The sequence below is a fragment of the Pseudomonas sp. MDT1-16 genome (assembly GCF_054898115.1).
Map to the genome: position 1 here is coordinate 5,399,813 of NZ_CM142717.1, position 56,188 is coordinate 5,456,000.

Here is a 56,188-nt window from a genome sequence, read left to right on the forward strand (position 1 = left end):
AATTATAGACGTCCAGAATCTGCCGTCAACACCTAATTACGCTTTTCTCGCAGAAGGCGCCTTTTTAGCAATTAAACGGGGGATTCGGCGGGTTACAGACGGTATCCGCAACACCAATAGCAATGCACCTATAGAGGCGTAGACCGCCCACTCCTTTAGATCGGCGCGAACAATCCACAACATGTGCAGCAAACCAAGCCCGAGAACCACGTAGGAAAGACGATGTAATTTCTTCCAGCGAGAACCCAACCGCCGCTGACTATAACGATTTGAGGTCACCGCCAATGCCAATAAACAAAGAAAGCCCAGCGTCCCGACAATAATGTACGGCCGCTTACGTAACTCGACACCCAACTGCGACCAATCAAAGCCAAGGATGAATGCCGTATAACCACTCAAATGCAAAACCACATAAGCGAAGCACCACAACCCCAGTTGCCGCCGGACAGCAATCCACCCCGCCCAACCGGTAAGCTTCTGCAAAGGTGTAATGGTTAAAGTAATGAGCAGCAGGACAAGCGTCCCCAGCCCCAGCCGGTCAACCAGTACCTTGCCCGGGTCAGGCCCAAGTACATCCTCCCAGGCCTGGTACAGCCAAAGCAGTGGCCACACCCCTGCCGAGATAAAGACGCCCATTCGCCAAAACGGAAATCGCATCAATAGTTCTTCCGCAAATCGAGCCCTGTGTAGAGAGAGGCGACTTCATCCGAGTAGCCATTGAACATCTGCGTGTCCCGCACATTGGGCTTGAACAGCCCGCTCGGCAAGCGCCGTTCACGCGCCTGAGTCCAACGAGGATGGTCGACCGCAGGATTCACGTTCGCGTAAAAACCATACTCATCCGAGGCAATGCTCTGCCAAGTGGTTTTCGGCTGCTCGCTCACCAGACTGATCCGCACGATAGATTTAACGCTCTTGAAACCATACTTCCAAGGCACCACCAAACGCAGAGGCGCGCCGTTCTGATTAGGCAACTCCCGCCCATACATACCCACAGCAAGAATCGCCAACGGATTCATCGCCTCATCCAGACGCAGCCCTTCCACATAAGGCCAGTCGATCAAGGCAAAACCGGAACGCTGCCCGGGCATGCTCTTGGGGTCCTCCAGGGTTTCGAAGCGAATGAATTTGGCTTTGGAAGTCGGCTCGACCTCCTTGAGTAACGCCGAGATGGGAAAACCGATCCATGGAATGACCATCGACCAAGCCTCTACACAGCGAAGACGGTAGATGCGTTCCTCCAATTGATAAGGCTTCATGAAGTCTTCCAGTGCGTACCGTCCCGGCTTGCCTACCTCCCCGTCCACCACCACGCTCCAAGGCTCGGTTTTCAGCGCGCCAGCGTTGGCAGCGGGATCACCTTTATCGGTGCCGAACTCATAGAAGTTGTTGTAATGGGTGGCGTCCTTGAATGGCGTGATCGCCTCATCCTTGACGTTGACCGCACCCCACTTCGTAGAAGGAAGTTTTTCGGCAAACCAGGAAGGCGCCTTGCCAGGCTCGACATCAGCATAACGCGCAGCATCGTCGGCAGAGGCCCAACGTGGCAGGCTGCTCACGGCCACACCGGCAACGGCGGCGCCAAGAACATCGCGACGAGATAGATAGAAGGATTCAGGCGTGACGTCCGACTCATGGCAGTCAGACGCTTTGGAGACTTTGATCAGCATGGCAACTCCGCAGCATTGGAGGACAGATGTACCAATAGACTGCGGAGTATGAGGGAAATTACATCACTCGGCGCTTTTGTGCCGACGAAGACGCAACAGGTACTGCACCGGACCAGAAGCCGCATAGGCAAGGAAAACCAGCAGCAGGATGCGCGGCGGATCACTGAAAACCACGGCAAACACCAACACCACGGCGAGAATCGCCACGAAAGGTACGCGCCCTTTCAAGTCCAGCTCTTTGAAGCTGTTGTACTTGATGTTGCTGACCATCAGCATGCCCGCAGCTGCGACCATCAGCGCAACCAGGAAGGACATCTTGGAGCCCTGGATACCGTAATCACTGAATGCCCAGACTATGCCTGCGACCACACCAGCAGCAGCCGGACTGGCCAGGCCGATGAAGTAGCGTTTGTCCGCGGTGCCGACCTGGGTATTGAAACGCGCCAGGCGCAACGCCGCGCCAGCGACATAAATAAAGGCGACCATCCAGCCGACCTTACCCATGTCGCCCAATGCCCAACCGAACGCCAACAATGCCGGCGCAACACCAAAGGCGACCATGTCCGACAGCGAGTCGTACTCGGCACCGAAGGCGCTCTGGGTATTGGTCATACGGGCAACGCGACCATCGAGGCCGTCGAGCACCATCGCAACAAAAATTGCAATTGCTGCAAAAGCAAAATACTTGCTCGCACCCACTGAATCACCGGCACTCAAGGCGCTCTGGGCGCTCATGGAGTTGATGATGGAATAAAACCCTGCGAACAGATTCGCAGTGGTGAACAGATTCGGCAGAAGATAGATACCACGATGCCGGACTTTACGACCTTCAGCGTCATGCCCTTCCTCGATGTGTTCATCGATGGGCAGCAGACTTTCGGCGTCAGAAGCCTGGTTTGGCTCTTCGGGACGTTCGCTCATGGACATTACCTTGCAACGGGGTGGAAAGTTTGGACAGGTGTCTGGGACGACGGTTCGGCCGCAAACGATGCAGCTTTATACCAGAACCGGTCACCCAAACGAAAAAACGCGGCCTAGGCCGCGTTTTCCGTACAAGTGCGCGACTTAGTTTTTAGCTTTGTCGACGATCTTGTTGGCACCGATCCACGGCATCATGGAGCGCAGTTGCTCACCGATGATTTCGATACCGTGAGCGGCGTTGTTACGACGCTTGGCGGTCATCGAAGGATAGCCGGTAGCGCCTTCGCTGATGAACATCTTCGCGTATTCGCCGTCCTGAATACGTTTCAGGGCATTGCGCATGGCCTGACGGGATTCGGCGTTGATCACTTCCGGACCGGTCACGTACTCGCCGTATTCAGCGTTGTTGGAGATCGAGTAGTTCATGTTGGCGATACCGCCTTCGTACATGAGGTCAACGATCAGCTTCAGTTCGTGCAGGCACTCGAAGTAAGCCATTTCTGGCGCGTAGCCCGCTTCGACCAGGGTTTCGAAACCGGCTTTGACCAGTTCAACGGTACCGCCGCACAGAACGGCTTGTTCGCCGAACAGGTCGGTTTCGGTCTCGTCCTTGAAGGTGGTTTCGATGATGCCGGTACGACCGCCACCAACGCCAGCGGCGTAGGACAGTGCAACGTTCTTGGCGTTGCCCGAGGCGTCCTGATAGATAGCGATCAGATCAGGAATACCGCCGCCCTTCACAAACTCGGACCGCACGGTGTGGCCCGGAGCTTTCGGCGCGATCATGATCACGTCGAGGTCAGCGCGCGGCACAACCTGGTTGTAGTGGATCGCGAAACCGTGGGAGAAGGCCAGGGTGGCGCCTTTCTTGATGTTCGGCTCGATTTCGTTTTTGTACAGAGCGGACTGGAACTCGTCCGGGGTCAGGATCATGACCAGGTCGGCAGCCGCAACAGCGGAGGCAACGTCGGTCACTTTCAGGCCGTGAGCTTCGGCTTTGGCAACAGTCGCGGAGCCTTTACGCAGGCCAACGGTAACGTCAACGCCAGAGTCTTTCAGGTTGCACGCTTGAGCGTGACCTTGGGAACCGTAACCGATGATGGCAACTTTCTTGCCCTGGATGATCGACAGGTCGCAGTCTTTTTCGTAATAAACTTTCATGAAATTCCCCTATATATCCAGGCCGTTCAGGCCATTCGCTAATTTGGTTTAGATGCTGAGTACTTTGTCGCCGCGGGCGATACCGGTTACGCCGCTGCGGACGGTTTCCAGAATCGAGGCGGTGCCGATGGACTGAATGAAGCTGTCGAGCTTGTCGCTGGTACCGGTCAATTGAACGGTATACACGCTAGCGCTGACATCGACGATCTGCCCACGGTAAATATCGGTGGTGCGCTTGATCTCGGCGCGCTGGGCACCGGTGGCCTTGACCTTGACCAGCATCAGTTCGCGCTCGATGTGAGCACTCTCCGACAGGTCGACCAGTTTGACCACTTCGATCAGCTTGTTAAGGTTCTTGGTGATCTGCTCAATCACTTCATCATGACCGACCGTGGTCAACGTCAGACGCGACAGGGTCGGGTCTTCGGTTGGCGCCACGGTCAGGCTTTCGATGTTGTAGTTGCGCTGCGAGAACAGGCCGACTACACGAGACAGAGCGCCCGGTTCGTTTTCCAGAAGCAAGGAAATAATGTGCCGCATGATTAAGTACGCTCCGTCTTGCTCAGCCACATATCGCGCATGGAGCCGTCTTTGATCTGCATCGGGTAGACGTGCTCGCTGGTGTCGACCGAAACATCGATGATCACCAGACGATCTTTCATGGCGAACGCTTCCTCCATCTTCGACTTCAAATCTTTCGAGTCGGTGATGCGCATGCCGACGTGACCATAGGCCTCCGCCAACTTGACGAAGTCAGGCAGCGACTCCATGTAGGAATGCGAGTGACGGCTACCATAGCTCATGTCTTGCCACTGGCGAACCATACCCAGAACACCGTTGTTCAGGATCACGATTTTCACCGGCAAGCCATATTGCAGACAGGTGGACAGTTCCTGAATGTTCATCTGGATGCTGCCCTCGCCCGTTACGCAGGCGACGTCGGCATCCGGGAAGCTCAACTTTATGCCCATGGCCGCCGGAAAACCGAAGCCCATGGTGCCCAAGCCACCGGAGTTGATCCAGCGGTTCGGCTTGTTGAACGTGTAGTACTGCGCCGCGAACATTTGGTGCTGACCCACATCGGAGGCCACAAAAGCATCGCCCTTGGTCACTTCGCACAGGGTTTCGATCACGGTCTGCGGCTTGATGACGCTGCCGTCGCCCTTGTCGTAAGGGAACAGGCCGCGGTCACCGCGCCACTCATCCACTTGCTTCCACCAACTGGCCACGGACTCCTTGTTCGGGGTCTCGCCGATTTCCTTCAAGATCGCGACCATTTCGGTCAGGACACTTTCCACCGGACCAACGATAGGTACGTCGGCCTTGATGGTCTTGGAGATCGAAGCCGGGTCGATGTCGATGTGAATGATCTTGGCGTTCGGGCAGAACTTCGCCGGGCCGTTGATCACTCGGTCATCGAAACGCGCACCGACTGCAAGGATCACGTCGGCATGGTGCATCGCCAGGTTAGCGGTGTAGCTGCCGTGCATGCCGAGCATGCCGATGAACTGACGGTCGGTGCCAGGGTAGGCACCCAGGCCCATCAGGGTATTGGTCACTGGCAGGTTGAGCATCCTCGCCAATTCGGTCAGCGGCGCGGAGCCACCACCGAGGATCACACCGCCGCCTGCGTACATCACCGGACGCTTGGCCGCCAGGAGCATTTCTGCTGCCTTGCGGATTTGCCCCGAGTGACCGCGAACGGCTGGGCTGTAGGAACGCAGCTTGGCTTTTTTCGGGAAGATGTATTCGAACTTCTCGGCCGGGTTGGTCATGTCTTTCGGGATATCGACCACGACCGGACCCGGACGACCGGATTGCGCAAGGTAGAACGCTTTCTTCATGACTTCCGGGATTTCCGACGCGTGCTTGATCATGAAGCTGTGCTTCACGATCGGCCGGGAGATACCGATCATGTCGGTTTCCTGAAACGCGTCAGTGCCTACCATGTTGCTAGGCACCTGGCCGGAAATGATCACCATCGGAATGGAGTCCATGTAGGCCGTGGCAATACCGGTGATGGCGTTGGTTGCGCCCGGGCCGGAAGTGACCAGTACCACACCGGCTTTACCGGTGGCACGAGCATAACCGTCAGCCATATGGGTCGCAGCCTGTTCGTGACGAACCAGGATGTGGGTCACTTCCGGTTCTTTGAACAGGGCATCGTAGACATGAAGAAGAGCACCACCCGGGTACCCGTAGATATATTTGACGCCTTCGTCACGCAAAAAGCGGACGAGCATCTCACCGCCAGATAAAAGCTCCACGTTGTTCACCTCTAAAACGCCAGAATACCGCCCACATAAAAGAGGACGGGTCTTAATAGGTTTACTTCTCAGCAGAGCATGAGCGACGGTGGTCGCCGACTACGTCAGCACTGACTGAGCAAGTATTGGGATCGTCCCAAGTGTTGCGGGCCTTTCCCACCCAGCGCGAGGTAACGCGTTGCGGGTGTAACAGGTCGGCGCGGATGTGCGCCTCATGATCTGCTGAGCGGGCCTGCTTCTGGCAGTCCCTCTGCAGCGGACTTTGGATTCTTCTGTTTCGTCCTCTCCAAGTCAAGTCGTCTATGTGCTTTATTGAACTAAGCACATGAGAAAGCAAGAAAAAACCGCTAAACAGCAACTGTGTTAGCTTCAATTGCGCAACCCATGACAAGGAAAAGGCATGCGAACGATCTTCTTCATGGTCACTCTGCTGATCAGCCCTTTATGCATGGCAGGCCAGATCTACAAATGGGTCGACGCTCAGGGCATTACCCACTTCGACGCCCAGCCGCCCCAAGGCCGGGAAGCCACCACTGTGGTCACGCCCTCCGCGCCTGCCAGCAACCAGGCCCCACCGCCACGCAGCGGTGCCATTGGCGATCAACAGGCCATCGACAAAAAAGTGAAAAAGCAGGTCAACGAGCAGCAAGCCCAGCTGAAGGTATTCTGCGAACAGGCGCGAACGAACCTGGCTCAACTGCAGAACAATCCGCGAATACGGGAGGATGTCGACGGTGAGATGCGCCGTCTGACCGATCAGCAACGTCAGGAGCGCATCACCGAAGCACAGAAACAGATTGCGGGTAACTGCCAGTAGACACCTGTAGGAGTCAACGGGAGGCGGTAATCAGTAGATCAAACTCTTTGAGCAGCACCTGCAGCTGCCGATCCTTGCCCTGGACATTACGGGCGGCGAAGACCATTTCGGCCATCTCCTGAATTCCCGACGCGTTTGGCAAGGGCAGATCCTGCTCGAGGATCGCCTTCATCCGCGGAAGGAAGATCCATTGCAACCACTGCTCGAAATCCAGCGTGTCGACCGAGAATGGCTCGACGCTGGAAAGCGCTTCAGCGGATGGCGAGACTTCGTCCCACCAACCCTGAACCCGCAGCTCACGCTCGATCAACAGCAACTGTTCGGCAATTTTCGGAAAGCGTGCATCCATCACAGCGAAACCTTGGCCTTCTGACGGGCCAATGCTGCGCCAGCGGAATCACCCTGTTTCTCACGCGCCTGAGCGATCAATTGCCACAGGCTGGCCTGAAGCGCCGGACGACCATTGGCGAAAGTCAGGCCACGACGAGCAAACTGTTCGGCTTGTGGCGCATCGCCTTGAGCCATGCGCACCTGAGCCAGACGATAAAGCACTTGTGGCTCACGCGGTGCGACACGCTGGGCGCGCTCAAGACTCGAGGACGCACCGTTGAGATCACCGCTTGCCTGTTGCTGCTGAGCGGTAGTCAGCAAGGCCAGAACCGGACCGTCCAATTGCTCGTCGGCAGACAAGCCACCGGAGTTCGCCGAAGGAATCCCGCTCGGCGTCGACGGCATGCTGTAGCTACCCTGATTGACCGGTGCCGACTGGACCGGCACGGTATCGATCGGCCCCGGGGTAATCGGCCCTGGCGTGATCGGCGTAGAGCTGATCGGTGCGGACGCCACTGCGCCGCCACCTGGCACCATCACGACGACGCCATTATCACCTTGTGGAATTGCCTGAGTCTGGGCTTGCGCAGGACGTTTTGTCGTCGTCTGACGGAAACCGCCATTTGCCGACACTCGCTCACTGTTGGAGACAGCGCTGCCGGAATCCACAACTGGAATCGAACCGCGTTGTACGGAGGAGCAACCGCTGAGCAAAGCCACGGCGGTAATCGCTGGAATCAACCACTTGTTCACTTGAAACCCTCTTTGCTTAATTCATCCAGCCTTTGACCCAATCCATCACCGTTTCGCCGGAAACAGGGCTTTCGCCACCGCAAGCGGCACCGGGAGGCGGTTCGCTGCCGCGAATATACGGCATCTGCACGGCACCTGGGCAGTTGGCATCAGAGCCTTGTCCTGTGCGCGAATCAACCCAGGCCTGAACAATGTTATCTGGCTGCGGCATGTCCAGCGGCAACGGATCGGCCTTGCGCATAAAACTGGTCCAGACTTGCAATGCACCGGTGGCACCGGTGAACGGTGTCTTGCCGTTGTCATCGCGACCCAGCCAGACCACTGCCAGCAGGTCCTGACTGAAACCGGCGAACCAGCTGTCCCGCGAATCGTTACTGGTGCCGGTCTTGCCGGCCAGCGTCAGGGTTTTCGGTAACACGTTGTAAACCGAACTGCCGGTGCCTTCACGCATGACCCGCTGCATGGCGCTCTGGATCAGGTAAATGGAGGCCGGATCGAAGCGCTGCTGAATCTGGAACGGATAACGCTTGAGCGGTTCGCCTTCGGCGGTCAGTACGCTACGGATCCCGCGCATCGGTGTATTGAAACCACCGTTGGCCAACGTCTGGTACATGGTCGCCACTTCGATCGGGGTCAGACCGCCAGCGCCCAGCAACATCGACGGGAACGCCGGGAATTCGCGACTCACACCGAGACGCGCCAAGGTCTTGAGGACATTCGGTACGCCCACCGCTAACCCGAGACGCGCGGTCGACAGGTTGTAGGAATGCGCCAGGCCCTGATAGAGAAATACGGTGCCGTGGGAACGGCGATCGTAGTTCTGCGGTTTCCAGACTTGACCGTCCGCGCCTTTGATAGAGAAGGAATCGTCCGACAGCCAACTGGTCAAGGTGTACTGGCTCGGTTTCTCAAGGGCTGTCAGATAAACCGCCGGTTTGATCAAGGAGCCGATCGGTCGTACAGCATCCAGTGCACGGTTGAAGCCGGCAAAACCGGCCTGACGACTGCCAATCATGGCCTGCACTTCACCGGTTTCCGGGTTGGTCACGACCATGGCCGCTTCAACCTCATCGGAGCCCTTGCGACCGGCCAATCGTTTGAAGGTATCGTTGACCGACGCTTCGGCTTTCATCTGCAGGATCGGGTCGAAACTGGTAAAGATCCGCAGACCTTCTTCGGTCAAGTCTTCGTCGCGATAGTCTTCGCGCAACTGACGTTTAACCAGGTCGAGGAATCCCGGGAACGAGCTGTCCGCCAGACTGCCGCGCTTGGTCACGCCCAACGGCATCTTCTTCGCGGCTTCGACTTGCTCGGCAGTGGCGACGCCCTGCTCCAGCAATACGTCGAGTACCAGATTGCGCCGCTCAAGGGCACGTTCCGGATAACGACGTGGGTTGTAGGAAGACGGCCCTTTGACCATGCCCACCAGCAACGCCACTTGATGCAGCTTCAGTTCGGCCAACGGCTGGCTGAAGAAGAACTGGCTGGCCAGACCGAAACCGTGCACCGCACGTTGACCGTCCTGACCGATAAACACTTCGTTGAGATAAGCCTCAAGGATTTCGGGTTTGTCGTAGTGCAGCTCAAGCAACAGCGCCATCATCGCTTCGGTGAGCTTGCGGCTCAGGCTGCGTTCATTGGTCAGGTAGAAGTTTTTGACCAACTGTTGAGTCAGGGTACTACCGCCCTGGCGCATCCGGCCGGACGAACCGTTGACCCAGATCGCCCGAGCGATCGACTTCGGTGAAACGCCAAAGTGGTGATAGAAGTCGCGGTCTTCAACAGCCACCAGAGTCTCGAGCAAGTACGGCGGCACCTGATCGATCTTGATCAGGATCCGGTCTTCAAGGTTTTTCGGGTACAGGCCACCGATCAGCAGTGGCTCAAGGCGAACGACCGAAAGCTTCGAACCGTTGGTCGCCGAAAGTTCGGCCACGTAGTCGCCAGAGAAACGCACCCGTACCGGCTGCGCTTGCTCCATGCCTTCATAGAACTGAAAGCCACGGGTATTCAGATCGACGGTATTGCCGTTGACCGAGGCGGCACCGGGGCCGTTGGCCGCGCTTTCGCGTCGATAACCCAAGGCATCGAGCTCGGTTAGAAAGTCGTCCTTGCTGAGCTTTTGTCCGACGAATAGCTCGAGCGGGCGCGCATACACCTTCGCCGGGATGGTCCAGCGCTTGCCGGAGAACTTCTCCTGGACGATGGCGTCGAGGTAAACCGCGAACCCAGCGAGCACCACAAGGCCGACCAGACTGAGTTTAATGGCCCAGCCCAGCCAGGGGCGCAGGCCCTTGGAAGGTGGTTTTTTGGGGGTACGGGGGGATCGAGTACGAGTCATGGCGGCGGATTATACGCACTTTATTCATACTCAACAGGAGCCCTCCGAGGTTTGCGTCAGGCGGACTTACGGCCATAATGGCGGCCGTGAATTTTTCCCCAGACTCTGAAGGATCGCCTGTGAGCCAGTCCCTGATCGCTGCCCTGCAAAACCCGGCCCTCTACCCGCATCCCGTAGACGGATTCCAGGTCATCGAAACCCATATTTCCTGGGTAATCCTCACCGGCCCCTTTGCTTATAAATTGAAGAAACCAGTGAATTTCGGCTTCCTGGATTTCACCAGCCTCGACGCTCGCGAGCATTTCTGCGGGGAAGAGCTGCGTCTTAACCAGCGCCTGACCAACGATTTGTATCTAGAAGTGTTGCCGATCACCGGCAGCGCCGAAGCACCCCAACTGGCCGGCGAGGGTCCAGTCGTCGATTACGCACTAAAAATGCGTCAATTCCCGCAGAGCCAGCTGCTCAGCACGCTGCAAGCCAACGGCGAATTGACCACTGCGCACATCGACGAGATGGCCGCGCAGATCGCCCAGTTCCACCTCACCGCACCGAAGGTCCCTGCCGAACACGAAGCCGGCACCCCGGACAGCCTGATGGCGCCAGTACGCCAGAACTTCGAACAGATCCGTCCGTTTCTAAGCGACAAGGCCGATCTGCTGCAACTCGACGCCCTGCAAGCCTGGGCCGAAAGCAGCTTCGAACGCCTCAAGCCACTGTTCGTCCAGCGCAAGGCCGAAGGTTTCATCCGCGAATGCCACGGTGACATCCACCTGGGCAACGCCACCGTGATCGACGGCAAAGTCGTGATCTTCGACTGCATCGAGTTCAACGAACCGTTCCGCTTCACCGACGTTTACGCCGACACCGGTTTCCTGGCGATGGACCTGGAAGACCGTGGTCTGAAGAGTCTGGCGCGTCGCTTCATCAGCCAGTACCTGGAACTGACCGGCGATTACCAGGGCCTTGAGTTGCTGAACTTCTATAAAGCCTACCGCGCACTGGTCCGCGCCAAGGTCAGCCTGTTCAGCATGCCGGCCGAGGCCGACCCGGTGCAGCGAGCCACCACCCTGCGTCAGTACCGCAATTACGCCAACCTGGCGGAAAGCTACAGCACCATTCCTTCGCGCTTCATGGCCATCACCCACGGTGTTTCTGCCGTCGGTAAAAGCCACGTGGCCATGCGTCTGGTGGAAGCGTTGGGCGCCATTCGCCTGCGTTCCGATGTAGAGCGCAAACGTCTGTTCGGCGAGCAAACCGTACCCAACGACCCCCAGGCCGGCATCTATAGTGCAGACGCCAGCGCCGCCACTTACACCCGCCTGCATGAAATTGCCGGGGTAATCCTGCGTGCTGGTTTCCCGGTGGTGATCGATGCGACTTACCTCAAGCGCGACCAGCGTGACGGCGCAGCGAAAATCGCCGAAGCCACCGGCGCGCCATTCCTGATCCTCGATTGCAATGCGCCGCAAGCGGTGATCGAGAGCTGGCTGGCCCTGCGCCAGGCAGACAAAAAGGACCCGTCCGACGCCAACCTGACCGTTATCGAAGCCCAACAAGCCACGCGTGAGGCCCTGACGCCAGCAGAGATTCTCTGCAGCAAACGCGTTCAGACCAATGAAAGCGGAACCCTCGACACAGTCGTTGCACAGATTCGCCAGCGCCTGCCGGGTCTGTAAGAAACTATTTCAGCCGTGAAGCCTTCGCCGGCTTCACGGCTGCCAAATAGTGGCACTATACTGGCGTCATAAAACCAACAGGTGATGTGACATGAGCCAGCCGAAACTACTCGACACCCCGCTTTATGCGTTGCTGCACAAAGACGACATCACAGGTTTCAACAACGAGCGTCCCAAAGACGGACCTATCGACATGGTCGGTGGCGATTTCCGGGGTTTGGACCTGCGTGAGCTGAACGCCGACGGTGTCGACTTTACCGATGCCTATTTCCGCTCCGCCGACTTGCGCGGCATCGACTTTCGCAACGCCTCCCTGGAAGGCGCGAGCCTCGCTCATGCGCAGATCTCCGGCGCCTACTTCCCGCCAGAGCTGAGTGCTGACGAGATCCTGATGTCAATGAATTTCGGTACACGCCTGCGTTATCGCACTCGCTAAAAGCGACCTTTGACTGCCACGTTCAGCGCCCCCGCTTTGCGCTGAACGCTGGGCATATTTTGCCTGGAGACCTGATTCCACCCCCCTCTCTTCCTACCGCGCTCGCGGACGTTCACGCCGCTTGGGGAGTTCGCCGCTTAGAAGCTTTTGCGTCGAAACCGACCAAACAATCACGCTTTTCCTACTGATGGCTACACTCCTGAGAAGCTCGCCCACGCACCGTTCGGCCGTCGCAAGGAGGCTTGATGAATGATGAACTGCAGCACCTGAAGAATCTTGGCAAGACGTCGGCACAGTGGCTGCACGCCGTGGGCATCCACAGCGCTTCGGATTTGCGTCGACTGGGGGCGGTGGATGCTTATCGGGCCGTGCGCACGCGCGGGTTTCGAGCATCCAAGGTGTTGTTGTATGCCATCGAAGGTGCCCTGATGGATGTGCACTGGAACGACATTCCCGCCGAGCGCAAGGAAGCCTTGAACAAACAGCTGGAGGCTATTTCGTCACGTCACAAGAACTGAACGGACGCAGCAACCATGTACCTACTTGGGGAACAACCGGCTTACGCCGATGCGTTGATCAATCGACTGCAACATATTCCCGTCCGCCTGCTGGAAGGTTTGACACCTTGTGGACCGCCCCTGGCGTTTTCAGCCGTCGATGATCTGGCGGCCCTATTACCCGGCAATCAACTGTTTGTATTGGACAATGGCCTGCTGCATGGATGCATTGACGAGCGGGCACTGTTCTATCTGCACGAGGGCGATCTGATCGGCCTGCGTCAGGGCACGGAACTGCCGCGCTGCCGCTTTCGCAGCGATAGCCCACTGGCATTGACGCCTTACCTGCGATCCGAGGTTTTTCAGCATATCTATGCTGACCCGGAGCGTTCGGAGCTGTTCCTTCAATACATCGCCGGTCAGTCCGCCCTGCTGTCCGACGCCGTCGCCCGCCTGAAACAACCCGAGTTTCGAAGCACCAATGGCTTTCAGCGCGTGGCCAGTGGCGAAGTGTTAATCCGTCAGGGCGATGAGGCGGATCACGTATTCGTCATCATTGATGGTCATGCCGAAGCCTTTGTCGACGGGCATAAAGTCGGTGATGTACCCAAGGACGAGATTTTCGGCGCCATGGCGGTGTTCACCGGCGAGAAGCGTAACGCCAGCGTGATCACCAGCGAACCCAGCACCATCATGCTGATTCCCAAGGACCAGTTTCTCAGTCTGACCCAAAGCAACCCTAAGATCGCCCACAGCCTGATTGAGAGCATGGCCCGACGCATCGACCTGTTGAACAAGCAGGTCACTGAGCTGAGTTCGCTCAACCGTACAGGCTGAAGACCAATGATTACGGGCGTTTCCCGCCATTGAACAGCGTAGTTCAAATAATTGAGAAATCAGCGGTTGACTTGGTAATGCGAATCGCTATGATTATCACAACTGGTCGCGAGACTGGTCGATATTTGAAAAGCCCTTGGTTCGGACTCTCAGATATCTCCTCATCAGGCTAATCACGGTTATTTGACCCGGCTCTTGCCGGGTCTTTTTTTGCCTGGAGAAAAGTCGTTCGGTCACTTGCCAAATTGCTTACGCATTTGCGCGCAGTAATCCTGGGGGGGTGTGGCAGGCGTGTACCAGACGTAATCAGCCATGGCCGGTGTGACCTCGCTGCCCTGCTCCGCCAGCATCACCACCACAGGCGCCTGAGGCTCTCCCAGATCAAGCACATGGATCGGCACGCCGACATCCTTGCGCGCATGGTAAGCGCCGGCAAACAACAGTGAAGGCGTAGGCGCCACGAGCAAGCGCTCGGCCATCCGTCTGTCACGTTGCTGTTGGACCGCCAGCATCGCCGGCATCTGCGATTCAGGCAGCAGACCACAGTGGGAGTCGCTGATTTGCTCCAGCAATTCGTCCTTGACTGAAGCAGCGTTGGAGCGCGACCCGCTCAATGTCGGGGGATTGGCGTAAACGGTACGGACTTCAAGCGTGTCCAGATTGGCTGCCAGCAGCGGGTATGGCTGGGCCAGCGCGAAACGAACGACCGGCCCGTACACATTCCAGTCCCAACCAGACTGCCAGGCCAATGCACCGGGCAAATCCGCCGGTGGCGGCGAGGTGCGGCGAACGTCGTCGACGCGCCGCTGTTGATCAGGCGTGAGCATTTCCAGCAACAGACTGCCTTGAGTTCGCCGCTCACTCAGCGACTGCAATAACCACAATTGCAGTTGATGGTGATCGCGATTGTCATGCTGTTCACCCACGATCAGCCGCAAAGGCTTCTCCAACCGCGCAACCAGCTCCTGAGCCGTGAGGGTCTGGCCGCTGCGCAAGTCCCGAATCTCGCCGACCACCGACGGCGGATTCGAAACATGCTGGCAGGCACTCAGCATCAGCAAAGCCAGCAGCAAAAACTTACGCATGTGTTCACCCCCATAAAAAGCTCAGCGGGCGATGATCAGCGGATGCCCACGCTCCGGGTGCTGCTGCACCAGCACTTCCAGCCCGAACACGGCCTTGAGTGGTTCCGGGCGCAACACCTGCTCCGGTATATCGAGCGCCACCGGCCGCCCACTTTCGAGCAGTAACAGGCGATCACAATAGCGCGCCGCCAGGTTCAGATCATGCAGGATCACCAGCACCGCCGCGCCGCGATGGGCGAACTCGCGCACGGCTTGCAACGTCGTGTGCTGATGAAGTGGGTCGAGCATCGATGTAGGCTCATCGAGTAACAACGTTTGCCCTGCTTCGCCCGGCCAGAGCTGCGCCAGAACCCGAGCCAGATGCACCCGCTGTCGTTCGCCACCGGACAAGGCCAGATAGCTGCGCCCACTCAGATGCCCGGCATCGGCAGCGTGCAACGCGGCGGCGACGATCTCGTCATCGCGAACCCGGCCGCTTTGATGGGGCAAGCGGCCCATGCCGACCACTTCTTCGACACGAAAGGCGAAATCCAGGGTCGACACCTGCGGCAATACCGCCAAACGCTGCGCTCGCGCCGTTCCGGTCCAATCGCTCAACGCGCGCTCGTCGAGCCAGACGCTGCCGTGATCAGCCTTCAATTCACCGCACAAGGCGCCGAGCAAGGTGCTTTTACCGGCACCGTTAGGTCCCAGCACACCGAGGACTTCGCCCGGTTTGAGCTCAAGCGTGATGTCCGTCAGGACACTCTTTCGACCCCGACGGATTTGCAGATTTTGCGTTCGCAACATCAGGCACGCCCCCTGAGCAATAAATACAGAAAGAACGGCGCACCGATAAAAGCCGTGACGATCCCTATCGGCAATTCAGCCGGCGCCAGGGCCAGTCGCGCCACCAGATCGGCAAACAACAACAGACTGGCACCCGCCAAGACTGACGCTGGCAACAACACCCGATGATCGGGACCGGCCAATAGTCGCACCAGATGCGGCACCACCAGACCGACAAACCCGATCATCCCCGCCGCTGCCACCGCTGCACCGACACCCAGCGCCGTGCAGAACACCAATTCACGCTTGAGCCTTTCGACGTCGATGCCCAAATGACCGGCCTCTGACTCACCCAGCAATAACGCATTCAAGGCCTTGGCCCGACGCGGCAGCCACAATGCCACGCCGGCACTGATCAACAGCAACGGCCAGAGCCGCGAATAGCTGGCGCCATTGAGGCTGCCCAGGTTCCAGAACGTCAGGGTGCGCAACGTCGCGTCATCCGCCAGATAGGTGAACAGCCCCACGGCGGAGCCGGCCAGCGCAGTCAACGCAATACCGGCCAGCAACATGGTCGCGACGTTGGTCTGCCCGTTGCGCCGGCCCAGTCGATACACCAGCGCCGTCACGCCGAGCCCGCCGAGAAACGCGCACAGCGATAACAGGTAAGGCCCGAAGGCTTCAGGCAGACCGCCGAACACAGAACCACCGACGATCGCAATGGCCGCGCCCAAGGCCGCCCCGCTGGAGACACCGACCAGCCCCGGATCGGCCAGAGGATTACGAAACAACCCCTGCATCGCCACGCCGGACAGTGCCAACACCCCCCCCACGGCCAAGCCCAACAAGGTTCGCGGCAAGCGAATCTGCCCGAGGATCAGTTCAGCCTGCTCCAGTCCGTCGGGCGCGATCGGTACACCCACCAGCCGCAGGGCTGCACGCAAGGTGTCGAGCAACGGCAAGCTCACTGGCCCAAGCGCCAACGACAGCCAGATGGCCAACACACACAGCAGGATCAGACCAATGAACAAAGCGCGGGGTTTAACCAGAATGGTCATTGGCCGGCAGTACCGGGGTAAAAAGCGTCAGACAGTTTTTTCAGCGCATCGGGTAGCCGCGGCCCCAAGCCCCCGACCAACAACGTCGGATCAAGCTCCATGACTCGCCCGTCCTTGGCTGCGCGGGTCGAGGACAGCATCGGGTTCTCCTTGAACAACGCCGCACGTGCAGCATCGCCGGTCAATGCACGATCGGCAAACACCAGCACCTCGGGATCCAGACTGATCAGGGATTCGACAGAAAAGGGTTTATAGCCGGTATGCGTGGCCAGATTGTGCCCACCAACCTGTTGCAGCAACCAATCGGCGGCGGTGTCCTTGCCGGCGATGAGCGGTTTGCCGCCCGCGTTGCCAAGCAACAACAGCACACCCGGCGACTTTTGCTTCAACTGTGCCCGCGTGACCCGGACCTGTTGCTGATCAAGTTGCTGTTGATACCTCTGAAACAATTGTGAGGCCTGATCTTCAGCGCCGAGCAACGTGCCCAGATGCTGCAAATTGCCCTGCAAGGTCGGCAGATCCGGCTGCGCCGAGAACAGTTCGATTTGCACACCCGCGCTGCGAATCTGCGAAAGCACCGGTGGCGGCCCCATTTCCTCGGTGCCGACCAGAATCTGCGGACGTAAGCTCAAGATGCCCTCCGCCGACAACTGCCGCTGATACCCGATGCTCGGCAATGCCTTGAGCGATTCCGGGTGCTGACTGGTGGTATCGACACCGATCAGTTTCGATTCACCGCCCAGTGCGCTGATCCACTCCGACAAAGCACCACCGGCACTGACCCAACGTTGTGGCAACTCGGCCGCTACGGCGTAGTGGCTGACGAGGAGTCCGACACAGAGCGCAGCAACGCGGGTACTCAGGCGCATAAACAGCTTCCTTTAAGGGTTTTCCCGGGCATCGAGATGACAGTCCAAGTATCCTCGGCCTCTGGCACCTGAACCCGACAGGCAAGGCGGCCATTTGATAATTGTTTGCATTTGAACGTCAAGCTCGGACATATCCAGTCACGAGCCGCCGGACTTGAGGATAGACATGAAGTTTCTTTGTGCAGGCATTGAACTGGCCGATGCCAGCAGTCGCGGTTTCGACATCGACGGCCAGAAGCTCTTTGCCGTGCGCCTTGGCGGTCAGGCTTACGTCTACATCAATCGCTGCCCACACCGTGGCGTCGGACTGGAATGGAAACCCGACCAGTTTCTCGACCCCAGCAACAGCCTGATCCAGTGCGCGACCCACGGCGCACTGTTTCTGATCGAAGACGGGGAATGCGTCGCCGGCCCTTGCGCCGGGCAGTCCCTGACCACCGTCGTTTGCCGCGAAGACGAACAAGGGATCTGGGTCAGTCTTTAGCCGTTCAGCAACACCTCCAGACGCCGATCGACCACCATCTCTTCGTGGGTCAAGTGCACGCCATAGGCCAACACCTCGACCCCGCACGACACCGCCTCACGCAAGGCTGCGGCGTAGGCCGAATCGATTTCTTCTGCAGGACGAACGGCGTCGATGCCGGTGAGATTGACGCAATACAACTGCACCGCACGAATTCCGTCCCGAGCCAAATGCGCCAATTCGCGCAAATGCTTGGCCCCGCGCTGGGTCACAGCATCGGGAAACGCCGCCACTGAAGAACCCTCGAAGCCCAGGGTGACGCTTTTGACTTCCACAAAAGCCGGCCCGCTCGGGTAATCGAGACGAAAATCGATGCGGCTGCTTTCCTGACCGTAGGCCACTTCACGTTTCAGCTCGGTAAAACCGTTCAGTTCGGTGATGACACCTGCCCGCAGCGCCTCTTCGATTAAGCCGTTGGCCCGTCCGGTGTTTACGCAAAACAAGCGTCCCTGCGGCGTTTCGCCGATTTCCCAAGTGCCAGGCAACTTGCGCTTGGGGTCGTTGGAACGACTGAACCAGACCTGCCCACCCTCCACCTGGCAATTGAGCATCGAGCCGGTGTTCGGGCAGTGAATGGTCAGCAATTCGCCGCTAACGGTTTCGATATCGGCGAGAAAACGCTTGTAGCGACGAATCAAACGGCCTTCTTCGAGGGGAGGATGAAAACGCATCAGCCTTGCCAGCTCTTCAAGCCGCGAGCAATCCTCTCGACCGCTTCCTGCAAGCGCGGCAGGCTTTGGGTGTAGGCAAACCGCACGTGATGCCCAGCCTGATAACGGCCAAAGTCCAGACCGGGGGTAATCGCCACATGCTCGGTTTCGAGGAAATGCCGACAGAACGCGAAGGCATCGCCGCCAAACTTGCTGATATCGGCGTACAAGTAGAACGCGCCTTCGGGTTCCACAGCAATACCGAAGCCCAGCGCCCGTAGAGCTGGCAGGAGGAAATCACGACGACGACCAAATTCGGCGCGACGCTCTTCGAGAATGGCAATGGTCGCAGGTTCGAAGCACGCCAACGCGGCGTGCTGGGCCATGCTCGGGGCGCTGATATAGAGGTTCTGGGCGAGTTTTTCCAGCTCACCGACCGCCGCTTCCGGCGCCACCAGCCAACCCAGGCGCCAGCCGGTCATGCCGAAATACTTTGAAAAACTATTCAGCACAAAGGCGCTGTCATCGACTTCCAGAACACTGGCGGCATCAGTGCCATAAGTCAGACCGTGATAGATCTCGTCCACCACCAGATGACCGTGGCGTGCCTTGATTGCGGCAGACAGGCCTGCCAATTCATCGCGGGTCAGGATCGTCCCGGTCGGGTTCGCCGGCGATGCCACCAACGCACCGACGCTGTCGTGATCCCAATGGCGTGCCACCAGATCCGGCGTCAGCTGATATCGCACGTCCGGGCCTACAGGGACAAGCTGCGCAGCGCCTTCCACCAGCCGCAGGAAATGCCGGTTGCACGGGTAACCCGGGTCCGCCAGCAGCCAGTGTTTGCCTGGGTCTACCAGTAAGGCACTGGCCAGCAGCAGCGCACCAGAACCGCCTGGAGTAATCAAGATTCGCTGCGGATCGATGTTCAAACCATAACGCTGCTGATAAAAGCCCGAAATGGCCTCACGCAACTCAGGGATACCCCGCGCGGCGGTGTAACGGGTCTTCCCCGCCGTCAATGCGGCCTGGCCGGCCTGAATGATCGGCTCGGCGGTGGTGAAGTCCGGTTCGCCGATTTCCAGGTGGATCACGTCGTGGCCAGCCGCTTGCAATTCATTGGCACGCGCCAGCAGCGCCATGACATGGAAAGGTTCGATCGCACGACTGCGGGCACTGTAGGGCTGAGCCATTAGCCTTCCTTCAACGGGAAAAAAATTGATTCTACCCAAGCGCAGGAACGAGCGAGAACCTAAAGCGGTCAGACGCCTTATAATCCTGGCCACAAACGACTCGAGCGTGTGCCCCAGGTTTGACTAAAATCAATATTTGATCAGGTCTCCAGCACCGCCAGACAAGGCTTTGCAATCATTTGCAAGCACTGCGGGCCACTACCTCGACATCCGGGAGTAGCGCGGTCCGATTTGATCTGGTAAGTTCGCCCGCTTGCAGCCGCAGGGCCGGCAGGTGTCGGTGATGGAGCAATCCTGCGCAATGGATTACAAGAGTAGAGGCGGTCCATTTCATGCCCACCCAAGCAAAGCAGCAAAACCAGTCGATCAGCGGCTTCGAACCCTACCAGGCAGTAAAGGGCGAGGAGTACATGGGCAAACCCATGCGCGCTCACTTCACCAAGATCCTGAATAAGTGGAAACAGGACTTGATGCAGGAAGTCGACCGCACGGTTGATCACATGAAAGACGAAGCGGCCAATTTCCCGGACCCGGCAGACCGTGCCAGCCAGGAAGAAGAATTCAGCCTCGAGCTGCGTGCCCGTGACCGCGAGCGCAAGTTGATCAAGAAAATCGACAAGACGCTGCAATTGATCGAAGACGAAGAATATGGCTGGTGCGAGTCCTGCGGCGTCGAAATTGGCGTCAAGCGACTGGAAGCCCGCCCTACCGCCGACATGTGCGTTGACTGCAAGACCCTGGCGGAAATCAAGGAAAAGCAAGTCGGCAAGTAATCTCGACTTGAACGAAAAAACGGAGCGTGCGAACGCTCCGTTTTTGTTTCTGATGTTTTTTGACTTTAAATAGCCGCCATGACCTCCATCACTTCCCCCACCTACATCGGGCGCTTCGCCCCCACGCCCAGTGGACATCTGCATTTCGGTTCGCTGGTCGCAGCGCTGGCCTCGTACCTCGATGCGCGTTCGGTGGGGGGCCGCTGGCTGATGCGCATGGAAGACCTCGATCCACCCCGGGAAGAACCCGGTGCTCAAGCGGCGATCCTTAAAGCCCTGGAAAGCTACGGCTTCGAGTGGGATGGCGAAATGGTCCGACAGAGTGACCGGCACGCTGCCTACGCCGAAGTCCTCAACCGCCTGTTCAATCACGGTCTGGCCTACGCGTGCACCTGTTCGCGCAAAACACTTGCGCCCTATCACGGGATTTATCCGGGACTGTGCCGCAATGCCGGCCACGGCACTGAAGATGCCGCGATTCGCCTGCGCGCCCCCGAACTGGAATACCACTTCATCGACCGGGTGCAAGGCGAATACCGCCAACACTTGGGCCGGGACGTCGGCGATTTCGTGATCCGCCGCCGCGACGGGCTCTACGCCTATCAGCTGGCCGTGGTGCTGGACGATGCCTGGCAAGGTATCACCGACATTGTTCGTGGCGCCGACCTGCTCGACTCCACACCGCGCCAGCTCTACCTGCAGGAACTACTCGGCCTGCCGCAACCGCGCTACCTGCATATCCCGCTGATTACCCAGCCCGATGGCAACAAACTCGGCAAGTCCTACCGTTCGCCGCCGTTGACCGAAGATCAGGCGACCCCCTTGTTGCTGCGTGCGTTGCGCGCGCTGGGGCAGAACCCCGGTGCCGAGCTGGCTTACGCCACACCACGGGAAGTGCTGGACTGGGGCATTGCCCACTGGGATGCATTATTGATCCCGCGCACACTTAACCTGCCCGAAGCGCAATTACAGTGATCACCCTTGCAGTGGCGCGCCCATCCGTTACCATCGCCGCACGTTTTCGGGCACGCGCATAAAAAAGAGAGGCCGGGATGTACATCTATCGCTTGGTCCTGCTCCTGGTAGTGGGGATTTATCTGTTCTCCCCGGCCATCATGGATTGGTGGATCGACGCCACTGGCGCCTGGTATCGCCCTTATCTGCTCTGGCTGATTCTGATCGTCGTGACCTTCATCCTGCAGAGCCAAAAAGATGCCGATGAGCTTTAGCCTGACCCAGATGATCCTGATCAGCGCCGCGTACCTGGCGGTGCTGTTCGGCGTAGCCTGGGTCAGCGAACGGGGCATGATCCCCCGGGCGATCATTCGCCACCCGCTGACTTACACCCTGTCGCTGGGCGTTTACGCCAGTGCCTGGGCGTTTTACGGCACGGTGGGCCTGGCCTATCAATACGGCTACGGTTTTTTGTCCAGTTACCTTGGGGTGTCCGGTGCGTTCCTGCTGGCGCCGGTGCTGTTGTATCCGATCCTGAAAATCACCCGCACGTATCAGCTGTCGTCGCTGGCCGATCTGTTCGCCTTCCGCTTTCGCAGCACCTGGGCCGGTGCGCTGACCACGATCTTCATGCTGATCGGCGTGCTGCCGCTGCTCGCCTTGCAAATTCAGGCGGTCGCCGACTCCATCGGCATCCTCACCCGTGAGCCGGTACAGCATCGCGTGGCGCTGAGCTTCTGCGCACTGATTACGCTGTTCACGATTTTCTTCGGCTCGCGCCACATTGCCACCCGCGAGAAACACGAAGGCCTGGTGTTCGCGATTGCTTTCGAGTCGGTGATCAAATTGATCGCCATTGGCGGCGTCGGCCTGTATGCCCTTTATGGTGTGTTCGACGGCCCGCAACAGCTGGAACTGTGGCTGCTGCAAAACCAGACCGCCCTCGCTGCCCTGCACACACCGTTGCAGGAAGGTCCATGGCGTACGTTGCTGCTGGTGTTCTTCGCCTCGGCGATCGTGATGCCGCACATGTACCACATGACGTTTACCGAAAACCTCAACCCGCGCTCGCTGGTCAGTGCGAGCTGGGGCTTGCCGCTGTTTCTGCTGCTGATGAGCCTGGCAGTACCGCTGATTCTCTGGGCCGGGCTGAAACTGGGCGCCACCACCAACCCGGAATACTTCACGCTGGGCATCGGCATCGCGGCCAACAGCAAGGCCCTTGCGCTATTGGCCTATATCGGCGGATTGTCGGCGGCCAGCGGGCTGATCATCGTTACCACCCTGGCGCTGTCCGGGATGGCCCTGAACCACCTGGTGCTGCCGCTCTATCAGCCGCCGGCCGAAGGCAACATCTATCGCTGGCTGAAGTGGACCCGTCGGGCGCTGATCGTTGCGATCATCATGGCCGGTTACGGTTTCTACCTGCTGCTGGGTGCGGAACAGGATCTGGCGAATCTGGGCATTGTCGCCTTCGTCGCCACCCTGCAATTCCTGCCGGGCGTGCTCTCGGTACTGTACTGGCCGACCGCCAACCGCCGTGGCTTTATCGCCGGTTTGCTCGCGGGGATTCTGGTATGGCTGGTGACCATGCTGCTGCCACTGGTGGGCAATCTGCAGGGCTTCTATATTCCGCTGCTGAACATGATCTACGTGCTCGACGACACCAGTTGGCACATGGCGGCGATCGCGTCGCTGGCCGCCAACGTGCTGATGTTCACCCTGATCTCGCTGTTCACCAACGCCAGCAGCGAAGAGGCCAGCGCGGCGGAAGCCTGCGCCGTGGACAACGTGCGCCGGCCGCAACGCCGCGAACTGCACGCCGCCTCACCCCAGGAGTTCGCTACGCAGCTTGCAAAACCATTGGGCGCGAAAGCAGCACAGAAAGAAGTCGAACAAGCCCTGCGCGACCTCTATCTGCCGTTCGATGAGCGCCGGCCTTACGCCTTGCGCCGATTGCGCGACCGCATCGAAGCCAACCTCTCCGGCCTGATGGGGCCGAGCGTGGCTCAGGACATGGTCGAGACCTTCCTGCCTTATAAGGCCGGGGGCGAAAACTACGTCACCGAAGACATCCACTTCATCGAAAGTCGCCTCGAGGATTACCACTCGCGCCTGACCGGGCTTGCCGCCGAACTCGATGCCCTGCGCCGCTATCACCGCCAGACCTTGCAGGAATTGCCAATGGGCGTTTGCTCGCTGGCCAAGGACCAGGAAATCCTCATGTGGAACAAAGCCATGGAGGAGCTGACCGGGATTGCCGCGCAGCGTGTGGTCGGTTCGCGCCTGAGCACCATCGCCGATCCATGGAAAGAGCTGCTGCAAGGCTTCATCAATCTGCCGGACGAGCATTTGCACAAACAGCACCTGGCCCTCGACGGCCAGACCCGCTGGTTGAACCTGCACAAAGCGGCGATCGATGAACCGCTCGCTCCGGGTAACAGCGGCTTGGTGTTGCTGGTAGAAGACCTGACCGAAACCCAGCTGCTCGAAGATAAACTGGTGCATTCCGAGCGTTTGGCCAGTATCGGCCGACTGGCCGCCGGCGTGGCCCATGAAATCGGCAACCCGATTACCGGCATCGCCTGCCTGGCGCAAAACCTGCGCGAAGAGCGCGAAGAAGACAGCGAACTGAAGGAAATCAGCGGGCAGATCCTGGAGCAGACCAAACGCGTGTCGCGTATCGTTCAGTCGCTGATGAGCTTCGCCCACGCGGGGAGTCATCAGCACAGCGACGAGCCCGTCTGTCTGGCGGAAGTGGCCCAGGATGCGATAGGCCTGCTGGCGCTGAACCGACGTAATTTCGAGGTGCAGTTCTACAACCTGTGCGATCCCGATCACTGGGTCGAAGGCGACCCGCAGCGACTCGCACAAGTGCTGATCAATCTGCTCTCAAACGCCCGCGATGCCTCGCCTCCCGGCAGTGCGGTGCGCGTCAAAAGCGAAGCCTGCGAACACACGGTCGACTTGATCGTGGAAGACGAAGGCAGCGGTATTCCGAAGAACATCATGGATAGATTGTTCGAACCTTTCTTCACCACCAAGGATCCTGGCGAAGGCACCGGTCTGGGCCTTGCACTGGTCTATTCCATCGTTGAAGAGCATTATGGACAAATCACCATCGACAGCCCGGCTGATGTTCAAAGCCAGCGCGGCACCCGTATCCGGGTGACCTTGCCGCGTCATGTCGAAGCGACGTCCGCTGTGAACTGAGACCGTCGAGAGTATCGAATCAATGCCGCACATTTTGATCGTCGAAGACGAAACAATTATCCGCTCCGCCTTGCGCCGCCTGCTGGAACGTAACCAGTACCAGGTCAGCGAAGCCGGTTCAGTGCAGGAAGCACAAGAACGCTTCACCATTCCCACGTTCGACCTGATCGTCAGTGACCTGCGCCTGCCCGGCGCGCCTGGCACCGAGTTGATCAAACTCGGCCAGGGCACTCCGGTGCTGATCATGACCAGCTACGCCAGCCTGCGTTCGGCCGTCGACTCGATGAAGATGGGCGCGGTCGATTACATCGCCAAGCCTTTTGATCACGACGAGATGCTCCAGGCCGTCGCGCGAATCCTGCGTGACCGGCAATCCGTGCAAGCCAGCGGTGAACCGGTCGTCGGCAAAGCCAGCAATGGCGCCGCGAAACCGGGTGCCAATAACAGCAATGGCGAAATCGGCATCATCGGCTCCTGCCCACCTATGCAGGATCTGTACAGCAAGATCCGCAAAGTCGCGCCAACCGACTCCAATGTCCTGATCCAGGGCGAATCCGGCACGGGTAAAGAACTGGTCGCGCGTGCCCTGCACAACTTATCCAAACGCGCCAAGGCGCCGATGATTTCGGTGAACTGCGCGGCCATTCCGGAAAGCCTGATCGAGTCCGAACTCTTCGGCCACGAAAAAGGCGCATTCACGGGCGCCAGCGCCGGGCGTGCCGGCCTGGTGGAAGCGGCAGACGGCGGCACCTTGTTCCTCGACGAAATCGGCGAATTGCCACTGGAAGCCCAGGCCCGCCTGCTGCGCGTGCTGCAGGAAGGTGAAATTCGTCGTGTAGGTTCGGTGCAGTCACAGAAAGTCGATGTGCGCCTGATCGCCGCGACTCACCGGGACCTCAAAAGCCTGGCGAAGATCGGCCAGTTCCGTGAAGACTTGTATTACCGCCTTCACGTGATTGCCCTGAAACTGCCGGCCCTGCGCGAGCGCGGCGCGGACGTCAACGAAATTGCCACCGCGTTCCTGGCGCGGCAGAGCGCGCGGGTCAACCGCACCGACCTGAAGTTCGCCCCGGATGCCGAGCAGGCGATTCGTCATTACGCCTGGCCGGGTAACGTGCGAGAGCTGGAAAACGCAGTAGAACGTGCGGTCATCCTGTGCGAGAGCCCGGAAATTTCTGCCGAGCTGCTGGGTATCGACATCGAACTGAGCGATCTGGAAGACGATGACTTCATCGGCCTGGCGCCCCAACAGGGCAACAACACCAGCAACTCCAGCCACGAGCCGACCGAGGACCTGTCACTGGAAGACTACTTCCAGCACTTCGTTCTCGAGCATCAGGACCACATGACCGAAACCGAGTTGGCGCGCAAACTCGGTGTCAGTCGCAAATGCCTGTGGGAACGCCGTCAGCGCCTGGGCATTCCACGACGCAAGACCGGGGTGGCCAGCGAGAGCTGACCTCGCCTGTCTGATGCGCGGGTAACACGTGACAGTGTGAAAAAACTGTTACCTCAGCTTTTTCACGTAACAGAAGCCGGGGCTTACGGTAACGAAGCCCCGGTTTTTTTTGGCCTCTGAAAACCTCATCAGCCGGCCTGATCCCTTGTTTTACTGGGCCTCACAAAAGTTGGCACGCACCCTGCTATATGTTTGGTACAAGAACAATAACAAACAATGCACAAGACAATAAAAATAAGACGAATCGACTCACGCACAATAAAAACAAGACGGCGAGAGGCGCAGCTAACTGATTCTTTTGGAGAGGCGTTGTATTGGGGGCTTGCCCCACGACCAGGCCGAGAACAATAAAAATTGTCATAAGACAGAGCCTGCACTGGTTGGATCGTAAGATCACTGCAACACAGCGACCAAAGCAATCCGTTTGCTCTTGGCTCCCGATTGGGAGGGTCATGAAGGAAAAACTTCATGGCGAGGGCACTCAACAAAAACAAGAAGCCCGAATAAAAAATAAAAATAGAGCACGCAACTACTTTCTTGGGGAGCTTCGGCTCCCCTTGTAGTTTCTGTGATTCGGCATTCACGCTGCCCCTGTAGCAGCTGCCGAGCCTGCGAGGCTGCGTTCGACTGCGGAGCAGTCGCAATACAGGCACCCAGTTTCTTCTGACACACCGCAATCTCTGGTTTGACGACTGCTTCGCAGCCGAACGCAGCCTCGCAGGCTCGGCAGCTGCTACACAGAGCCAATCCGCACTAACAAGCCGCTCCTTCAAGCGCTTGCGCAGCTTCCTACACCATCCCCCGACTAAATGCTAGAATCCCCGCCCATCATGCGGTCATTCTTCGTTTTGGCCGAACATTCCTTCAAACAGTGCATCCCATGCTGAAGAAGTTGTTCCAGTCATTCCGTTCTCCCAAGCGTCATACGCAACACATTCGCAGTACGCCTGAAGTGCTCAACAGCGGCCAACATTCGCTGCAAAAGGCCCAATTCAGTCGCTACGCGGTGAACATTGTCGAACGCCTGCAGAACGCCGGTTACCAGGCTTACCTGGTCGGCGGCTGCGTGCGTGACATGCTGCTCGGCATCACGCCAAAAGATTTCGACGTCGCCACCAGTGCCACGCCTGAGCAGGTTCGGGCCGAATTCCGCAACGCGCGGATCATCGGTCGACGCTTCAAGCTGGTGCACATCCACTTTGGCCGCGAAATCATTGAAGTCGCGACCTTCCGCGCCAATCACCCGCAAAACGATGAAGAGGAAGACAGCAACCAGTCCTCGCGCAACGAGAGCGGGCGCATCCTGCGCGATAACGTCTACGGCACGCTGGAAGAAGACGCGCAACGCCGCGACTTCACCATCAACGCCTTGTATTACGATCCGGTCAGCGAGCGCATCCTCGACTACGCCAACGGCGTACACGACATCCGCAATCACCTGATCCGCCTGATTGGCGATCCAAAGCAACGTTACCAGGAAGATCCGGTACGGATGCTGCGGGCCGTGCGCTTCGCCGCCAAGCTGAATTTCGGCATCGAAAAGCACAGCGCCGCGCCAATCCGCGAGCTGGCGCCGATGCTGCGCGAGATTCCGTCGGCCCGCCTGTTCGAAGAAGTGCTCAAGCTGTTCCTCTCCGGCCATGCCGCGGACACCTTTGAGATGCTGGTCGACCTGCAGCTGTTCGATCCGCTGTTCCCGGCCAGTGCCGAGGCGCTGGAATACAACCCGACGTACACCCACACGCTGATCAGCGAAGCGTTGATCAACACCGACCTGCGGATCAAGCAGAACAAACCGGTGACCCCGGCGTTCCTGTTTGCTGCCCTGCTCTGGCCTGCCCTGCCGGCCCGCGTACTGCGCCTGCAAGAACGTGGCATGCCGCCGATTCCGGCCATGCAGGAAGCCGCTCATGAGCTGATCGCCGAACAGTGCCAGCGCATCGCGATTCCGAAACGCTTCACCCTGCCGATCCGCGAGATCTGGGACATGCAGGAACGTCTGCCACGCCGCAGCGGCAAGCGCGCCGACCTGTTGCTGGACAACCCGCGGTTCCGTGCCGGTTACGACTTCCTGCTGCTGCGCGAAAGCGCTGGTGAACAGACCGATGGCCTGGGCGAATGGTGGACGGACTATCAGGACGCCAACGACAGCGAACGTCGCGACATGATCCGCGACCTCAGCGGCAAGGATGACGGCACCGGCGCTCCACGCAAACGTCGCCGCAGCGGTGGCGCCAAGCGCAAACGCACCGCAGGCGCACCGAGCACCACGGGCGAGTAATCCATGGAACGCATCTACATCGGCATGGGCAGCAATCTGGCTGACCCCGCCGACCAATTGCGCAGCGCTGTCGAGGCGCTGGCGCAGTTGCCGCAGACCGAACTGATCGGGGTGTCCGCGTTTTATCAGAGCGACTCGCTGCTGCCCGGCCAACCGCGTTACACCAACGCGGTCGCCGCCCTCGACAGCACCCTTGCGCCGCTGGACCTGCTGGATGCGCTGCAAGCCATCGAGAACGAACAGGGCCGCGAGCGTATTGAACGTTGGGGCCCACGCACCCTTGATCTCGACATCGTGCTGTTCGGTAATCGGCTGATCGATGAACCTCGCCTCAAGGTGCCTCACTACCACATGCAAGAACGAGCTTTCGTTCTCTATCCACTGGCCGAGCTGGCGCCTGCGGATTTACGTTTGGCCGATGGTCGCAGCCTGAGTGATTTGCTTGCCGCCTGCCCGTTCTTCGGGCTGGAACGCCTGCCCCCCGCTTGACACTCCCACATTGGTTTATGTTGCTCTCGCAGAATCTGCTGAAACGCATCAGTTACCCCGGTAACACCCCTGGCGTAACAACGCGGTAACACACGCAATTGACTTCCCGAGTTCTCCTCACGACTATAGGCGTCCCGCTGCCGCCAACACGGCATTGAAGGGCGCAATCCAGGCCTTAAAAGCACGACAACAGACCGTGCGCCTGTATTTAACGAAGAATCACGCGCGTTACTCGCAGTAGTTTCCACAGCGCCTGAATGAGGAACTTTTCATGCCAGCCATCACCCTGACCACTCTGCAAGGTCTCAAGCTAAAAGGTGAAAAAATCACCATGCTGACCTGCTATGACGCGACCTTCGCCCACGCCTGCAATGAAGCGGGCGTCGAGGTGTTGCTGGTGGGCGACTCCCTTGGCATGGTTTTGCAAGGTCACGACAGCACCCTGCCGGTCACCACCGCGGAAATGGCTTACCACGTGGCGGCCGTCAAACGCGGCAACACCGACGCTTTGATCCTCGCCGACCTGCCCTTCATGGCCTACGCCACCACCGAACAAGCCATGACCAACAGCGCCCTGTTGATGCAGGCCGGTGCGCACATGGTCAAAGTTGAAGGTGCACTGTGGCTGGCGGACTCGATCCGTCTGCTGGCCGAACGCGGTATCCCGGTGTGCGCGCACATGGGGCTGACACCGCAATCGGTGAACATTCTGGGCGGTTACAAAGTCCAGGGTCGCAGCGAGAACCAGGCGCGGCAAATGCGTGCCGACGCCATCGCACTAGAGCAGGCCGGTGCATCCATGTTGCTGCTCGAGTGCGTACCGAGCGAACTGGCTCAGGAAATCACCCAGGCTGTGGGCATTCCGGTAATCGGCATCGGCGCCGGCAGTGGCACCGACGGCCAGGTATTGGTTCTGCACGACATGCTCGGCCTGTCGATCACTGGCCGTGTGCCGAAATTCGTGAAGAACTTCATGGCCGGGCAACAAAACATTCAAGCGGCGATTGGCGCTTACGTCACTGAAGTCAAAGCGGCGACTTTCCCAGGTATCGAACACGGATTCTCTGCATGAACACCGTAAAAACCGTACGCGAATTGCGGGCCGCCGTGGCCCGTGCCCGTGGCGAAGGCAAGCGAATCGGCTTCGTGCCGACCATGGGCAACCTGCACAGCGGTCATGTTGCACTGGTTACCAAAGCCACCCAACGGGTGGATTTCGTGGTCGCGAGCATTTTCGTCAATCCGCTGCAGTTCGGCGCCGGCGAAGACCTCGACAAGTACCCGCGCACCCTCGCGGCCGATCAGGAGAAACTGCTCCAGGCCGGTTGCCACTTGCTGTTCGCGCCAACCGTTGAAGAAATATACCCCGACGGCATGGCCGGTCAGACCCGCGTCAGCGTTCCACAACTTTGCGAAGGCCTCTGCGGCGCCAGCCGTCCCGGGCATTTCGAAGGTGTGGCGACGGTGGTCACCAAGCTGTTCAACATGGTCCAGCCGGACCTGGCAATCTTTGGCCAGAAAGACTTCCAGCAACTGGCGGTGATTCGCGCCCTGGTGCATGACCTGAACATGCCGATCCAGATCATCGGCGAACCGACGGTACGTGCAGCCGATGGCCTGGCGCTGTCGTCGCGCAATGGTTTCCTCAGCGAAGAACTGCGGGCCGTTGCGCCGGTTCTGTACCGCGGTTTGAACCAGATTGCCGACGCGATCAAACAGGGCGAGCGGGATTTCCCGGCCTTGATCGGCGCACAGATCAAGCAGCTTGAAGCGGCTGGTTTGCGTCCTGACTATCTGGAAATTCGTCATGCGCCGACGTTGCGTCCGGCCACCCCGGAGGATCGGGACCTGGTGATTCTGGTGGCGGCGTTCCTGGGTACTACGCGGTTGATCGATAACCTCCATCTGAACCTCGACGCGCCCGCCTAAACACCACAAATCCCCTGTAGGAGCGAAGCTTGCTCGCGAAGGCGTCGCGTCATTCGACATCTGCATCGACTGACATGACGCCTTCGCGAGCAAGCTCCGCTCCTACAGGGAGTTGCGTTGCCTCGCACCCTGTATTGCTGCCCACATTGGCTTTGGGCACAATGCCCGCCGTTCGATTCCGACCTGGGAAAACACTCATGCACGCCATCATGCTCAAGGCCAAGCTGCATCGCGCCGAAGTCACCCACGCTGTTCTCGATTACGAGGGTTCTTGCGCCATCGACGGCGAATGGCTGGACCTGTCCGGCATCCGTGAATACGAGCAGATCCAGATCTACAACGTCGACAACGGCGAACGCTTCACCACCTACGCGATCCGTGGTGAAGAAGGTTCGCGCATGATCTCGGTCAACGGTGCAGCCGCACACAAGGCCAAGGTTGGCGACCGCGTGATCATCTGCGCCTACGCCCACTACAGCGAAGCCGAACTGCTCAACTTCAAGCCACGCATGCTCTACATGGCGCCGGGTAATGAACTGAGCCACACCAGCAATGCCATTCCGGTTCAGGTCGCCTGATCCCGTCTTAGTCCATCCCCCTTCCGTTTATCGGACCGTTCCCTGCTTGATGTATAAAAAAGTACCGGGAACGGGTCAGACAAAGTCAAGACAGATCGCAGCGCGAGGTTTACTGTATTCGCCCTGTGTCATGAAATCGTGTCGACGCAGTTGACCGGACGCCCACCCACAGCGCTCCGGGATTTTTTGTGTTCAAAAGGCCGTTCAAGTAAAAAGGAAACCCGCAGCGATGGCGTATTACCGCACCCCTCACGACGTTACCGCTCTGCCCGCCTGGCAAGCGTTGAATGATCACCGCCAAGCCATGCAAGATTTCAGCATGCGCGAAGCCTTTAATGCCGATCCGCAGCGCTTCACCCAATTCACCCTCAGCAGCTGCGGCCTGTTTCTCGATTATTCGAAAAACCTGATCAACGCCGAGACCCGCGATCTGCTGGTGGGCCTGGCCAACGAAGTCGATCTCCAGGGCGCGATCAAAGCGCTGTTTGAAGGCGAAATCGTCAACGCCTCCGAAGGCCGCCCCGCCTTGCATACCGCGCTACGCCGTCCGGTTGGCGACAAGCTGTCGGTGAACGGCGTCAACGTGATGCCGGAAGTGCACAAGGTCCTGAACCAGATCACTGACCTCGTGGGCCGTATCCACGACGGTCTGTGGCGCGGTTATACCGAGAAGCCGATCACTGATGTGGTGAACATCGGCATCGGTGGCTCGTTCCTCGGCCCGGAGCTGGTCTCCGAAGCACTGCTGTCCTACGCCCAGAAGGGCGTGCGCTGCCATTACCTGGCGAACATCGACGGCAGTGAGTTCCACGAACTGACCCTGAAACTGCGTGCCGAAACCACGCTGTTCATCGTTTCGTCGAAATCCTTCAACACCCTCGAAACCCTGAAGAATGCCCAGGCCGCACGCGCCTGGTACCTGGCTCAGGGGGGGTCGGAAGCCGAGCTGTATCGTCACTTCATCGCCGTCTCCAGCAACAATGCAGCGGCTGTGGCATTCGGGATCCGCGAAGAAAATATCTTCCCGATGTGGGACTGGGTTGGCGGCCGTTACTCGTTGTGGTCGGCCATCGGTTTGCCAATTGCCCTGGCCATCGGCATGTCGAATTTCAAGGAACTGCTGTCCGGTGCCTACACCATGGACCAGCACTTCCAGAGCACGCCTTTCGATCAGAACATGCCAGTGCTGCTGGCCTTGCTCGGCATCTGGTATGGCAACTTCTGGGGCGCGCAGAGCCACGCGATCCTGCCGTACGACCATTACTTGCGCAACATCACCAAGCACTTGCAACAGCTGGACATGGAATCCAACGGCAAGAGCGTGCGCCAGGACGGCACTCCGGTGTCCACCGACACGGGTCCTGTGATCTGGGGTGGCGTTGGCTGCAACGGTCAGCATGCGTACCACCAGTTGCTGCATCAGGGCACTCAACTGATCCCGGCCGACTTCATCGTGCCGATCGTCAGCTTCAACCCGGTGTCCGACCACCATCAGTGGCTGTACGCCAACTGCCTGTCCCAAAGCCAGGCGCTGATGCTGGGCAAGACCCTTGCCGAGGCCGAAGCCGAGTTACGCGACAAAGGCATGAGCGAAGAAGACGTGCAGAAACTCGCGTCACACAAGGTGATCCCGGGTAACCGTCCGAGCAATACGTTGGTGGTCGAACGCATCAGCCCGCGTCGTCTCGGCGCATTGGTGGCGATGTACGAACACAAAGTCTTCGTGCAAAGCGTGATCTGGGGCATCAACGCCTTCGACCAGTGGGGCGTGGAGCTGGGTAAAGAGCTCGGCAAAGGCGTCTACAACCGCCTGGTCGGCAGCGAAGAAACCCCGGCTGACGATGCTTCAACCCAAGGCCTGATCAACTACTTCCGCGGTCGTCACCGCGGCTAACGCCATCCCTGTAGGAGCGAACGGTGCGGCGATCCGACTTGCTCGCGAAGAAGGCGGCTCGGTGTATCAGGTACACCGAGTTATCGTTCTTCGCGAGCAAGTCGGATCGCCGCACCGTTCGCTCCTACAGGGTTGTGTTTGTTTTCAAGTCTTGAACCCTCTCCCCACTCGGCGCATCTTTAGATCTTGTCGCAAAACAAGAATAAGGAACCGTCATGTTCGATATCAGCACGTTCCCCCAAGCCGATGCCGTCCGCCGGGCCGCACAATTAAGTCAAGACGACTACAAGCGCCTGTACCGCCAATCCATCGATCATCCCAGCACCTTCTGGGCCGAGCAGGCCACACGTTTTCTCGACTGGAGTACGCCGTGGGAGACCGTCCAGCGCTATAACCTGAAAACCGGTGAGGCAAGCTGGTTCGCTGGCGGAACGTTAAATGTCAGTTACAACTGCATTGACCGTCACCTAAAAAAGCGCGGCGATCAAATCGCGATCATCTGGGAAGGCGACGACCCTGCCGAATCCGCGCAGATCACCTACAAAAAACTCCATCACAACGTCTGTCGCCTGGCCAACGTGCTCAAAAGCCGTGGCGTGAAGAAAGGCGATCGCGTGTGCATCTACATGCCGATGATCCCCGAAGCCGCCTACGCCATGCTCGCCTGCACGCGCATTGGTGCGGTGCATTCGGTGGTGTTCGGTGGTTTCTCTCCGGACTCCGTGCGTGACCGGATTCTCGATGCCGACTGCCGCACTGTGATCACCGCCGATGAAGGCGTGCGCGGTGGTAAATTCGTGCCGCTCAAGCAGAAAGTCGACCAGGCGCTGCAAAGTTGTCCGAACGTCAGCACTGTCATCGTGGTCGAGCGCACTCAGGGTGAAGTGGACTGGGTCGAGGGCCGGGACATCTGGTATCACCAGGCGCTGCGCGACGTCAGCGACGATTGCCCGCCTGAGCCGATGGACGCCGAAGACCCGCTGTTTATCCTCTACACCTCCGGCAGCACCGGCAAACCCAAAGGTGTGTTGCACACCACCGGCGGCTACCTGCTGCAAGCGGCGATGACCTTCAAGTACGTGCTCGACTACCGCGACAACGAAGTCTTTTGGTGCACCGCCGATGTCGGTTGGGTCACCGGCCACAGCTACATCGTCTACGGCCCGCTGGCCAACGGCGCGACCACGCTGATATTCGAAGGCGTGCCGAGCTACCCGAGCAGCTCGCGCTTCTGGCAGGTGATCGATAAGCACCAAGTGAACATTTTCTATACCGCCCCGACTGCCTTGCGTTCGCTGATGCGTGAAGGCCCCGAACCGTTGAAGGAAACTTCTCGCGAGAGCCTCAGACTACTTGGCAGCGTCGGTGAGCCGATCAACCCGGAAGCGTGGGATTGGTACTTCAACGTCGTCGGCGAGCAGCGTTGCCCGATTGTCGACACCTGGTGGCAGACCGAAACCGGCGGCATCATGCTCAGCCCACTGGTCAGCGCGCAACGGATCAAACCCGGCTGTGCCACACAACCGATGTTCGGCGTGCAACCGGTGTTGCTGGATGAAACGGGCAAGGAGATAAAAGGCGCCGGCAGCGGCGTGCTGGCGATCAAATCCAGCTGGCCGGCGCAGATCCGCAGCGTCTACGGCGACCCGCAACGAATGGTCGACACCTACTTCAAGCCCTACCCCGGCTACTATTTCACCGGCGACGGCGCCCGGCGCGATGAGGACGGCGACTACTGGATCACCGGACGCATCGACGACGTAATCAACGTCTCCGGGCACCGCATCGGCACCGCCGAAGTGGAAAGCGCCCTGGTGCTGCACGACAGCATCGCCGAAGCCGCCGTGGTCGGTTACCCCCACGATGTCAAAGGCCAGGGCATCTACGCCTTCGTCACCCCCATGAACGGCACCGAGCCCAATGACGAACTGAAGAAAGAACTGCTGGCTCACGTCAGCGAGGAAATCGGCAGCTTCGCCAAACCGGACCTGATCCAGTGGGCGCCGGCCTTGCCGAAAACCCGTTCGGGCAAGATCATGCGACGGATTCTGCGCAAGATCGCCTGCAATGAACTGGACAGCCTGGGCGACACCTCGACCCTGGCCGACCCGAGCGTGGTCCAGGAGTTGGTCGATAAACGCCTGAACCAATAAGCTCATGTTTTAAACTTCCCAGCGCGGCCCGTAATGGCCGCGCCTTTTTTTCGCCACTGAGTTGCCATGGAATTCATTCGAACCCGCATCGAGACCCAGATCATGAGCCTGAGCGGTCTGTCTCTGGGCAAGCTCGACCTGGAAAATCCCAAGGGCGATCCCGGCCTGTTCGGGCCGGATTCAGTGAGCTGGCAAGTTCACGGCGACTTCAGCAGCATGCTGATCGGCGGCATCAGCGCCCTGATGCTGCAAGCTCTGCATCCACTGGCCCTGGCCGGGGTCTGGGACCATTCGAATTTTCGCGAGGACATGATTGGCCGACTGCGCCGCACCGGGCAGTTCATTTCCGGTACCACGTTCGGTTCGCGAAAGGACGCCGACTGGCTGATCGAGAAAGTCCGCACCATCCACCTGCAAGTGGCCGGCACTGCACCGGATGGCCGGCCTTATACCGCCAGTGACCCTGATCTACTGACCTGGGTGCACGTGGCCGAGGTCAGCAACTTCCTCGCCGCGCACCTGCGTTACCGCAATCCGAACCTGTCCCTGGCCGACCAGGACCGTTATTACGCGGAAATCGCGCTGGTCGCCAAACGGCTCGGCGCCCGTGACGTGCCGCGTTCACGGCAGGAAATGGCCGATTACCTTGAACGAATTCGCCCACAACTGCTGTGCGACGAACGCAGTCGCGAAGTGGTGCGGCTGTTGCTGAACGCCCCCTCCCCCAGTCGTTTAGCCAGACCTTTCGGCGGTTTGATGATGCAGGCCGGGATTGACCTGCTGCCGGACTGGGCCAGTGACATGCTGGGTGTCCAACAGAGCCCGCTGCAACGCAAGCTGATCCGCGCCGGCGTCAACCGCACCACGCCGATGCTGCGTTGGGCGGTGCGTAACGGCTCGATGCACCGGGCCAGGCGTCGGATGGGATTATTGTAAGTTTGATCGTTCCCACGCTCTGCGTGGGAATGCAGCCCGGGACGCTCTGCGTCCCAAAAGCCGAACGCGGAGCGTCCGTTGAGGTATTCCCACGCAGAGCGTGGGAACGATCAGTGGTTCTCTGCTCAAGCTGTTAAACTCCCGCGCCAAATTCCCTCCTGCAAGGCGCCCAGCATGTCTTCCTTGAATCAGGCGCTGCGCGCCGCCCTCGATCGTCGTCAGGACCTGCTGGCCGAACTGCATCAGCAAGGCACCGATTGCTATCGCCTGTTCCATGGCAGCCAGGAAGGCGCCGGCGGTCTGACGATCGACCGCTACGGCCCGCAATTGCTGGTGCAAAGCTTTCACCAGTCGCTGGAACGTGATGCGTTGCTGCATTTGCACGAAGCCATCAATCAGCACCTGGGCCTCGAAACGCTGCTGGTCTACAACGATCGCTCCCGAGGCAACTCGCGCATCGACCGTGAAGACACCGTCTACCGCGCCGACGAGCCCGCCTTGCAAGACCTGATCGGCCACGAATGGGGGCTCAATTACCGGGTTCGCGGTCGCCATGCCGGCCAGGATCCGCTGCTGTTCCTCGACCTGCGCAATACGCGCGGCTGGGTCAAGCAGCACAGTAAAAACAAAAGTGTGCTGAACCTGTTCGCCTACACCTGTGGCGTCGGCTTGAGTGCGGCGGCCGGTGGCGCGAGCGAGGTCTGCAACCTCGATTTCGCTGAGGGCAACCTGGCCGTCGGGCGTGAGAACGGTCTGCTCAATCCCCAGTTGCCGACCATGGACTTCATCCAGTCCGACTATTTCCCGGCCATCCGCCAATTGGCCGGTCTGCCGATCAGCCAGCGCCGCGGGCAGAAACTGCCAAGCTATCAACGTCTGGAGCAGCGTCAGTACGACCTGGTGCTGCTGGATCCGCCAGCCTGGGCCAAGAGCGCTTTCGGCACCGTCGACTTGCTGCGTGACTATCAGAGCCTGTTGAAGCCGGCACTGCTGACCACCGCCGACAATGGCGTGCTGATCTGCTGCAACAACCTGGCAAAAGTCAGCATGGACGACTGGCGCGAACACGTTTTGCGCTGTGCCGAGAAAGCCGGGCGGCCGGTGCGTGAATGGACCGTAATGAAACCGGGCGGTGATTTCCCGTCGTTGGACCAACAACCGCCACTGAAAACGCTGATTCTGCAGCTCTGAGATACGTCCGGAAAATCAGATAAATCCTATAAAGCATGATCACTTCGGAACCGGAAACGCGTGTCATACTCCAACGCACTCCGATTCAGACAGATGAAACCGCACATGCCCAAAGGATTGATTCGCGCTATTGGCGCTCTGTTGACCGCTCTAGCCCTCTACAGCCTGCTGGGGTTTCTGATTTTACCGGGCATCGCTTTGCGGGTGGCCAACCAACAATTGGCCAGCTACGCGACGACGCCCGCCACGATTTCGCGGATCGAACTCAACCCGTTCAGCCTTGAAGTAACCCTGTGGGGCTTGATCATCGGCGATCCGGGCAAGGAGCAGGTCGGCTTCGAGCGGCTGTATGCCAATCTCCAGATCGACAGCCTCTGGACCAAGGCACTGCACCTGTCCGATATCGAAATAGACAAACCCAAGACCGAAATCCTCTTCGGCAAGGACGGCAAACTCAATCTGCTCGGCCTGTTCAAAATACCCGCCAGCGAGCCGACCCCGGTCGACCCGAACGCCAAACCGTTCCCGCTACGCGTGGAGCGCATCAAACTGGCCGACGGCTATGTGCACTTCCAGGACGCGCGCCCTCGCGAGCCCATCGAGTTCCTCTACGACAAGCTCGATTTCGAGCTGAAGAACCTCAGCACCCTGCCAGAAGATAACGCCGACATGACCTTGGTGGCCGTCGGCCCTTCCGGTGGGCAGATCGACTGGACCGGTAATTTCAGCCTGATCCCGATCGCCTCCGAAGGTAAATTGAAAGTCACCGATGCCAACATGAAAGTCTGGTGGCCTTACGTTCGCGACTCGGTGCCGCTGGATCTGGAAAACGGCACCCTGAACCTGAGCACCGATTACAAGCTGAACCTGTCCAAAAAAACCGAACTGCTGCTGAGCAATGTCGCCGTCAGCATCGCCCCCTTCAACATCAAGGCTCCAGATGGTCGGCCGCTGGCGAAGCTTAAGCGGCTGGACATCAGTGAAACGACCGTAGACCTGGCCAAGCAGCAAGTGGTCGTCGGCAAGATCCGCAGCCAAAAACTGGAAACCTGGGCCGCCCTCGAAGCCGACGGGCAACTTGATTGGCAGAAACTGTTCGCCAGCCAACCGTCCAAACCGGCCGCCAAAGCCAACGCCGAACCGACCAGCACCCCGGCAGCCGCCGACTCACCAAAACCTGAGCCGGCGCCGCCGAGCAAACCTTGGCAGGTGCTGCTCAAAGACGTGCAACTGCGTGATTACCAGGTGCATCTGGCCGACCGCAAGGCGCAACCCGCCGTAGCGCTGGACGTCGGCCCGCTGAACCTGGACCTGCAGAATTTCGACAGCCTCAATGGCTCGCCTTTTAACCTCAAGCTCGACACCGGTCTGGGCAAGCAAGGCAAGATCACGGCAGACGGCGTCGTCAATCTCGCCCCCGTCAGCGCCAAGTTAAACGTGCAGACCAAGGACATCGACCTGCGCGTCGCCCAGTCCTACATCAACCCGTTCATTCGCCTGGAACTGCGCAGCGGCATGCTTGGCAGTGATCTGGCGGTCGACCTGAAAAGCACCGAGCCGCTGGCGTTCAGCGTCACAGGCAAAGCCCAGGTCGATCAACTGCATACCCTCGACACCCTCAAAACCCGCGACTTCCTCAAGTGGCAGCAGTTGGTGCTCGAAGGCCTGAATTATCAACACGGCGACAGCCTGTCGATCAACAAGGTCACCCTGTTCCAGCCTTATGCGCGCTTCATGATCAATGATGACCGCACCACTAACGTCGACGATCTGCTGATTCCGCAACCGCCCGACTCAGGCGCCAAAACGGCTGCAGCCAAACCTGCCGGCAAGGAAAAACCGCTGGGCATCCACATTGGCGGCATTGCCATCAATGACGGCTCGGCCAACTTCGCCGACTTCAGCCTGACCCCGAACTTCGCCACCGCCGTGCAGCAGCTCAACGGGCAGATCGGCACCATCGACAGCCGTCAGGCGAAACCGGCCAGTGTCGACATCAAAGGCAAGGTCGACCGCTATGCGCCGGTGACCATCAAGGGCTCGGTCAACCCGTTCGACCCGATGGCCAGCCTCGACATCACCACCAGCTTCAAACGGGTGGAATTGACCACGCTGACGCCCTACTCCGGCAAGTTCGCCGGCTACCGCATCCGCAAGGGCCGACTCAATCTCGACCTGCATTACCTGATCACCAAGGGCCAGCTCAAGGCCGAAAACAAAGTGGTGGTCGAACAGTTGCAACTGGGGGAGAAAGTCGACAGTCCGGACGCCGTGAGCCTGCCGCTGAAACTGGCGATCGCATTGCTCAAGGACATCGACGGCAAAATCTCCATCGAGCTGCCGGTGACCGGTGACCTGAACAACCCGCAGTTCAGCATCATGCCGATTGTCTGGCAGACCCTGCGCAACCTGATCGTCAAAGCCGCCGCCGCGCCGTTCAAAATGATTGGCGGGCTGGTCAGTGGCGGGGGTTCGGAGGATTTGGGCACCGTCTCGTTTGCGCCAGGTTCAAGCGACCTGAGCAAGGATGCCGAGGGTTCGTTGGTCAAACTGTCGCAGGCCCTCAAGGAACGTCCGGCCTTGCGCCTGGAAATCGAAGGCACGGCTGCCGCAAGCAGCGATGGCCCGCTGATCGCCGAGCAACGTCTGGAACGGGAATACCAGTATAACTACTACAAAATGCTCCAGCGCCGCGGTGACAAAGTGCCGGCGCAGGCCTCGCTGCTGCAAGTGCCGGACAGCGAGAAAGGTTCGCTGCTGGAAGGGATCTACCGCACGCGCCTGAAGACGCAGCCGCCTGCCGAATGGAAGGATCTGGGCAAGGAAGAACGCACCGCAAAAATGCGCGAGGGCGTGATCAAGTTCTGGAGTTCCAGCGACGTTCTCTTACGCCAGCTGGGTCAGGAACGCGCCAGCAGCATCAAGGACTATCTGGTCGACAAGGGTCAGTTGGCCGATGACCGCGTGTACTTCATCGACGCTAACCTTGGCGAAGCGGAAAGTGACGGCCGGGTGGTTACACCGCTGCATCTGGATGCCGAGTGATGGGCGCGAAATGGCTGATGAGCCTGGCACTGGCAATGGCCGCCAGTCAGGCCTCGGCCGCCGATACCCTGCGCTGTGGCAGTCAATTGGTCAGTGTCGGGGACCGGTCCAGTGAAGTGCTGCAGAAATGCGGTGAACCGGTCAGCCGTGATCTGTTGGGCTACAAGCGCAGCGCTAACCGACGGGAAGAGTTTCAAGTCGAGGAATGGACCTACGGGCCCAGCGGCGGGATGTACCAGTATCTGCGTTTTGAAGGTAATCGTTTGAAGCAGATCACCAGCAAGCGTGGCAACTGAGAATTAACCTTCACCTGCCCGCATGCTCTTTGTAGCCGCAGGCTTCGCCAGCTGCTACACAGATTTTTACCAATCCACAATAGAACAGGCCCCGACACGAATGCCGGGGCCTGTAATGGCCACATCCTTATGGCCTTCGCATGAACTCTCCAGAGGCGGCAGGCGTATTGCTCGGCCCGCCTGCCGCGCCTTCTCCCAGTCCAGGCGAGAAGTCTTGCCTTACTCGGCTTTCAGGCCGTCAGCGGAGACCGCTTTGACGCCTTTGATTTTCTTGGTGATGGCCACCGCGGTGGCTTTCTGAGCGTCTGTCACCGCAACGGTGGACGACAGGGACACAACGCCTTTGTTGGTTTCAACCTTGATGTCAGTACCAGGAATGCCTTTTTCAGTCACAAGGTCTGCTTTGACTTTGGTAGTGATCCAGGTATCGGAAGTAGCTTCTTTAGCTTCGGTCACTTCACCGGCGGCCAGAACCATGGGTGACTGGGTAGCCTGGGTCTGAGCAAATGCAGCGTTGGCCATGGTCAGGGTCAGCGCGGTAGCAGTAGCGGCAGCGATAGCGAACTTCTTCATACGAGTAACTCCTGTTTTTCTATAAAGTCTGCTGCGTGTCTTGTCAGCAGGGTTACTGGAGATATTGCGAACGCTGTGCCAACTTTGAGACAGGAAATAAATCCTTATAAATCATCAGCTTAGTAGAATGACCAATTTTCGGAATCATGCAAATTGCATGACCTCGCTGTTATCGACATGCAAGTTGCGGGTTTTAACGCAGGCCTAAAGCCATGAATTGTCGGGATTTTCTTGCCGGCGTGATGACCATCAAATTCCAGAATCGAGTAGGAGGCGGATTTACATCCGCCGTCCTCTCACACCACCGTACGTACGGTTCCGTATACGGCGGTTCAGGTTACACAGCTAAGCCGATTTATCGTATCCAGTATCGAGACCAGCCCGAGTCGGTCCCACAGCTTCTTCGGCAGCGCCTGATTCATATGAGGCGCTCCCGAGTTCCACCATGGGCCTCGGCCATTGACTGCCGATTTACACGCCCGCGCCTCATTAAGTCCCAAGCGTATCAAGTTGCGCGCCCTCGTAGAGGGCCGCTTCCATTGACGCCAGACGACACAACGAAGCTTGTGACGCACCCAGCCGTCCAGTTCCTCAAGTGGCCGTTTGCTTTGGCTCAGCTTGAAGTAGCCCGCCCAACCACCCATCTCCCAGGGTAATTCGCGCGACCTACCTGCTTATGCCTGTCGGATCTACGACGTAGCGTTCCGTGCAAGTACTGGACTTTGAAGATTTTGGCCGTCTTACCCCGCTGCGCCGCCTCTATCCGCTTCCTGTTCGTCAGGCCAGCATTTTGCCTCGGGCTTCCTTCAGATTCGCAGTCACCCGCGACACCCTTGCCTCTGGCTAACACTTCCCCTTGCCGGGTGTGTAGAGGACTTTCACCTCCAGGTCACCAGCGTGGCCACCACAGCCCAGCTGGTTGCGCTTGCGCGCAACGCGCCATGCCTGGCGCACCAAAAAAATACCCCGCCATTAAGGCGAGGTAGGGTGCAGCCGGCGCTAAATCAAACGCCTGGGCAGCCAGTAGTCGAATAATCCTTGGCGGCATTGGTTACGCAAGTCCAACCGGCAGTCGCGCTACGAGAAAGGGTAACGGTCTTGCCCAGTACAGGTGCCGGGGCATTGATCAGCGTACATACAATGGTTCCGGTCCCCGCGGCAACAGTCCCCGTCACCGTAAGGTTGCAGTTCTGAGTAGCAGCAACAGTCGCATTGACGTTGGCAATGGTCGGATCGGCGGCCCCTGCGTTAATGACATCTTCATAAGGCACTTTCAGCGCCGAAATTTCGGCAATACCCGCCGTGACTTTGGCCCGCGCCTGGTACTTGGAATATTGCGGCAGCGCAAACGTCGCCAGAATCCCGATGATCGCCACCACGATCAACAGCTCGATCAGAGTAAAACCTTTTTGAGTATTCATAGACAAGCTCCGTGCATGAGTCGAAATCTCATGATCTGAACTAGTCGCAGCACAGCCCATGCCAAGCCCTTCGCCCCGTGTTGGGGGGCGTGCGAGCGTCACACACTCCTTTCCTACCCCCAGAATCCGCACTATCTGACACTTTTTGTCACCTGAACGTCGCTGGTTTGGTTCCTCCGCTTGACTAGGCTATAAGTCATGAACTGTCTGCGTCCGGTATCCCAATGAATGACATCGCCCTTAGCGGTCTGGCCAAGCAATTGGTCCTGGCCGAGCTGCTCACTGACAAAAGCGCGCAACAGGCGTATCAGCAAGCCCAACGCAATCACACCTCCCTGGTCAGCTACCTGGTGCAGAACAAGCTGGTGAAAAGCCGCCAGGTCGCCGAGATCGCGTCGGAACACTTCGGCATGACCTTACTCGACCTCAACTGCCTGGACAATGACACCCAACCAAAGGGTCTGGTCAGCGAGAAACTGATCCGCCAGCACCGCGCCCTGCCCCTCTGGCGGCGCGGCAACAGGTTGTTCGTGGGCGTTTCCGACCCGACCAATCATCAAGCCATCAATGACATCCAGTTCAGCACCGGGCTGAACACTGAAACCATCCTGGTGGAGGAGGATAAACTCAGCGACGCCATCGAAAAGTTCTTCGATACCCCAGGCACCGGCTTGGAAGACATGGCCGATGTCGACCTTGATGGTGTGGACATCGAGTCGATCGATGACAACAAACAGGACGCCATCGCCGGCCAGGATGCCGATGACGCGCCGGTGGTGCGCTTCGTCCACAAAATGTTGCTGGACGCGATCAAAAGCGGTTCTTCCGACCTGCATTTCGAACCCTATGAAAAAACCTACCGCGTTCGGATGCGTACCGACGGTATTTTGCGTGAAGTCGCCAAACCACCGATTCAACTGGCCAATCGCATCGCCGCGCGGCTGAAAGTCATGGCCCGCCTCGACATCTCGGAACGGCGCCGGCCCCAGGACGGGCGGATCAAGATGCGCCTGTCCAGGAGCAAATCCATAGACTTCCGGGTCAACACCCTGCCGACCCTATGGGGCGAGAAAGTGGTGATCCGGATCCTCGACCCGTCCAGCGCTCAAATGGGCATCGATGCCCTCGGCTATGAGCCCGATCAGAAAGACCTGTACATGGCCGCCCTCAAGCAGCCACAGGGGATGATTCTGGTGACCGGGCCCACCGGCTCGGGCAAAACCGTGTCGCTGTACACCGGGCTGAACATTCTCAATACCGTGGACATCAACATCTCCACCGCCGAAGACCCGGTGGAGATCAACATGGAAGGCATCAATCAGGTCAACGTCAATCCCAAACAGGGAATGGACTTCGCCCAGGCGCTGCGCTCATTTCTGCGACAGGACCCGGACGTGATCATGGTGGGCGAGATACGCGACCTCGAAACCGCCGAAATCGCCATCAAAGCCGCCCAGACCGGTCACCTGGTGCTGTCGACTCTGCACACCAACAGCGCCGCCGAAACCCTGACTCGCTTGCACAACATGGGCATTCAGGGGTTCAACATTGCTACCTCGATCAGCCTGATCATTGCCCAGCGCCTGGCACGCAAGCTGTGCAGCCATTGCAAGAAATCCATCGAGATTCCCCGTGAGGCGCTACTCAAGGAAGGCTTCCCCGAGGAACGCATCGGCTCATTCACGATCTATGAGCCAGTCGGTTGCGATCACTGCAACAACGGTTACAAAGGCCGAGTCGGGATTTATGAGGTGGTGAAGAACACACCGGACCTGCAACGGCTGATCATGGCCGAAGGCAATTCACTGGAAATCGACATTCAGATGCGTAAGGACGGTTTCAACGACCTGCGTACGTCGGGCCTGCTCAAGGCCATGCAAGGCATCACCAGCCTTGAAGAAATCAACCGGGTCACCAAGGACTGAATATGGCGGTCAAAGCAGCAAAAATCAGCGTCTACGCCTGGGAAGGTACAGATCGCAAAGGTACCAAAATGACCGGTGAGTTGAGCGGTCAGACCCCGGCGTTGATCAAGGCCCAGTTGCGCAAGCAGGGCATCAACCCCGGCAAGGTACGCAAGAAATCCACTTCGATTTTCAACATGGGCAAGCGCATCAAGGCCCAGGACATTGCCCTGTTCACCCGGCAGATGGCGACCATGATGAAAGCCGGTGTACCGCTGTTGCAGTCCTTCGACATCATCGGTGAAGGCTTTGATAACCCGGCGATGCGCACACTGGTAGACGAGGTAAAACAGGAAGTCGCAGCGGGTAACAGCTTCGCCGCTTCCCTGCGCAAAAAGCCCCAATACTTCGATGAGCTCTACTGCAACTTGGTCGATGCCGGCGAGCAGGCCGGGGCTCTCGATACCCTGTTGGAGAGAGTGGCGACCTATAAGGAAAAGAGCGAAAGCCTCAAGGCCAAGATCAAGAAAGCCATGACCTACCCGCTGGCGGTGGTGTTCGTTGCGGTCATTGTGACCGGGATATTGCTGGTCAAAGTGGTGCCGCAGTTCGAATCGGTATTCAAAGGGTTTGGCGCCGAATTGCCGGCTTTCACGGTGATGGTCATTGGCTTGTCGGAGTTCATGCAGGCGTGGTGGTGGATGATGCTTGGCGTGCTGATCGCGGTGATCTTCGGCGTGCGCCACGCCTTTAAAACGTCGCAGGGCTTTCGGGACCGGATGGACACCTGGTTACTGAAACTGCCGTTGATTGGCACGCTGATGTACAAGTCTGCCGTGGCCCGTTACGCCCGCACACTGTCGACCACCTTTGCCGCCGGGGTGCCGCTGGTGGAAGCCCTGGATTCGGTGGCCGGCGCGACGGGCAACATCGTATTCAAGCGTGCGGTGCTGCGTATCAAGCAGGACGTATCCACCGGCATGCAGCTGAATTTTTCCATGCGCACCTCCGGCATCTTTCCCAACATGGCGATTCAGATGACCGCCATTGGCGAAGAGTCCGGCGCACTGGACGACATGCTCGACAAAGTCGCGAGCTTCTACGAGGACGAAGTGGACAACATGGTTGATAACCTCACCAGCCTGATGGAGCCGTTCATCATGGTAGTGCTGGGTGTTATCGTCGGTGGCCTGGTGGTTGCAATGTACCTGCCCATCTTCCAACTCGGCTCAGCGATCTGACATGCCCTTGAACGACATTCTGACCCTCTACCCGCCGGCTTTCGTGATCGCAGCCATGGTGGTCGGCCTGCTGATTGGCAGCTTTCTCAACGTGGTGGTTTGGCGCCTGCCAAAAATGCTTGACCGCGAATGGCGCCTGGAGGCCCATGACGTGTTGGGCTTGCCAAGCGAGACACCGCTACCGACTTTCAACCTCCTGCTGCCCCATTCCCAGTGCCCTCATTGCGGCCATCGAATCCGCGCGTGGGAAAACATTCCGCTGCTCAGTTACCTGTTTTTACGGGGACGGTGCTCGAACTGCGCGGCAGCGATCAGCAAACGCTATCCGCTGACCGAACTGGCGTGCGGTCTGCTCTCGGCGTTCATCGCGTGGCATTTCGGTTTCGGCTGGCAGGCCTGCATGGCGCTGGCCCTGAGCTGGGGGTTGCTGACGATGAGCCTGATCGATGCCGAGCACCAACTGCTGCCGGATGTGCTGGTGCTGCCGCTGATGTGGTTGGGACTGATCGTCAACAGCTTCGAGCTCTTCGTGCCCCTGCCTGACGCATTGTGGGGCGCGGTGGCCGGCTATATGGCGTTGTGGTCGGTGTTCTGGCTGTTCAAGCTGATCACCGGCAAGGACGGCATCGGCCACGGTGATTTCAAGTTATTGGCAATGCTCGGCGCCTGGGGTGGCTGGCAGATTTTGCCCCTGACTATCCTGCTGTCATCGCTCGTAGGGGCGATCATCGGGGTGATTTTACTGCGCCTGCGCAACGAGAAAACGTCGACACCGATCCCCTTCGGACCCTTTCTGGCGATTGCCGGCTGGATTGCCTTGCTCTGGGGTGGTCAAATAACCGACTTCTATTGGCAATTTGTCGGTTTGAAATGAATACCCCTGTGGATAAACCCTGGATTCTCGGCATGACCGGCGGCATCGGCAGCGGCAAAAGCGCGGCGGCCCAGCACTTCATCGACCTGGGCGTGCACGTAGTGGACGCTGATCATGCGGCGCGTTGGGTGGTGGAACCGGGGCGCCCGGCGCTGGCAAAGATCGCCGAACACTTCGGCCCCGGCGTCTTGCAAGCCGACGGGCAACTGGATCGCGCTGCGTTGCGCAAACTGATCTTCGAAGTGCCAGAGGAGCGCCGCTGGCTTGAAGCGCTGCTGCATCCGCTGATCGCCAAGGAAATCGCCGATCACCTGGCCAAGGCACAATCACCTTACGCGATTCTGGTTTCGCCGCTGCTGATCGAGTCCGGGCAGTACGCCATGACCCAACGGGTCCTGGTGATCGATGCCCCGGAACAGCTACAGATCGAGCGCACCCTGCAGCGTGACCAGACCAGCGAGCAACAGGTCCAGGCGATCCTCAAGGCCCAGTCCAGCCGACAGGACCGCGTGAGCCACGCCGACGAGGTGGTGGTCAACGACCGCGACCTCGCCTGGCTGCACAGCGAGGTCGAACGCCTGCATCACTTTTACCTTACTTTGCGTGGAGGCCAGTCATGAGCCAAACCCCAACCGTCGAATGCCCAACCTGCGGCGCCCCTGTTGAATGGAGCCCCGAGAGCAAATTCCGGCCTTTCTGTTCGGACCGTTGCAAACTGATCGACCTGGGCGCCTGGGCGTCGGAAGAACACAAGATTCCAGTCAGCCCGGATGCCGAAGATGAACTGTTCAGCGAAGACTTTGACCCGCGCCACTGATCTTCAAGGCCGCATAAAACCGTAGTCCTGGCTGTCATCGAGGTTTTCCGCAAGAAAACGCAACTCATCGGCCAGGTCTTCGGCGCTGCGCACTGCCTTGCTTTGTTGCACCACTGCACTGAGCAAGGCGCGCAGGCTCAACCCCGGATCAAACCCCACTTCCTGCGCCCCATCCAGACTCTGGCGCAACTCCTGCCTTGCCCATTCGTAGACACTCATTTCGATGCTCCTGAAGGTTTTCCCCAGCATGGATTCGTGAGCGTTTTTTGCATTTGATGTGGATCAAGATTTGGGATCGTCGTCTTTCCAGGGCGCCGAAAGGTAGCGCGTGCGATTGAACGTTTCCAGCCACTCGGGGCAAAACACCACCAGCGCGCTGACCACCATGCCGTTGATAAATGCTTCCGGGAAAATCAGCAGCCACAGATAACCGACAAAATCTTCCAGCCAATAGGGCATGGCGAAACGTTCGTTGAACCACAGCAACCACAGCGCCAACAGCAGGCACAGCAACGCCGATAGCGCCGCTGCAAAAAAACCGGACACGAAGATATATACGAAGGGATTACGCGGCTGCGCTCGCTCCACCAGGATCGCGCAGCACTCGGTGACCAGCACCGGCAGCAGAATCAGCAGCGCGCCGTTGACCCCCATCGCCGCCAGATCTTGTCGCCCGAGCAGCACTAATCCCGCTTGCGCGACCAACCCGCCGACCATTGCCAGCGGCCAGTCTAGCAACAGGGTGACGGCGGTCATGCCGATAAAGTGGTAGGACACGCCGGTGTCGAAGTCTTGTCGCACCAGCCAAAGCATGAACAACGCGAACACCGTACCGAACAACAGATGTTGGCGGCGGCTGTCGCTGAACAGTTCGACCCAAGGTGCTCGCGCAACGGCCCAGATCAGCACCGGAACATAGATCAACCACCCCGCCGTGAGGGTTTCAGGAGACAGTAATTCGGCACCGATCATGGTGAGGCGCACTCCTTTGTCTTGGTCGAAAGAGGACAGGTTCTCAGTCTACACCGGGCTTTGAGTGCCTTCGATTTCGGGCGTTTACGATGGGGGGCATATCCGTTTCTGCGGTAGCGGCGGCTGGCGGTTTCGCTTTTACAGCGAGTCACTTGGAAAAGCCCCAAGTAACCAAGGGCTTTTGCCCCGCCATTCGGTGCCTCGCCTAGGCTCGGCATGCCCTCACTCCGGCATTGCTCCGGGGGCCCGCCGCCATCGGCCATCCATGGTCCAGAGTGTGTAAAAACAGGCTCAAGCATCGTCGGCGCGTAGCGCCGACGAGTGTTGGCTGACTCATTGAGCCTAAAGCGTTCTTCGTCGCTCCAGCCCCTTCTCAAGGCCGCTAACAACGCGTTACAGCCCGTCAATTGGGCAAAAAGGGCCTTTTCAGGCCGACAGCGCTTTCATTAGATTCTGCGCACCGAGGATTTTCATCACCCGCTTCAAGTTATAAGCGAGCACGTTCAAACTCATTTCGGCGCTCACCCCGGCTAATCGTCGCGTCAGGAAATGGGTTGCACCCATCCATTGTTTCAGCGTCCCGAAGGGATGCTCGACCGTTCGCTTGCGGATGCTCATCATCTGCGGCGCATTGTCCAGGCGAACCTGCATCTCCTCCAGCACCGCCTCATGCTCCCAGCGACGAACCTTTCGCTCTCTGGCCGGCGTGCATTGCGCTTTTATCGAGCAGGCCCGGCAGTTGGAACTCCAGTAACTGTCCAGCTTCTTGCCTTTATCAACGTAAGAGGAGCGCCAAATCAGCACTTCCTTGGCGGGGCAGATGTACACATTTTTGTCTGCGTCGTAGACGAAAACATCATTGTTGAAGCGTCCATTGAATTTGGCGCGCGAGCTCAGCGTCTTCGGCACATAAGCGGTAATTCCTGCCTCGTGACAGGCTAGGATTTCCCCGCTTTTGAAGTACCCTCGGTCAGCCACCACCGACAACGATTCGAGTTTCATCGCCTCACGGGCCTGCTGGGCCATCGAGCTGAGCTGATCACGGTCGTGACCCACATTGGTCACCTCGTGCGCGACGATCAGATGGTGCTTGGTATCGACCGCCGTCTGCACGTTGTAACCCACGATTCCATTACCGCTCGTCATCATGGAGCGGGCGTCCGGGTCGGTCAGCGAGATCTGTTTGTCCGGCGATGCTTCAAGCTGTATTTCAATCTCCTGAAGCGCCTTCATCTGCTCCTTCAGTTTGGCGATTTTCTCTTCCAAGCCGCCTTTAGGCCCAGAGGGCTTGGGCTCTTCCCGATCAGCCGCATCCAGCGCCGTTAGATAACGGGCAATGCTCGATTCGATTTCTTCCATCCGCCGCTTCAGTTTGGCGCTGGTGAAATTGCGGTCGCGGTGGTTCACCGCCTTGAATTTACTGCCGTCGATGGCGACGAAATTTTCCGAGAAAAGCCCCAACTGCTGACACAGCACAACAAACTGACGGCAGACGCCTCGAATGGCCTTGCCGTTGTCTTTGCGGAAGTTGGCGATGGTCTTGAAATCCGGCATCAAGCGACCGGTAAGCCACATCAGCTCGACGTTACGCTGCGCCTCACGTTCAAGGCGCCGGCTCGACTGGATGCGGTTTAGATAGCCGTAGATGTAGATCTTCAGCATGACTGCGGGGTGGTAAGCGGGTCGGCCAGTTTCAGCAGGGATAGCGCTTTCAAAACCCAAGGTGATCAGGTCGAGCTCGTCGACGAAGACATCGACTACACGCACCGGATTGGTGTCGCTGACGTAATCGTCCAGGCTCTCGGGGAGCAAGGTACTTTGACCTCGGTGTTCGCCTTGGATGAAGCGTTTCATGGGCAACCCTTGCGATGAAATCCTGGGGAATCATAGCAAGGGTTTGCTTGGGTGTTTTGACACACTCTGGGCCGGGGGCGGCTACCGCGGCATCCTTGCCGCGGTGCCCCCTGCGCAACGCCTGCGTTCGGCCTCTGGGAAAGGGGCAGGCAGATCAAGATCAAAAACCAGAGCAAAAGCAAAAGCCAAAGCCAAAGCAAGGTCAACAGCACTCAGCGCTCACCCGCTGATCGTTCCCACTCTCCGCGTCACCATGCGCAGGACTCAAGCCTAACGTAGACAGCGGAACGCGGAGCTTCCCCGGCGGCATTCCTTTGCTGCTTGTGGGAACGATCAGTACACGCAGGTGTTGAGAAAACAGGCCGGCCGGTAGGCCCAGCCACCATGGTCTACATCGATCATCAGGGCCAGACTCATCGCGTGACGTATCAGGTGATGGGTAACTGCATGAGCAATCTGTGATCGCTGCTTCATAGCAACGTCCACGTATAGCTGAGGATCAAACGGTTCTCGTCGATATCACTGCGGTAGTTGGAGCGCGCCATCACGTTGCGCACGCGAATCCCGAGGCCCTTGAGGCTGCCGCTCTGCAGCACATAGCCAAGATCGAGATCACGCTCGCGATCCTTGCCCTCGAACCCTTTGCCGGTATCGACATTGTTGCCGGTGATGTAGCGCACGGTGCTGGTCAGCCCCGGCACGCCGAGGGCCGCGAAATCGTAGTCGTAACGCGCTTGCCAGGAGCGCTCGTCGGTGTAGGCGAACTCGTAGGTCGGCACTTCGTTGCCCAGCGGTGAGATGTTGGCAAACACTCGCGGGAAGGCGCTGTCGCCGAACATACCCTGATAGCCGAGATAAAACGTGTGGCCGCCGCGCTTGGCCGACAGCAACGAGAAGAACGCCTGGTTGTCGATGTTGCCGAGCAATTTTTTGCCGTCTTCGCGCGAATCGTAATAACCAAGGTTGGCGCCCAGGGTCCAGTTGCCCAACGGCTGGCTGTGCTTGAGACCGAGAAAGCGCTGGTTGTAGATATCTTCCAGTTGCCCGAACCAGGCGCTGACCGAGCTGCGTTTATCGTTGAAGGCGTAATCCGCGCCGGCAAAGTTGAAGCCATCACTGCTGACCTGACGCTGCGGTACATGGCCGAGCATGGCTTGCATCTTTTCGTCGCCGGCCTCGTTGCGCAGACTGGTCGAACTCAAGTGACCGCCCTGCACCGTCAGGCCATTGATCTCGTTCGAGCTGATACTTGCGCCCTGATAGCTGGGCGGCAGCAGCCGGATATCGCTGAAGGCCAGTACCGGCAGATTGGGTTGCAGCTCACCCACCTTCAGTTCGGTTTTGGAGTAACGCACCTTCAACGCGCCCTCCAGTCGGCTGTAATCATTCGCCGCACGTCCATCATCCTGCACCGGCAGCAAACCGGTATTGACCCGATCCGGGCTGCTGTCGAGCTTGAGGCCGAGCAGGCCAATGACATCCACACCAAAACCGACGGGGCCTTGGGTGTAACCGGATTTGACGTTGAGAATGAAGCCCTGTGCCCACTCCTCAGCCTTCGACTGTTTGTTAGCGCCGACGATGTCGGAAAAGTCCCGGCTGAAGTAGTAATTGCGCGCTTGCAATGTCGCCGTGGTGTCTTCGATGAAGCCGCCCTCGGCCGCTATCACACCGGCGGAGAAACTCGAGACGACAGCCATGGACAACACTGAACCGGTTGTTGGAAGAATCTGTTTCATCGTTTTTTCTCTTGTTTTTATTGATCGACAGGTTGAAGTGCTTCAGCCGCAGTGGATTCGCTAAGAGGAACGGGACGACGGCCGTTTAACAACACGTGGGTGACCATGCCGAAAATCAGCCCCCAAAAGGCGGCAGACAAACCCAACAACGACATGCCGGACGCGGTGGTCAGAAAGGTCACCAACGCGGCTTCGCGATCACTCGGCACGGCCATTGCGCCGGTCAGCGCCCCGGCAATCGCGGCGAACAGCGCCAGCCCGGCCAGGGCCGCGATCAATTCTTTGGGGAACGCCGAAAACAGTGAAACCAGGGTGGCGCCGAAGATCCCCAGCACCAGGTAACACAACCCGCCCACCACCCCGGCCACATAGCGTTTGCCGGAATCTTCATGGGCTTCGCGCCCGGTACAAATCGCCGCGGTGATTGCCGCCAGGTTCAGCCCGTGACAACCAAACGGAGCCAACAGCGCCGTGCCCAATGCGCTGCTGGCGATGATCGGGCTGGCCGGCGTTTGATATCCGCTGGCACGCAGCACCGCCATGCCGGGAACAAACTGGCCGGTCAGCGCCACCATCACCAGCGGCAAGGCGATATTCAGGGTCGCGCTCAGGCTGAACGCGGGCGTGATCCATACCGGCGTGGCCAAGCCGATCACCAGCGCTTCGCGGTGCAAATCACCGGTGAGAAAGGCGATGGAGCAGCCCACCAGCAACACCATCAGCACCGCATAACGCGGCATCAGCCGCTTGCAGATCAGGTACGTGGCGAACATCGCCAGCACCAGCAGCGGCTTGCCCTGCAACGAGATGAATAACCCGGTGCCGAAGCTGAACAGAATTCCCGCCAGCATCGCTGCCGCAATCGCCGCGGGCAGTTTGCTGATGATCCGGTCAAAAGCCCCCGATACCCCGATCAGAAAGATAATCAGGCTGCTGACCAGATAAGCACCCACCGCCTCCGGCATGGAGATCCCCGGCAACAGCGCCACCAGCAACGCTGAACCCGGCGCCGACCACGCGATGATCACCGGGACGCGGTAACGCAGGCTCAGACCGATGCCGAGTACGGCACTGCCGATGGAAATCGCCCAGACCCAGGACGACAACACCTCCCGTGAAAGGTGCGCGGTCTCGGCGGCCTGAAAGATGATCACCAAAGGGCCCGCGTAGGAAATCACCGTGGCAATAAATCCGGCGACTGCCGCAGACAGGGAAAAGTCCTGGAATAACGTTTTCATGAAATGTCGCCGACAGCCCCGCCAGGCGATCCGTGCAAGCCCGGTAATTCTTGTTTTGCACTGCGCCGATTGCTGATGGCGAACACGGTCATGGCAATCGCGGCCACCGCACCGGGCAAGGCAAACGCCATGAAATTCAGTTGCAGTGGCAGGCTAATCCCGAGTAACGCACCGCCCAGCAGCGGTCCGACGATGGCGCCATTGCGCCCGATGCCCGACGCCCATCCTAAACCAGTGGAGCGAATGGTCATGGAGTAGAACTGCGCGGCGCAGGCGTACAACAGGATCTGCGAGCCGATGGTGGTGGCACCAGCAATGGCGATCAGCAGGTACAACAGCGGCATTGGGCTGTTGAACCCCAGCAAGGTGATCGACACGGCGGCACCGGCGAAGAACACCGCCAACACCCGTGGCAGGTTGAGTTTGTCCCCCAGCACACCGCCGCCGACCGCGCCGAAAATGGCACCGAAATTGAGCACCAGCAGGAACGACAAACTCGAGCCCAGGCTGTAACCGGCGTTGGCCATCAGTTTTGGCAACCAGGAACTCAAGGCGTAGACCATCAGCAAGCAGCAGAAAAACGCCAACCACAACATCAGCGTGCGCAGCGCACGACCCTCGCGGAACAGTTGCAGCACCGGGGTGCCGATGCCCTTCACTTCGCTCATGTGCAACTGATCGCTGGCGCGTGCGACGTAAGCCGGATCAATCCGTTCCAGAATGTTGCGCGCCTCGTTATTGCGCCCCTGACGCAGCATGAAACCCACCGACTCGGGCAGGAAGTACATGATCAACGGCAACAACAGCAACGGCAGTACCGCCACGTAAAACACCGATTGCCAACCAAAACTTGGGATCAGCACGATACCGAGCCCCGCCGAGAGCATCCCGCCCACCGAATAGCCGCTGAACATGATCGCCACCAGCGTGCTGCGGATTTTCTTCGGTGCGTACTCGTTCATCAGCGCCACGACGTTGGGCATCACCCCGCCAATGCCGAGCCCGGCAATGAACCGGCAGAGGCCAAACTCGGTGGGGTTACGGGCAAAACCATTGAGCACGGTAAACCCGCTGAAGAGCATCACGCAGATCGTGATGGCTTTTTTGCGGCCGATCTTGTCCGACAGCGGGCCGAAAAACAGCGCACCGAACATCATTCCGAACAATGCATAACTACCCAGTGCGCCCGCTTGCAGGTGACTGAGCCCCCACTCTTTCATCAGCATCGGCAGCACCACGCCGTAGATCACCAAATCGTAACCGTCGAAGATGATGATCAGGGCACACCAGAACAGCACCCTCCAGTGGAAGCGGTTGAATCGTGCGTTGTCGATAACCTCATGTACGTCAATTTTGCGCATGGCATCTATCTCTTGTTGTTGTTTTTTTAAGAGCGTCGGTAACGCGGCGAACGTCCGTACAGCCGAGGGTAGAGTCGCCAGACACGGGGCAATATCCGCTTTGCGCAGATCGCTATCCGTTTTGTGCATGGCCCTGAAACGAGCGCGGGATGAGGATTGTCGCGGACATGGCGCGCCGCTGATCCGGCAGTTCTGACCTTCTCCGATAAACTGTCTTCTTTGCGATCGCATTTGAACGCTAAGCTTGGGCCTATGGATGACTCAGATTATTTACGCCTGCTGACCATCGCGGCCGAGCAAGCCAACGCGTTCCTGTCCAATGCCCGCAAATGGGAGCGTGAGCGTTGGGTCTGTCAGCGCCTGCTGCAAGGCCTGAACATTCCCTATCGCGCCGACGAATTCGCCCCGGCCGGGGAGCCGCCGGACGTGCTGTTTCGTGACGCCAGTTTCGAAGTGTTTTTCGTACTCGATGAAGGCCGGCGCCTCAACGATGAATGGCGCGATGAGCTGCAACGTCGGCGCAGCGCATTTTCCCTGAGTTCGCTGGTGCGCCGCGAGGCGAAGCCCCGGCGCATTCCGGCCAATGAGTTTTTGTTGAGACTGGCGCCGACCTTGCGCAAAAAAGCCCACAACTACAAAGAACGCGGCATGGACCTGGGGGAACTGGACATCATCGCCTTCGCCAGCCTCAAGCGCGAAGTGCTGGACCTCAACAGCCATTTCCCACCGCCGACCGAATATTTGCGCCAGGGCTGGCGCTCATTGTCGCTGGTCGGTCCGACCTTCGCCCGTGTGCTGTTCGCGCACCCGGATGCCCCGGATTTCCTGCGCAGCAACCTGGGGCGCAGTATAGTTTTCGACGTCGGGATCAGCCTGTGAGTCCGTTGCAGGAGTTGATCGCCGGGTGTTACAAAGTGGAATCATTCGCCTGGACGATACAGTGAGCGTCGAGCCCATTTCGGCCAGCGGCTATGCTCCGTTCAATGCGGGATAACCTCGCTTGTAGCTTCTACACATTTAGCAACGTCTACCCCTGACGAGGCCCAATATGACCAGCCGCCTGAACCCCGACGACCAAAAGCATGTCGAAGAGTACCTGCACCTGTCCCAGCACCGAGTCGAGCGCCGGCCTTTCCGGCCGTGGATGCTCC

The 56,188-nt window shown here is 58.8% G+C and carries 52 protein-coding genes and 3 pseudogenes (1 of these 55 only partly in view); 31 read left to right on the plus strand and 24 right to left on the minus strand.

Annotated features, from left to right (window positions below; all coding sequences use genetic code 11):
• Positions 1-36: 36 nt before the first annotated feature.
• From msrQ to ACYZT3_RS24955, 6 genes are all read right to left on the minus strand, one after another.
• Positions 37-657 carry a protein-methionine-sulfoxide reductase heme-binding subunit MsrQ gene (msrQ, locus tag ACYZT3_RS24930; protein ID WP_462030955.1) on the minus strand — a complete coding sequence of 207 codons (621 nt, stop codon included), beginning with the start codon at positions 655-657 and terminating at the stop codon, positions 37-39.
• Positions 657-1,670 (minus strand): protein-methionine-sulfoxide reductase catalytic subunit MsrP, encoded by a 1,014-nt coding sequence (gene msrP, locus ACYZT3_RS24935; protein WP_462030956.1) that lies wholly within the window; start codon positions 1,668-1,670, stop codon positions 657-659. Before msrP ends, msrQ begins: the two co-directional genes overlap by 1 nt.
• A 63-nt stretch (positions 1,671-1,733) precedes the next feature.
• Positions 1,734-2,591, minus strand: coding sequence for a CDP-diacylglycerol--serine O-phosphatidyltransferase (gene pssA / locus ACYZT3_RS24940; RefSeq protein WP_282381766.1), 858 nt, complete (start codon positions 2,589-2,591; stop codon positions 1,734-1,736).
• A 144-nt stretch (positions 2,592-2,735) separates the two neighbouring features.
• Positions 2,736-3,752, minus strand: a complete 1,017-nt coding sequence (gene ilvC, locus ACYZT3_RS24945; RefSeq protein WP_007948647.1) for a ketol-acid reductoisomerase — start codon at positions 3,750-3,752, stop codon at positions 2,736-2,738.
• 48 nt (positions 3,753-3,800) lie between these two features.
• Positions 3,801-4,292, minus strand: a complete 492-nt coding sequence (gene ilvN / locus ACYZT3_RS24950; RefSeq protein WP_003176102.1) for an acetolactate synthase small subunit — start codon at positions 4,290-4,292, stop codon at positions 3,801-3,803.
• A 2-nt stretch (positions 4,293-4,294) separates the two neighbouring features.
• Positions 4,295-6,019, minus strand: a complete 1,725-nt coding sequence (locus tag ACYZT3_RS24955; RefSeq protein WP_462030957.1) for an acetolactate synthase 3 large subunit — start codon at positions 6,017-6,019, stop codon at positions 4,295-4,297.
• Between the two features lie 400 nt (positions 6,020-6,419).
• Between ACYZT3_RS24955 and ACYZT3_RS24960 the strand changes: the two genes are divergently transcribed.
• A complete protein-coding gene (locus ACYZT3_RS24960) occupies positions 6,420-6,836 on the plus strand; it encodes a DUF4124 domain-containing protein (protein WP_462030958.1) in 417 nt (138 codons plus the stop codon).
• 13 nt (positions 6,837-6,849) lie between these two features.
• Here ACYZT3_RS24960 and ACYZT3_RS24965 read toward each other — a convergent pair whose 3' ends face one another.
• From ACYZT3_RS24965 to mrcB, 3 genes are read right to left on the minus strand one after another with little or no spacing between them, the layout of a single operon-like run.
• Complete coding sequence (locus ACYZT3_RS24965; protein ID WP_309675136.1) at positions 6,850-7,185, minus strand: YqcC family protein; 336 nt, start codon at positions 7,183-7,185, stop codon at positions 6,850-6,852.
• On the minus strand, positions 7,185-7,919 hold the full coding sequence (locus ACYZT3_RS24970; protein ID WP_462030959.1) for a tetratricopeptide repeat protein: 735 nt from the start codon (positions 7,917-7,919) through the stop codon (positions 7,185-7,187). Before ACYZT3_RS24970 ends, ACYZT3_RS24965 begins: the two co-directional genes overlap by 1 nt.
• Positions 7,920-7,935: 16 nt before the next feature.
• A complete protein-coding gene (mrcB, locus tag ACYZT3_RS24975) occupies positions 7,936-10,260 on the minus strand; it encodes a penicillin-binding protein 1B (protein ID WP_462030960.1) in 2,325 nt (774 codons plus the stop codon).
• A 119-nt stretch (positions 10,261-10,379) separates the two neighbouring features.
• Between mrcB and ACYZT3_RS24980 the strand changes: the two genes are divergently transcribed.
• The 4 genes from ACYZT3_RS24980 to ACYZT3_RS24995 all read left to right on the plus strand — a co-directional run bounded on the left by ACYZT3_RS24980 (position 10,380) and on the right by ACYZT3_RS24995 (position 13,706).
• The gene (locus ACYZT3_RS24980) at positions 10,380-11,936 is read left to right on the plus strand and encodes a bifunctional aminoglycoside phosphotransferase/ATP-binding protein (protein ID WP_462030961.1); all 1,557 of its coding nucleotides are present in this window, start codon (positions 10,380-10,382) and stop codon (positions 11,934-11,936) included.
• A gap of 91 nt (positions 11,937-12,027) precedes the next feature.
• Positions 12,028-12,372, plus strand: a complete 345-nt coding sequence (locus ACYZT3_RS24985; protein ID WP_008015079.1) for a pentapeptide repeat-containing protein — start codon at positions 12,028-12,030, stop codon at positions 12,370-12,372.
• A 245-nt stretch (positions 12,373-12,617) separates the two neighbouring features.
• Positions 12,618-12,890 carry a TfoX/Sxy family protein gene (locus ACYZT3_RS24990; protein WP_007971093.1) on the plus strand — a complete coding sequence of 91 codons (273 nt, stop codon included), beginning with the start codon at positions 12,618-12,620 and terminating at the stop codon, positions 12,888-12,890.
• Positions 12,891-12,905: 15 nt separating this feature from the next.
• Complete coding sequence (locus tag ACYZT3_RS24995) at positions 12,906-13,706, plus strand: Crp/Fnr family transcriptional regulator (protein ID WP_462030962.1); 801 nt, start codon at positions 12,906-12,908, stop codon at positions 13,704-13,706.
• Positions 13,707-13,939: 233 nt separating this feature from the next.
• On the opposite strand, the gene ACYZT3_RS25000 is transcribed toward ACYZT3_RS24995, so the two are convergent.
• The 4 genes from ACYZT3_RS25000 to ACYZT3_RS25015 are packed head-to-tail and all read right to left on the minus strand — an operon-like array spanning position 13,940 to position 17,486.
• Positions 13,940-14,791 (minus strand): ChaN family lipoprotein, encoded by an 852-nt coding sequence (locus tag ACYZT3_RS25000; protein ID WP_462030963.1) that lies wholly within the window; start codon positions 14,789-14,791, stop codon positions 13,940-13,942.
• Between the two features lie 21 nt (positions 14,792-14,812).
• On the minus strand, positions 14,813-15,580 hold the full coding sequence (locus tag ACYZT3_RS25005; protein WP_282381794.1) for a heme ABC transporter ATP-binding protein: 768 nt from the start codon (positions 15,578-15,580) through the stop codon (positions 14,813-14,815).
• Positions 15,580-16,563 carry a FecCD family ABC transporter permease gene (locus tag ACYZT3_RS25010; protein ID WP_282381871.1) on the minus strand — a complete coding sequence of 328 codons (984 nt, stop codon included), beginning with the start codon at positions 16,561-16,563 and terminating at the stop codon, positions 15,580-15,582. The genes ACYZT3_RS25005 and ACYZT3_RS25010 overlap by 1 nt, the downstream gene beginning before the upstream one ends.
• Before the next feature lie 50 nt (positions 16,564-16,613).
• Positions 16,614-17,486 carry a heme/hemin ABC transporter substrate-binding protein gene (locus ACYZT3_RS25015; protein WP_462030964.1) on the minus strand — a complete coding sequence of 291 codons (873 nt, stop codon included), beginning with the start codon at positions 17,484-17,486 and terminating at the stop codon, positions 16,614-16,616.
• 166 nt (positions 17,487-17,652) lie between these two features.
• Between ACYZT3_RS25015 and ACYZT3_RS25020 the strand changes: the two genes are divergently transcribed.
• On the plus strand, positions 17,653-17,970 hold the full coding sequence (locus ACYZT3_RS25020) for a Rieske (2Fe-2S) protein (protein ID WP_462030965.1): 318 nt from the start codon (positions 17,653-17,655) through the stop codon (positions 17,968-17,970).
• Here the strand turns inward: ACYZT3_RS25020 and sfsA are convergent.
• The gene (gene sfsA / locus ACYZT3_RS25025) at positions 17,967-18,680 is read right to left on the minus strand and encodes a DNA/RNA nuclease SfsA (protein WP_462030966.1); all 714 of its coding nucleotides are present in this window, start codon (positions 18,678-18,680) and stop codon (positions 17,967-17,969) included. The genes ACYZT3_RS25020 and sfsA overlap by 4 nt on opposite strands.
• Positions 18,680-19,852, minus strand: a complete 1,173-nt coding sequence (locus tag ACYZT3_RS25030) for a pyridoxal phosphate-dependent aminotransferase (RefSeq protein WP_462030967.1) — start codon at positions 19,850-19,852, stop codon at positions 18,680-18,682. Before ACYZT3_RS25030 ends, sfsA begins: the two co-directional genes overlap by 1 nt.
• A gap of 332 nt (positions 19,853-20,184) precedes the next feature.
• On the opposite strand from ACYZT3_RS25030, the gene dksA reads away from it, so the two are divergent.
• The 16 genes from dksA to ACYZT3_RS25110 all read left to right on the plus strand — a co-directional run bounded on the left by dksA (position 20,185) and on the right by ACYZT3_RS25110 (position 41,043).
• Positions 20,185-20,625, plus strand: coding sequence for an RNA polymerase-binding protein DksA (gene dksA / locus ACYZT3_RS25035; RefSeq protein ID WP_045059401.1), 441 nt, complete (start codon positions 20,185-20,187; stop codon positions 20,623-20,625).
• Positions 20,626-20,703: 78 nt separating this feature from the next.
• Positions 20,704-21,600, plus strand: coding sequence for a tRNA glutamyl-Q(34) synthetase GluQRS (gluQRS, locus tag ACYZT3_RS25040; RefSeq protein WP_462030968.1), 897 nt, complete (start codon positions 20,704-20,706; stop codon positions 21,598-21,600).
• Between the two features lie 77 nt (positions 21,601-21,677).
• Entirely contained in the window at positions 21,678-21,854 is a 177-nt protein-coding gene (locus tag ACYZT3_RS25045; RefSeq protein WP_003176118.1) for a hypothetical protein, read from the plus strand.
• Positions 21,838-24,792 (plus strand): sensor histidine kinase, encoded by a 2,955-nt coding sequence (locus ACYZT3_RS25050; RefSeq protein ID WP_462030969.1) that lies wholly within the window; start codon positions 21,838-21,840, stop codon positions 24,790-24,792. Before ACYZT3_RS25045 ends, ACYZT3_RS25050 begins: the two co-directional genes overlap by 17 nt.
• 22 nt (positions 24,793-24,814) lie before the next feature.
• On the plus strand, positions 24,815-26,251 hold the full coding sequence (locus ACYZT3_RS25055; protein WP_282381816.1) for a sigma-54-dependent transcriptional regulator: 1,437 nt from the start codon (positions 24,815-24,817) through the stop codon (positions 26,249-26,251).
• Between the two features lie 880 nt (positions 26,252-27,131).
• Positions 27,132-28,532 carry a polynucleotide adenylyltransferase PcnB gene (locus ACYZT3_RS25060; protein ID WP_282381818.1) on the plus strand — a complete coding sequence of 467 codons (1,401 nt, stop codon included), beginning with the start codon at positions 27,132-27,134 and terminating at the stop codon, positions 28,530-28,532.
• Positions 28,533-28,535: 3 nt separating this feature from the next.
• Positions 28,536-29,021: a 2-amino-4-hydroxy-6-hydroxymethyldihydropteridine diphosphokinase gene (folK, locus tag ACYZT3_RS25065; RefSeq protein WP_282381821.1), complete on the plus strand. Its 486-nt coding sequence runs from the start codon at positions 28,536-28,538 to the stop codon at positions 29,019-29,021.
• A 271-nt stretch (positions 29,022-29,292) separates the two neighbouring features.
• Entirely contained in the window at positions 29,293-30,093 is an 801-nt protein-coding gene (gene panB, locus ACYZT3_RS25070; RefSeq protein WP_282381823.1) for a 3-methyl-2-oxobutanoate hydroxymethyltransferase, read from the plus strand.
• Positions 30,090-30,950: a pantoate--beta-alanine ligase gene (panC, locus tag ACYZT3_RS25075; protein WP_462030970.1), complete on the plus strand. Its 861-nt coding sequence runs from the start codon at positions 30,090-30,092 to the stop codon at positions 30,948-30,950. The genes panB and panC overlap by 4 nt, the downstream gene beginning before the upstream one ends.
• 197 nt (positions 30,951-31,147) lie before the next feature.
• Positions 31,148-31,528, plus strand: a complete 381-nt coding sequence (gene panD, locus ACYZT3_RS25080) for an aspartate 1-decarboxylase (RefSeq protein ID WP_003228271.1) — start codon at positions 31,148-31,150, stop codon at positions 31,526-31,528.
• A 229-nt stretch (positions 31,529-31,757) separates the two neighbouring features.
• A complete protein-coding gene (gene pgi, locus ACYZT3_RS25085) occupies positions 31,758-33,422 on the plus strand; it encodes a glucose-6-phosphate isomerase (RefSeq protein WP_462030971.1) in 1,665 nt (554 codons plus the stop codon).
• A gap of 215 nt (positions 33,423-33,637) precedes the next feature.
• Positions 33,638-35,575 carry an acetate--CoA ligase gene (acs, locus tag ACYZT3_RS25090; protein ID WP_282381833.1) on the plus strand — a complete coding sequence of 646 codons (1,938 nt, stop codon included), beginning with the start codon at positions 33,638-33,640 and terminating at the stop codon, positions 35,573-35,575.
• Between the two features lie 66 nt (positions 35,576-35,641).
• Positions 35,642-36,511, plus strand: coding sequence for an oxygenase MpaB family protein (locus ACYZT3_RS25095; protein ID WP_462030972.1), 870 nt, complete (start codon positions 35,642-35,644; stop codon positions 36,509-36,511).
• Positions 36,512-36,685: 174 nt separating this feature from the next.
• A complete protein-coding gene (locus ACYZT3_RS25100) occupies positions 36,686-37,702 on the plus strand; it encodes a class I SAM-dependent rRNA methyltransferase (RefSeq protein WP_282381838.1) in 1,017 nt (338 codons plus the stop codon).
• A 93-nt stretch (positions 37,703-37,795) separates the two neighbouring features.
• Entirely contained in the window at positions 37,796-40,747 is a 2,952-nt protein-coding gene (locus ACYZT3_RS25105; RefSeq protein WP_462030973.1) for a DUF748 domain-containing protein, read from the plus strand.
• Positions 40,747-41,043, plus strand: a complete 297-nt coding sequence (locus ACYZT3_RS25110; RefSeq protein ID WP_282381843.1) for a DUF2845 domain-containing protein — start codon at positions 40,747-40,749, stop codon at positions 41,041-41,043. The genes ACYZT3_RS25105 and ACYZT3_RS25110 overlap by 1 nt, the downstream gene beginning before the upstream one ends.
• A 219-nt stretch (positions 41,044-41,262) precedes the next feature.
• Here ACYZT3_RS25110 and ACYZT3_RS25115 read toward each other — a convergent pair whose 3' ends face one another.
• From ACYZT3_RS25115 to ACYZT3_RS25125, 3 genes and pseudogenes are all read right to left on the minus strand, one after another.
• Positions 41,263-41,616, minus strand: coding sequence for a BON domain-containing protein (locus ACYZT3_RS25115; RefSeq protein WP_282381845.1), 354 nt, complete (start codon positions 41,614-41,616; stop codon positions 41,263-41,265).
• A gap of 332 nt (positions 41,617-41,948) precedes the next feature.
• Positions 41,949-42,254, minus strand: a pseudogene (locus tag ACYZT3_RS25120) (group II intron maturase-specific domain-containing protein); the annotation flags it as partial.
• 366 nt (positions 42,255-42,620) lie between these two features.
• Entirely contained in the window at positions 42,621-43,037 is a 417-nt protein-coding gene (locus ACYZT3_RS25125) for a pilin (RefSeq protein WP_282381847.1), read from the minus strand.
• 224 nt (positions 43,038-43,261) lie between these two features.
• On the opposite strand from ACYZT3_RS25125, the gene pilB reads away from it, so the two are divergent.
• Genes pilB through yacG form a run of 5 tightly spaced genes read left to right on the plus strand, consistent with a single transcriptional unit; the run spans position 43,262 to position 47,873 of the window.
• The gene (gene pilB / locus ACYZT3_RS25130; RefSeq protein WP_462030974.1) at positions 43,262-44,962 is read left to right on the plus strand and encodes a type IV-A pilus assembly ATPase PilB; all 1,701 of its coding nucleotides are present in this window, start codon (positions 43,262-43,264) and stop codon (positions 44,960-44,962) included.
• 2 nt (positions 44,963-44,964) lie between these two features.
• On the plus strand, positions 44,965-46,182 hold the full coding sequence (locus tag ACYZT3_RS25135; RefSeq protein WP_282381852.1) for a type II secretion system F family protein: 1,218 nt from the start codon (positions 44,965-44,967) through the stop codon (positions 46,180-46,182).
• Position 46,183: 1 nt separating this feature from the next.
• On the plus strand, positions 46,184-47,056 hold the full coding sequence (locus ACYZT3_RS25140; protein ID WP_462030975.1) for a prepilin peptidase: 873 nt from the start codon (positions 46,184-46,186) through the stop codon (positions 47,054-47,056).
• Positions 47,053-47,676, plus strand: a complete 624-nt coding sequence (gene coaE, locus ACYZT3_RS25145) for a dephospho-CoA kinase (protein ID WP_282381856.1) — start codon at positions 47,053-47,055, stop codon at positions 47,674-47,676. The genes ACYZT3_RS25140 and coaE overlap by 4 nt, the downstream gene beginning before the upstream one ends.
• Complete coding sequence (gene yacG, locus ACYZT3_RS25150) at positions 47,673-47,873, plus strand: DNA gyrase inhibitor YacG (RefSeq protein WP_223485972.1); 201 nt, start codon at positions 47,673-47,675, stop codon at positions 47,871-47,873. Before coaE ends, yacG begins: the two co-directional genes overlap by 4 nt.
• 3 nt (positions 47,874-47,876) lie before the next feature.
• Here the strand turns inward: yacG and ACYZT3_RS25155 are convergent, their stop codons facing one another.
• From ACYZT3_RS25155 to ACYZT3_RS25165, 3 genes are all read right to left on the minus strand, one after another.
• Positions 47,877-48,092: a hypothetical protein gene (locus ACYZT3_RS25155; RefSeq protein ID WP_033054332.1), complete on the minus strand. Its 216-nt coding sequence runs from the start codon at positions 48,090-48,092 to the stop codon at positions 47,877-47,879.
• A 63-nt stretch (positions 48,093-48,155) separates the two neighbouring features.
• Positions 48,156-48,845 carry an energy-coupling factor ABC transporter permease gene (locus ACYZT3_RS25160; RefSeq protein ID WP_282381869.1) on the minus strand — a complete coding sequence of 230 codons (690 nt, stop codon included), beginning with the start codon at positions 48,843-48,845 and terminating at the stop codon, positions 48,156-48,158.
• Positions 48,846-49,271: 426 nt separating this feature from the next.
• A complete protein-coding gene (locus tag ACYZT3_RS25165; protein WP_282383490.1) occupies positions 49,272-50,699 on the minus strand; it encodes an IS1182 family transposase in 1,428 nt (475 codons plus the stop codon).
• A gap of 369 nt (positions 50,700-51,068) precedes the next feature.
• Here ACYZT3_RS25165 and ACYZT3_RS25170 point away from each other — a divergent pair.
• Positions 51,069-51,161, plus strand: a pseudogene (locus tag ACYZT3_RS25170) (DUF2790 domain-containing protein); the annotation flags it as partial.
• An 8-nt stretch (positions 51,162-51,169) separates the two neighbouring features.
• Here the strand turns inward: ACYZT3_RS25170 and ACYZT3_RS25175 are convergent.
• The 3 genes from ACYZT3_RS25175 to ACYZT3_RS25185 are packed head-to-tail and all read right to left on the minus strand — an operon-like array spanning position 51,170 to position 55,037.
• On the minus strand, positions 51,170-52,438 hold the full coding sequence (locus tag ACYZT3_RS25175; RefSeq protein ID WP_462030976.1) for an OprD family porin: 1,269 nt from the start codon (positions 52,436-52,438) through the stop codon (positions 51,170-51,172).
• Positions 52,439-52,455: 17 nt separating this feature from the next.
• Positions 52,456-53,676: a benzoate/H(+) symporter BenE family transporter gene (locus tag ACYZT3_RS25180; protein WP_462030977.1), complete on the minus strand. Its 1,221-nt coding sequence runs from the start codon at positions 53,674-53,676 to the stop codon at positions 52,456-52,458.
• Entirely contained in the window at positions 53,673-55,037 is a 1,365-nt protein-coding gene (locus tag ACYZT3_RS25185; RefSeq protein ID WP_462030978.1) for an aromatic acid/H+ symport family MFS transporter, read from the minus strand. The genes ACYZT3_RS25180 and ACYZT3_RS25185 overlap by 4 nt, the downstream gene beginning before the upstream one ends.
• 252 nt (positions 55,038-55,289) lie before the next feature.
• Between ACYZT3_RS25185 and ACYZT3_RS25190 the strand changes: the two genes are divergently transcribed.
• From ACYZT3_RS25190 to ACYZT3_RS25200, 3 genes and pseudogenes are all read left to right on the plus strand, one after another.
• Positions 55,290-55,916, plus strand: a complete 627-nt coding sequence (locus ACYZT3_RS25190) for a DUF1780 domain-containing protein (RefSeq protein WP_008154887.1) — start codon at positions 55,290-55,292, stop codon at positions 55,914-55,916.
• Between the two features lie 10 nt (positions 55,917-55,926).
• A pseudogene (locus ACYZT3_RS25195) lies at positions 55,927-56,031 on the plus strand (MOSC domain-containing protein); the annotation flags it as partial.
• A 54-nt stretch (positions 56,032-56,085) separates the two neighbouring features.
• A protein-coding gene (locus ACYZT3_RS25200) for a DUF3094 domain-containing protein (RefSeq protein ID WP_032830895.1) crosses the window boundary here: on the plus strand, positions 56,086-56,188 show its 5' portion. The gene runs 71 nt beyond the window's last position; 103 of the gene's 174 nt are visible here — the first part of the coding sequence; its start codon is at positions 56,086-56,088; its stop codon lies off the right edge, out of view.

Excerpts from the sequence above, each read along its gene's own strand:
- msrQ (WP_462030955.1), bottom strand. The coding sequence starts at position 657 with ATGCGATTTCCGTTTTGGCGAATGGGCGTCTTTATCTCGGCAGGGGTG.
- msrP (WP_462030956.1), bottom strand. The coding sequence starts at position 1,670 with ATGCTGATCAAAGTCTCCAAAGCGTCTGACTGCCATGAGTCGGACGTC.
- pssA (WP_282381766.1), bottom strand. The coding sequence starts at position 2,591 with ATGAGCGAACGTCCCGAAGAGCCAAACCAGGCTTCTGACGCCGAAAGT.
- ilvC (WP_007948647.1), bottom strand. The coding sequence starts at position 3,752 with ATGAAAGTTTATTACGAAAAAGACTGCGACCTGTCGATCATCCAGGGC.
- ilvN (WP_003176102.1), bottom strand. The coding sequence starts at position 4,292 with ATGCGGCACATTATTTCCTTGCTTCTGGAAAACGAACCGGGCGCTCTG.
- ACYZT3_RS24960 (WP_462030958.1), top strand. The coding sequence starts at position 6,420 with ATGCGAACGATCTTCTTCATGGTCACTCTGCTGATCAGCCCTTTATGC.
- ACYZT3_RS24965 (WP_309675136.1), bottom strand. The coding sequence starts at position 7,185 with ATGGATGCACGCTTTCCGAAAATTGCCGAACAGTTGCTGTTGATCGAG.
- mrcB (WP_462030960.1), bottom strand. The coding sequence starts at position 10,260 with ATGACTCGTACTCGATCCCCCCGTACCCCCAAAAAACCACCTTCCAAG.
- ACYZT3_RS24985 (WP_008015079.1), top strand. The coding sequence starts at position 12,028 with ATGAGCCAGCCGAAACTACTCGACACCCCGCTTTATGCGTTGCTGCAC.
- ACYZT3_RS24990 (WP_007971093.1), top strand. The coding sequence starts at position 12,618 with ATGAATGATGAACTGCAGCACCTGAAGAATCTTGGCAAGACGTCGGCA.
- ACYZT3_RS24995 (WP_462030962.1), top strand. The coding sequence starts at position 12,906 with ATGTACCTACTTGGGGAACAACCGGCTTACGCCGATGCGTTGATCAAT.
- ACYZT3_RS25000 (WP_462030963.1), bottom strand. The coding sequence starts at position 14,791 with ATGCGTAAGTTTTTGCTGCTGGCTTTGCTGATGCTGAGTGCCTGCCAG.
- ACYZT3_RS25005 (WP_282381794.1), bottom strand. The coding sequence starts at position 15,580 with ATGTTGCGAACGCAAAATCTGCAAATCCGTCGGGGTCGAAAGAGTGTC.
- ACYZT3_RS25015 (WP_462030964.1), bottom strand. The coding sequence starts at position 17,486 with ATGCGCCTGAGTACCCGCGTTGCTGCGCTCTGTGTCGGACTCCTCGTC.
- ACYZT3_RS25020 (WP_462030965.1), top strand. The coding sequence starts at position 17,653 with ATGAAGTTTCTTTGTGCAGGCATTGAACTGGCCGATGCCAGCAGTCGC.
- sfsA (WP_462030966.1), bottom strand. The coding sequence starts at position 18,680 with ATGCGTTTTCATCCTCCCCTCGAAGAAGGCCGTTTGATTCGTCGCTAC.
- ACYZT3_RS25030 (WP_462030967.1), bottom strand. The coding sequence starts at position 19,852 with ATGGCTCAGCCCTACAGTGCCCGCAGTCGTGCGATCGAACCTTTCCAT.
- dksA (WP_045059401.1), top strand. The coding sequence starts at position 20,185 with ATGCCCACCCAAGCAAAGCAGCAAAACCAGTCGATCAGCGGCTTCGAA.
- gluQRS (WP_462030968.1), top strand. The coding sequence starts at position 20,704 with ATGACCTCCATCACTTCCCCCACCTACATCGGGCGCTTCGCCCCCACG.
- ACYZT3_RS25045 (WP_003176118.1), top strand. The coding sequence starts at position 21,678 with ATGTACATCTATCGCTTGGTCCTGCTCCTGGTAGTGGGGATTTATCTG.
- ACYZT3_RS25050 (WP_462030969.1), top strand. The coding sequence starts at position 21,838 with ATGCCGATGAGCTTTAGCCTGACCCAGATGATCCTGATCAGCGCCGCG.
- ACYZT3_RS25055 (WP_282381816.1), top strand. The coding sequence starts at position 24,815 with ATGCCGCACATTTTGATCGTCGAAGACGAAACAATTATCCGCTCCGCC.
- ACYZT3_RS25060 (WP_282381818.1), top strand. The coding sequence starts at position 27,132 with ATGCTGAAGAAGTTGTTCCAGTCATTCCGTTCTCCCAAGCGTCATACG.
- folK (WP_282381821.1), top strand. The coding sequence starts at position 28,536 with ATGGAACGCATCTACATCGGCATGGGCAGCAATCTGGCTGACCCCGCC.
- panB (WP_282381823.1), top strand. The coding sequence starts at position 29,293 with ATGCCAGCCATCACCCTGACCACTCTGCAAGGTCTCAAGCTAAAAGGT.
- panC (WP_462030970.1), top strand. The coding sequence starts at position 30,090 with ATGAACACCGTAAAAACCGTACGCGAATTGCGGGCCGCCGTGGCCCGT.
- panD (WP_003228271.1), top strand. The coding sequence starts at position 31,148 with ATGCACGCCATCATGCTCAAGGCCAAGCTGCATCGCGCCGAAGTCACC.
- pgi (WP_462030971.1), top strand. The coding sequence starts at position 31,758 with ATGGCGTATTACCGCACCCCTCACGACGTTACCGCTCTGCCCGCCTGG.
- acs (WP_282381833.1), top strand. The coding sequence starts at position 33,638 with ATGTTCGATATCAGCACGTTCCCCCAAGCCGATGCCGTCCGCCGGGCC.
- ACYZT3_RS25095 (WP_462030972.1), top strand. The coding sequence starts at position 35,642 with ATGGAATTCATTCGAACCCGCATCGAGACCCAGATCATGAGCCTGAGC.
- ACYZT3_RS25100 (WP_282381838.1), top strand. The coding sequence starts at position 36,686 with ATGTCTTCCTTGAATCAGGCGCTGCGCGCCGCCCTCGATCGTCGTCAG.
- ACYZT3_RS25105 (WP_462030973.1), top strand. The coding sequence starts at position 37,796 with ATGAAACCGCACATGCCCAAAGGATTGATTCGCGCTATTGGCGCTCTG.
- ACYZT3_RS25110 (WP_282381843.1), top strand. The coding sequence starts at position 40,747 with ATGGGCGCGAAATGGCTGATGAGCCTGGCACTGGCAATGGCCGCCAGT.
- ACYZT3_RS25115 (WP_282381845.1), bottom strand. The coding sequence starts at position 41,616 with ATGAAGAAGTTCGCTATCGCTGCCGCTACTGCTACCGCGCTGACCCTG.
- ACYZT3_RS25125 (WP_282381847.1), bottom strand. The coding sequence starts at position 43,037 with ATGAATACTCAAAAAGGTTTTACTCTGATCGAGCTGTTGATCGTGGTG.
- pilB (WP_462030974.1), top strand. The coding sequence starts at position 43,262 with ATGAATGACATCGCCCTTAGCGGTCTGGCCAAGCAATTGGTCCTGGCC.
- ACYZT3_RS25135 (WP_282381852.1), top strand. The coding sequence starts at position 44,965 with ATGGCGGTCAAAGCAGCAAAAATCAGCGTCTACGCCTGGGAAGGTACA.
- ACYZT3_RS25140 (WP_462030975.1), top strand. The coding sequence starts at position 46,184 with ATGCCCTTGAACGACATTCTGACCCTCTACCCGCCGGCTTTCGTGATC.
- coaE (WP_282381856.1), top strand. The coding sequence starts at position 47,053 with ATGAATACCCCTGTGGATAAACCCTGGATTCTCGGCATGACCGGCGGC.
- yacG (WP_223485972.1), top strand. The coding sequence starts at position 47,673 with ATGAGCCAAACCCCAACCGTCGAATGCCCAACCTGCGGCGCCCCTGTT.
- ACYZT3_RS25155 (WP_033054332.1), bottom strand. The coding sequence starts at position 48,092 with ATGAGTGTCTACGAATGGGCAAGGCAGGAGTTGCGCCAGAGTCTGGAT.
- ACYZT3_RS25160 (WP_282381869.1), bottom strand. The coding sequence starts at position 48,845 with ATGATCGGTGCCGAATTACTGTCTCCTGAAACCCTCACGGCGGGGTGG.
- ACYZT3_RS25165 (WP_282383490.1), bottom strand. The coding sequence starts at position 50,699 with ATGAAACGCTTCATCCAAGGCGAACACCGAGGTCAAAGTACCTTGCTC.
- ACYZT3_RS25175 (WP_462030976.1), bottom strand. The coding sequence starts at position 52,438 with ATGAAACAGATTCTTCCAACAACCGGTTCAGTGTTGTCCATGGCTGTC.
- ACYZT3_RS25180 (WP_462030977.1), bottom strand. The coding sequence starts at position 53,676 with ATGAAAACGTTATTCCAGGACTTTTCCCTGTCTGCGGCAGTCGCCGGA.
- ACYZT3_RS25185 (WP_462030978.1), bottom strand. The coding sequence starts at position 55,037 with ATGCGCAAAATTGACGTACATGAGGTTATCGACAACGCACGATTCAAC.
- ACYZT3_RS25190 (WP_008154887.1), top strand. The coding sequence starts at position 55,290 with ATGGATGACTCAGATTATTTACGCCTGCTGACCATCGCGGCCGAGCAA.